Source organism: Amycolatopsis sp. NPDC006125 (genome assembly GCF_040614195.1).
Classification (GTDB): domain Bacteria; phylum Actinomycetota; class Actinomycetes; order Mycobacteriales; family Pseudonocardiaceae; genus Amycolatopsis_E; species Amycolatopsis_E tucumanensis.
This window is the reverse complement of the sequence record NZ_JBEXTZ010000017.1, coordinates 1-55532: the sequence shown is the minus strand read 5'-3', so window position 1 is coordinate 55532 and position 55532 is coordinate 1. Positions and strand designations below refer to the sequence as shown.

Here is a 55532-nt window from a genome sequence, read left to right as displayed (position 1 = left end):
CAGACACAAGGTGCGCGGGGCGCAAATCCGGCGGGGAGTGAAGAACCTTGAGATGGGTCGAGGCTTGGACCGACTCGCGCCAGAAATTCAACGGCGAGCGCGAATAGAATTCCGGCTACTGAGATTCGAACGTGCCATCGTGCGACCATACGAGGATACCGGGGCTTGGACGACTGCGTTCTTCACCAGCTCGTCATTGTTCGTGGGCCTGGTCAGTATGGTGCCCCCCTCCTTGCTCGGCGCCTTTCTCCTGTTCCTGCCCTTCATTCTGATTCCGGTCATCTACAGCATTCGGACACGAGTTTTCCCGCCGGAACAATCGACACCCGACGCCCCGAACCGCTAGCGCGGCACCCACAACGTCACCCGCGTGCCGTGGCCTGGTTTGGAGTCGATTCGGCACCAGCCGCCGGCCTCGGTGAGGCGCGCTTTCATCGACGAGCTCACCCCGAAGCCCGCCGGGCGTGCGTCCTCGTCGTAGCCGACTCCGTGGTCTCGGATCACCACCGCGATTCCGCCCTCGTGCTCGGCGAGGCGCATCACGACCTCCCGGGTGCCCGCGTGCTTCAGCGTGTTCCGCAACGCCTCGCGCGCCGCGTCGCGGACCGCTGCTCGGCGGGCCTCCGTCAGGGTGTCGTCGGCCAGGTCGGACAGCGCCAGCTGCGCCCGCAGCCCCTCCCGCGCCATCTCCGTCGCCAGCCCGGTCAGCTCCCCCGCGAGCCCCTGGCCACCACCGCCCGGCGTGCCCAGCCCCCGCCGCAGCTCGGCCGCCTGCGCCCGCGCCTGCGCACGCACCCGGTCCAGCTCGGCGGCCGGATCCCCGCCCCGGTGCATCGCCATCGCTTCGAGCGCCTGCAGCACCGTGTCGTGCAGCGCCCGCTCCGTGCGTGCCCGCTCCCCGGCGACCCCGAGCCGCATCCCGATCGCCAGCGCCAAGCGCGTCGCCACCCCGAGCAGCACCAGCGTCCCGGCCGCCGTCACCACCGCGACCAGCATCGTCCCGGTCCCGCTGACCAGCGGTGGCACCCACATCGACAGCTGCCCGCCGAGCGCGAGCGACCCCACCTGGAACGGCACCCCGAGCACCACCAGCGCGAGCCCGGCCGGCACGCCCCGGCACATCGTCCACAACCCGACCGTCCCGGTCAGGTTCAGGAACGGCACCCACGCCGCGGCCCAGTACAGCTCCGCCGGGGCCGTCGCGCTGACCGCCACGCCCGCCGCGACCGCGAACACCAGATCGGCCGCCAGCAGCAACCCCGTGGTGCGGCCGCTGCGGTCCGGCACGCGCAGCACCCACACCAGCGCGGTCAGGTTCGCCAGCACACCCACCCAGGCGACCACCGTCGCCGAGAGCACGAAACCGTGCGCGGCCACCAGCCACACCCACGCGATCGGCAGCACCCCGATCCGGTAGACCAGCGGCAGCAGCACCGCGTACCGGGTCGCGCGCACCATCAGCGAGGAGCGCGGCCCGTCGGTGCTGCTCGCCGCGACGGCGCCCATCCGCTTGAGCGCGGACACCGGCTCCGGATCGTCGATCTCCGTCGGCAACTCGCCCGGCGTGGACGCCAGCACCCCCGCCCCCTTGCGCAGCAAGGTGAGCAGGAAGTTGCCAGCCATGCCCGTTCCTTCCTCCCCCGGACCCCAGTCATAGCAAGCCGGGGGAGGCCGGAACAAGGTTCAGCGGAGATCCATGCCGAGGTCGAGCGCGGGCGAGGAGTGGGTCAGCGCGCCGACCGCCAGGTAGTCCACGCCGGTCTCGGCGTAGGCCCGCGCGTTCGCCAGCTTCAGCCCGCCGGAGGCCTCCAGCCGCGTCTTCGGCGACACCTCGTCCTTGCTGCGCACGGCTTCCGCGCACTGCCCTGGCGTGAAGTTGTCCAGCAGGACCTCGTCGGCGCTCGCGGCCAGCGCCTCGTCGAGCTGGTCGAGCGTGTCGACCTCGACCTCGCACGGCAGCGCCGGCGCGTGCTCCCTGGCCGCCGCCAGCGCGGCGGTGACCGAACCGGCGGCCACCACGTGGTTGTCCTTGATCAGCACCGCGTCGCCGAGGCCCATCCGGTGGTTGACGCCGCCGCCGCAGCGCACCGCGTACTTCTCCAGCAGCCGCAGGCCGGGCAGCGTCTTCCGGGAGTCCCGGATCGCGCAGCCGGTGCCGTCCACAGCGGACACCCACGCGGCCGTCGCGGTCGCCACGCCGGAGAGGTGGCACAGCAGGTTCAGCGCCGTCCGCTCCGCGGTGAGCAGCCCGCGCACCGGTCCCCGCACGACGAGCGCGGGCTTGCCCGCCACGAGCCGGGTGCCGTCCTCGGCGCGGTCGAGCACCTCGTACCCGTCGCCGAGCACCGCGTCGAACACCAGCAGCGCCACCGGCACACCGGCGAGCGTCCCGTCCACGCGCGGGGTGATCTCCGCGACCGCGGTCGCCGACTCGGGCACCGTGGCGGCGGTGGTCGCGTCCGGTCCGTACCGCAAGTCCTCCGCCAGCGCGATCTCCACGACGCGGCGGGCGTCCTCCAGGTCCAGGTTCATGCCACTTCCTCCGTGCACACGGGGTCGGCCAGCACCGGCTGCCCCGACGGGTTGAGCCGGATCAGCTGACTGCGCTGCCACGTCACGTCGTCCCGGCCGGGGTGGTCGGCGCGGACGTGGCAGCCGCGCGATTCGGTGCGGCGCGCGGCCGCGGCCAGCAACGCCTGCGCCACCAAGGTGAGCGACGCGTTCTCGACGTCCGCGTGGGTCTGCAGTGGACCGTCCGATGTCGACAGATCGAGGACCGCGCCGGCCACCGCCAGCCCCTCGGCGTCCCGCCCGATGGCCGCGTAACGGCTCATCGCGCGCTGCAGCGCGTCCCGCTCAGCCATCCGCACCCGCCCCCACGCGGGTGCCGACGCCTGCTTCGGGTCGGCCAGCAGGCCGGCGGCGAGGTCGGCGGCCACCGCCTCGGCGGCGGCGCGCCCGGTGACCAGGCCTTCCAGCAGGCTGTTGGACGCCAGCCGGTTCGCGCCGTGCAACCCGGTCCGCGCCACCTCGCCGGCCGCGTAGAGGCCGGCGACACCGGTGCGGCCGTCGGTGCCCGCGACGATCCCGCCGCACGCGAAGTGCGCCGCCGGGGTCACCGGGATCGGATCACGCGCCGGGTCGACGCCGATCGCCCGACAGGCCGCGAAAACCGTCGGGAACCGCTTGGCGAACCCGGGCACGCCGGTCGCGTCGAGGAACACGTGGTCGTCGATCCCGCCGGGTGCCGAGGCGAGCCGCCGCGTGATCGCGCCGGAGACGACGTCGCGCGGCGCCAGGTCACCAAGCGGGTGCACGCCGTGCATGACGGACGCCCCCGCGCCGTCGACGAGCACCGCGCCCTCGCCGCGCACGGCCTCGGTGACCAGCGGGCACCGGCCGCGGGCGCCCGGCGTGTACAGCACGGTCGGGTGGAACTGCACGAATTCCAGGTCCGCGGCCACCGCACCGGCCCGCAACCCGAGCGCGACGCCGTCACCGGTGGCGATCTCCGGGTTCGACGTGGCCTGGTAGAGCTGCCCCATGCCGCCGGTGGCCAGCAGCACCGCGGGCGCGCGCAGCACACCCGGCCGCCCCTCCGGGTCGAGCACCGTCACCCCGGCCACGTCGCCCCGCGGCGTGCGCAGCGCATCGACCGCGATGTGCCGCTCCAGCACGGGCAGCCGACGGCCGGTCGCCTCGGCGACGAGCGTCCGCTCGACCTCGGCCCCGGTCGCGTCACCACCGGCGTGGATCACGCGGAACGCGCTGTGCCCGCCCTCACGGGTGCGGGCGAGCAGCCCGGAGGCGCCCGGGTCGAACCGCGCGCCCACCGACCGCAGCCACGACACGGCACGCGGGCCGTCGGCGAGGATCACCGCGACCGCATCGGCATCGCACAGCCCGGCACCCGCGATCAACGTGTCGTCGACGTGCCGCGTGACGGAGTCGCCCTCGTCGTGCTGGTCCTCCATGACCACGGCGACGCCGCCCTGCGCCCAGCGGGTGTTGCCGTCCTCGACCGCCGCCTTCGTCACGACCAGCACCCGCAGGCCGAGCTCCTGCGCGCGGATCGCCGCGGTCAGCCCGGCGACGCCGGTGCCGAGCACCACCAGATCCGCGCGAGCCTCCCAGCAGGCGGTTTTCGTCTGTTCGTCGATAACCGGGCCGGTCATTCGCCGCCGCCGGGCTGCCCGATCTCGATCATCCGCTGCACCGAGGCGCGGGCCCTGGCAGCGATCTCCGGGTCGACGTGCACCTCGTCGGCGCCCTCGCGCAGCGCGCGCAGCAGGGCGGCCGGGGTGATCATCTTCATGTAGGCGCACGACGCCCGGTCGTTCACCGCGCGGAAGTCGATGCCCGGCGCGGCCTTGCGCAGCTGGTGCAGCATGCCCACCTCGGTGGCCACCAGCACCGACTTCGCCTTCGTCGCGCGGGCCTCGTGCACCATGTCCCCAGTGGACAGGATCTTCACCTTGTCCGCGGGCACCGCGCCCTCGCCGGCCAGGTAGAGCGCCGAGGTGGCGCAACCGCACTCGGGGTGGATGAACAGGTCCGCGTCCGGGTGGTCGGCCGCGCGCTGGGCCAGCTCGGGACCGTTGATCCCGGCGTGCACGTGGCACTCGCCTACCCAGATGTGCATGTTCTCGCGGCCGGTCTTGCGCTTGACGTGCGCGCCGAGGAACTGGTCCGGACCGAACAGGACCTCGCGATCGGCCGGGATCGAGGCCACCACGTCGACCGCGTTGGACGACGTGCAACAGATGTCCGTCTCCGCCTTGACCTCCGCGGTGGTGTTCACATAGGACACCACGACCGCGCCGGGGTGCTGCGCCTTCCACTCGCGCAGCTGGGCGCCGGTGATGGAGTCGGCGAGCGAGCAGCCGGCGCGGGCGTCGGGGATCAGCACCGTCTTGTCCGGGGACAGGATCTTCGCGGTCTCGGCCATGAAGTGCACGCCGCAGAACACGATGGTCGACGCGTCGCTGGCGGCGGCGATCCGCGACAGCGCGAGGGAGTCCCCCGTGTGGTCGGCGATGTCCTGGATCGCCGGAGCCTGGTAGTTGTGCGCCAGCAGCACGGCATCCCGCTCGCGCGCCAGCTTGCGCACCTCTTCCGCCCACGCCTCGTCCGGCTCCACGCCGCCGTACGGGGTCAGGTCCACAGTCGCTGCAGTCATCGGCCCTCCTGGACCAGTCGCTGGTTTTCGCCTTATAATCGAAAACCGTGCGAAGCCATATTAACAGCAGCGCCCCCCTGGCACACGAGGTTTTGGCGGCGGTATTGCAGGTGCGTTGCGCCACACTGCAGGTCCTGCTGTGGCGCCGGGCGCTGGATCCGCACGTCGGGCGGTGGTCGCTGCCCGGCGGGCGGCTGCGGCCGGACGAGGACGTCGAGACCTCGATCCGCCGCCAGCTCGCGGAGAAGGTCGACGTCCGGCAGCTGAGCCACGTCGAGCAGCTGGCGGTGTTCAGCGCGCCGGACCGCGTGCCGGGGCCACGCGTGGTCGCCACGGCGTTCCTCGGGCTGGTCCCCTCGGACGTCGACCCCGAGGTCCCCGAGGACACGCGCTGGCACCCGGTTGACGACCTGCCGCGCACCGCCTTCGACCACCGCGACATCGTGTTACGCGCCCGCGACCGGCTGCGCTCCAAGCTGTCCTACACCAACGTCGGCTTCGCGCTCGCGCCACGCGAGTTCACCATCTCGGCGCTGCGCGAGCTGTACTCGGCCGCGCTGGGTTACAAGGTCGACGCGACGAACCTGCAGCGTGTGCTGGCCCGGCGCGGCCTGCTCTCGCCCACCGGGCACACGGCCGCGCCGGGCCGCAGCGGGGGACGACCGGCCGCGTTGTTCTCCTTCACCGGGAAGGGCATCCAGGTCACCGACCCGTTCGCGGTGTTCCGCCCACCGCCCAAACGACGTTGAGCGAGAACCACCGGATCGACGTACCGTGTAGCCGTGGATGCGGAGCGGCAGGAAAGAACGACAGAGACCATCCCCCTGTTCCCTCTGCAGACCGTCCTGCTGCCCGGCGCGACGCTGCCGCTGCACCTGTTCGAGCCGCGCTACCGGCAGCTCGCGGTCGACCTGCTGACCGGCACGATCCCGGACCGCCGGTTCGGGATCGTCGCGATCCGGAACTCCGCGGTGCGTGAGGTCGAGCACCTCGACCACGTCCACGGCATCGGCTGCACCGCGCTGCTCGGCGAGAGCGAGCGGCTGCCCGACGGCCGGTTCGACATCATCACCCGCGGCGAGCGCCGCTTCCGCGTACTGGACATCGACAACAGCCGGGCGCCCTACCTGGTCGGCACCGTCGAATGGGTCGACGACGCCCCGCTGCCGCCTGCCGCCGGACGGGCGGTCGCCGGGCTGCGCGACGCGGCCCTGTCCGCGCACGCGGCGTACTGCGAGGCCGCCTGGCACCGCGACTCGTGGGCGGCGCCGGAATCGGAGACCGGGCCGGGCGCTCTGTCGTACCTGCTCGCCGCCGACTGCCTGCTGCCGCTGGCCGACCGGCAGCAGCTGCTCGAAGAGACCCAGCCGCTGCGCCGGCTGCGGATGGTCAGCCGGATGCTGCGGCGCGAGGCCGGCTTCCTGTCGAAGCTGCGCGCGGTGCCCGCTCCCCCACCCGAGCTGATCCAGCTCGGCCTGCCCGCCAGCCTGAACTGAGACGCTGGCCACAACGTTTCCGCAGGTGAGCGGGAACAACGATCTTCCTGGTACCGTTGGACCTTCGGCGCTGGCAACAGCCCCTGCCACCAGCCCGCCGGATCAAGGTGATTGATCCGAGCCCGGCGTGGCAACCCAGATACCGCAGCAAGAAAAACCAGATGGGCCCTTACGCGTGCCTGTCACCCTTGCTGGTGCCTGGAGCGCCAGCTGAGAAACGAAACGCATGGAAGGAGGCGGCACGCCATGAGCCGCGACGTGATCGACTGGCGTACTCGTGCCGCCTGCCGGGACGAGGACCCTGAGCTGTTCTTCCCCGTGTCCGAAATGGGCCCGGGCGCCCGGCAGGTCGCACGGGCCAAGGCGGTGTGCGCAAGCTGTCCGGTGCGCGCCGAATGCTTGGCCTACGCACTGGACTCCGGTCTCGACAACGGCATCTTCGGCGGCACCACCGAGCAGGAGCGGCGCAGCCTGATCCGCTCCCGCCGGCGCGCCGAGGCGGCCTGAGACAAGCCGAACGGCCGGGACCCCGAGCACGGGGTTCCGGCCGTTTCGCGTTTCCAGGAAGTGTCCGGTAAGTCATCGGAGCCAGAGGATGGTGGCGGCCAGCCGAGTCGCGGAACTGTTTGAGCCGGTTGAAACAGCGTTCGACCACGTTGCGCCGCTTGCAGGCCTCAGAGTCGAAGGCGGGAGCGGCAGCAGTTGCGGATCGCCACCGGCCTGGCCTCCAGTGAGCAGCACCCGCAGCGGCCGCCCCGTCGACCGCGAGCGCCTCGACGCCGGGCGCGCAGCCCCCTTTTTCCAGGCACCAGCAGCATGCAGGTGCGCCCGTACCACGCCGCCACCGCCGACCCCGACCCGGCACCGGCAGCAACGCCTCGATCCGCGCCCACGCCCGGACCACAGCTAGATCGACTACAGGACAGGACCTAGCCCAGCCTGCGGCCGAGGTCGTCGCGGCCGTTCCAGCCGGCGAGCAGGCCGTAGGCCAGCGCGGTGCCCAGCGGCTGGGCCACCAGGACCCACAACGACTCGATGCGCGGCGCCCGTTCGATCACGTCGCCGACCGCCGGCGTAGTCGTGACCGCGTAGGCGCTGTTGGCGAAGGCCACACCCATCTGGACGCCGAGCCAGGCGGCGAGCAGGCCGCCGAGCACCGCGGCGATCAGCACCACGGGCCCGCGCCGCTCGCGCAGCATCCACACCGCGGCCCCGGTGACGACACCCAGGCCGAGGCCCAGCAACGCGTAGATCGCGAGGTCGTCGAAGCGGTGCCAGCTCTCCAGCTGCAGCGGGATCAGCTGGCCGCCGTCGAACACGCGCACCCGTTCGGGCGGGGCGAGCAGCGACCAGAGCCAGCCGAGCGGGATGCCGAGCACGCCGATCAGCGACAGCAGGCTGACCGCGGGCAGCAGGTCGGCCTTCACGACCACCCGCGGCTGGGGTGGCCGCCGGTGGAACAGCACAGCGGACAGCTCCGGGCCGGGTGCTCCCGGCCTGGCCTGCACCGGCGACGAGTCGGCCACCGCACCTCTTTCCGTTGCCGCTTGATCCGCCGCACCGAGATTAGCCGGTCACCCCACCCGTGTACGCACCGTGTCGGCCGCGTCGCCGATCCAGTCCGCCGGGTTCACCCGGAGAACGCGGGTCAGGACTGGGTGTTCAGGCCTTTTTCGAACCGTTCGGCGTCGAAGTCGCCGCCGAACCACGGCGACAGCCCGGCGCGCGCGGCCTCGAGGAAGGCGTCCCGGTCCAGCCCGCCCGCACCCTCGGCGAGGGCGCCGAGCAGGGGCGATCCGGCGGCCACCGGCAGGTCGGACACGTTGCACAGGGCGGCCAGGTCCGGCTGCCCGGGCCAGGACCCGATGACGACACCGAGCACGTTGAGACCACGCGCGGTCGCGACCTCGGCTGTGAGGGCCGTCGCGTTGAGGGTGCCGAGCCCGGCCTCGGCGACCACCAGCAGCGGCGCGGACAGCGACCACGCGACGTCGGCGAGGGTGCCGCCGTCGGCGTCGAAGCGCACCAGCAGTCCTCCGGCGCCCTCGACCAGCACGAGGTCGTGCGTCTCGGCCAGCTCGCTCGCCGCGCCCGCGGCCTCGGCAGGCCCGACCGGTGCGATGCCGCTGCGTCGCGCCGCGACCTCCGGGGCGAGCGGGTCGGGGTAACGGCGCAGCTCGCGGGCGGTGACCTCCCCGGCCAGGCGGGTCACCTCGTCGATGTCGCCGGGCTCGCCGGGGGCGACCCCGGTCTGCGCGGGTTTCAGCACGGCCACCCGGCGGCCCTCGGCGCGCGCGAGCGCGGCGAGGGCCGCGGTCACCGCGGTCTTGCCGACGCCGGTTCCGGTCCCGGTCACCACCAGCACGCTCACGGGATCCGACATTAATACCGGCGCCGGCCGGCCGGCTTTCCGGTGTGTGGCTACCCGGTGACCATCGGGTTGCTCTCCTCGGTCCCGTTCACGACGCCGTCGACGCTGTCGGCCGAGACGAAGGCGTTCGCCTTCGGGTCGTACAGGTGCACCCGCGCGGCGCCGACCTCGAAGTACATCCCCACCAGGTCGACCTCGCCGCGGGCCTCGGCGGCCGCGACCGTCGGGTACTCCCGCAGCCGGTCCAGCTGCTGCAGGATGTTGTGCAGCGCCAGCTGGTCGGCCTCGGACGCGGGCAGCGAGTCGCCGATCCGGATCGGGGCGTGCGTCTTCGCCCGCTCCACGCTCGGCTCGGCGTGCCGGAGCCAGGACTCCAGCGCGGGCGCGCCCGCCGGCACGCCACCGAGCAGCGCCTTCATCGCGCCGCACGACGAGTGCCCGCACACCACGATCTCGCGCACCTTGAGCACCCCGACCGCGAACTCGACCGCGGCGCCGATGGACGCGTCCGAACCCGCCGCGCACGTCGCGTGGTCGGGCACCAGGTTGCCGATGTTGCGCACGGTGAACAGGTCGCCCGGGCCGCTGCTGGTGATCAGGTTCGGCACGATCCGCGCGTCGCCGCAGGTGATGAACAGCGTCTCCGGGTTCTGCGTGTCGGCCAGCTTGCCCAGGATCGGGCGGACCAGCTCCGAGGTGCGCCGCTCGAACTCGACCATGCCGCGCCGCATCGAACTCTCCCGCGGCTGCCGCTGTTCCGGGACCTCGACCGGCTCCTCCTGCTGGGCCTGCTGCCAGTCGGACCAGGGGGCGAACCAGCGCGGCGCGATCCGCTGGGCCTTGGCCTTGTGCACGGTCGGCTCGCCTGCTTTGCCCCGCTCGAACCAGGGGTGCCCGATCTCGTCCACGATCACCTGGCCGCCGGCCTCCTCGTGGGAGTGCTGCCAGGCCGAGAGCGTGTCGAACGCGGCGTGGTCGAGGTAGTCCACGACGAGTTCGAGGGTCACCGTCGCGCCGCGCGGGATGGTGCCCAGTACCGAGGTCAGGCGCGGGATCGAGAGCGCGGACAACGCCCCCTCGACGACGACGCGCCACTTGTCGCCGTCGCGCTCGGCGTGGATGCCGGACCACAGCAGGCGGCGGAGCATGATCAGCGCGGCCGCGGCGACGCCGATCAGCACACCGGTGAGCAGGTCGATGGCCACGACGCCGAGCAGCGTGATCAGGTAAACCGGCAGGTCACCGTGCCGCAGCACCTGCTTGATGTGGTTGAGGTTGACCAGCTTCGCGCCCACGTGCACCAGCAGGCCGGCGAGCGCGGCCAGCGGGATGTTGCGCAGCAGCCCGGCCAGCACGGCGACGAACAGCAGCACCCAGACGCCGTGCAGCACGGCCGAAACGCGGGTGCGGGCACCGGTCTGCACGTTGGTCGAGCTCCGCACGATCACGCCGGTGACCGGCAGGCCGCCGAGCGCGCCCGAGGTCATGTTGGCCGCGCCCTGGCCGAGCAGCTCGCGGTTGAGGTTCGCGCGCGGGCCGGTGTGCATCTTGTCGACGGCGACCGCGGAGAGCAGGCTCTCGACGCTCGCGACCAGCGCGATGGTGACGACGGCGACGCCGAAGTCGAACCAGCCGGTGTCCGGGAAGTCCGGCGCGAAGCTGATGTCGAGCACGTTCGCCGGGATGTCGACGCGCGGCACCTCCAGGCCGGCGACCAGCGAGAACACGGTGACCGCGACGATCGCGGCGAGCGGACCGGGCACCTTCCGCACCGCGGCGGGGAGCTTGCCCCACACGAGCAGGATGCCGATGGTGATCAGGCCGATCAGGGTGGCGGGCCCGTGCGGGTCGAGGATCTGCGCCGGCAGCTGGAGCAGGTTGTCGATCGGCGAGCTCTGCGCGCTGCCGCCCAGCACGATGTGCAGCTGGGCCAGCACGATCGTGACCCCGATGCCGGCCAGCATGCCGTGCACGATGGCCGGGGACAGGGCCAGCGCGGCGCGAGCGATCCGGCTCAGGCCGAGCAGGATCTGCAGCGCGCCCGCCAGGACGGTGATGGCGCAGGTGGCGGCCCAGCCGAACTCGTTGATGGTCTCCGCCATGATCACCGTCAGGCCCGCGGCGGGGCCGCTGACCTGCAGCGGCGCGCCGCCGAGCGCGCCGGCCACGATGCCGCCGACGATCGCGGCGATCAGCCCGGCGACGATCGGCGCCCCGGAGGCCAGCGCGATGCCCAGCGACAGCGGGATCGCGACGAGGAAGACGACCAGCGAGGCCGGCACGTCGTGGCGGAGGTTGTCCAGCGCGGACCGCCACGAGCGGGGCGGAGCGTGCTCACGCTCCTGAGCAGAGTTGTCAATCATTCACGCCTCCGGTGCGGAAGTGCCCGAACATGGGGATGAACCGAGGAAGACCGGCCCCAGTGACGGCCTGTAGCACCAGAGATACCGAAAAACGCCCGGGATGTCCGGTATGCAAAGAAATTCTCACGTTTTGTTCACAAAGGGTCATGACTGATGAGTAACGGCGTATTGGCGTCAGGCCATCAGTGTGCGTGACACAGGTCACCGAGCAGCTTGATGATCGACACGAAACGTGACTGAGGGTGCACGACGCCGGGCTGAGTGTCCCCGGTCACACTGGATTGGGTGAATTATTCACGGTGGCAGGTATTAGCGCTTCAGACCACCCTCGCGACTGGTCCCCAGCCGCGCTCGACGCCGTGCGCGGCTGGGGACCGGACCAGGGCGCGGCGGACGCGGGATGACCGCGGGTGAGCGCACGGCTCGGTGCGGCACGTCCGGGGTCCCCCGTCCCCGTGAGCCGGCCCCGCCCGGAGAACTGCCGCCGCGAGACCGACCACGGCACCCTCGACGACCGCCTCGGTGGCGCCCCACCCGGTGCGACACATCCCGGGATCCCCGTCCCCGTGAGCCGGCCCCACCCGGAGACTGCCGCCGCGAGACCGACCACCGCACCCTCCAGCGCACCCTCCACCACCGCCTCGGTGGCACCCCACCCCGGCGCGGTACATCCCGGGCCCCGTCCCCGCGAGCCGGCCCCACCCGGAGACTGCCGCCGCGAGACCGACCACCGCACCCTCCAGCGCACCCTCCACCACCGCCTCGGTGGCACCCCACCCCGGCGCGACACATCCCGGGTTCCCCCGTCCGCGAGCCGGCCGTCCCCGCGAGCCGGCCCTAGCCGGAGAACTGCCGCCGCGAGACCTCCGCGTGCGCCATCCGCCGCAGGGCCGCGAACAACGCATCGCCGAGAACAGTGCCGACCACCGCACCCTCGACCACCGCCTCGGTGGCGCCCAGCCGAGCCACCGCCGACACATCCCTCTCGGCGACCGAGGCCGCCGCCTCGGCGTAGCTGTCGAGTTCGTCCAGCACCCACTCGTGCCCGACCTCCCGGAGCGCGCACAGCACACCCACCAGCGACTCGACCACCGGCGATCCGGCGTGCACCTCCCAGCCCCGCCGCCGAGCCACCTCCTCGATGCGGCTCAGCGCCCAGGCGCGGTCGTCGGCCGTCACCTCCGGCTTCGCCACCGGCAGGCCGTGCTGGGCCAGGCCGAGGATGTCGTGCGTCGACGTGGCCGGGTCGTCGATCGCGCTCAGCACCTCGCCGACCGCGGCCACGGACAGTCCGCCGATCTCCAGCAGGGCACGCACCAGCTTCAGCCGCCGCACGTGCGCGGGCCCGTAGCGGGCCTGGTTGGGGCTGGTCAGCTCGCCGGGCGGGAGCAGGCCTTCGCGCTGGTAGTACTTGATCGTCGCGACCGGGACGCCCGACTCCCGGCTCAGCTCCGCCATGCGCATCCGGCGTTCCTCCCTCTGGACACAACCTCATGGGTAGAGTAGCTTCCCATTTCAGATAGTACAGCTATCCGTTCTGGAGGCGATGAGGATGACCACCCTGTCACTGCGCTCGTCCACCACCCGGCGGGCCGTGCTGCACTATGCCGAAATGTGGATCGCCATGGGCCTGGGCATGGCGGTCCTCGGACCGCTCGTCCGGCTGGGTTTCGACGCGGCGGGCTGGTCGGCGGTCCTGGACCGCACCGACTGGCGGGCGATGATCATGGCGACCGAGATGGCCCTGCCGATGGCCGCGTGGATGCGGTTCCGGCGGCACAGCCGGCGCTCGGTGCTCGAGATGACCGTGTGGATGTACGTGCCGTTCGCGGTGCTGCTCGTGCCGTACTGGGCCGGCGTGATCTCCGGCGGCGCGCTGATGGGCATCGGTCACGGCCTGATGGGCGTGGCCATGGCGGTGGTCGTCTACCGGCACCGCCACGACCACCACTGACGCGTCAGCGGACCACCACCGGCAACGTGTTCAAGCCGTGCACGAGCGTGCTCTCCCGCCAGCGGAGCTCGCCCGGGTCGCCGTCGAGCTCGATCACCGGGAAGCGCTCGAGCAGGCGGCCGAGGGCGACCTCCGCTTCGAGCCGGGCGAGCGGCGCCCCGACGCAGTAGTGGATGCCGTGGCCGAAGGCCAGGTGACCACCGGCCGGGCGGGTGACGTCCAGGCGGTCCGGCTCCGGGAACCGCTCGCCGTCGCGGTTGGCGCCCACCAGTGAGACCATCACGAACTCGTTCGCCGGGATCTCCACGTCGCCGATCCGCACCGGTTCCACCGTGAACCGCAGGGTCGCGATGTTGATCGGCCCCTCGAACCGCAGGAACTCCTCGACGGCGCCGGGCAGCAGCGACGGGTCGGCCCGGAGGGCCGCCAGCTGGTCCGGGTGCCGCAGCAACGCCAGCACGCTGTTGCCGATGAGGTTGACCGTCGTCTCGTGCCCGGCGACGAGCAGCAGGAACGCCATCGCCACCAGCTCTTCCGGCGACAGCTGGTCACCCTCGTCCGACACGTGCACCAGGTCGGACAGCAGGTCCTGGGTCGGCGCCGCGCGCTTGGCCGCGACCAGCGCCGTGAGGTAGCCGGCCATCGAGCGGGCCGCGGCGTGGAAGTCGTCCTCGGGCCCGGAGTTGAGCAGCGTGTTCGACCACTCGCGGAAGTCGCCGCGCTCCTCCTCCGGGATGCCGAGCAGCTCGCAGATCACCGTGATCGGCAGCGGGTAGGCGAACGCGTCCAGCAGGTCCACCCGGCCGCGCGCGGCGACGGCGTCCAGCAGCTCGTCGGTGATCTGCTCGATGCGCGGCCGCAGGGCGGCGACGGTGCGCGCGGTGAAGGCCTTGTTGACCAGCTTGCGCAGCCGCGTGTGGTCCGGCGGGTCGCTGTTGAGCATGTGGTGGCGCAGCAGGCTGCCCGACGGGTCGTCGCCGCCCGTCCCCCCGGTCGCCGTCAGGCGCATCTGGAACAGCTCCTGCGCCCGGTCGGCGTCCTTGCTCAGCCGCGGGTCCGCGAGGAGCGCCTTGGCCTCCGCGTACCCCGAGACCAGCCAGACCCGCAACCCGCGGGGCATGATCGCGGGCCGGACCGGGCCCTCCTCGCGCAACGCGCGGTAGAGGGCGTGCGGGTCCTGGATGATGTCGTCGTCGAGCTCGATCGGTTCGTCCACCACGCGCATTTCGTGGTCCTCCCAGTGGCGTTCGTGCTCCGGCAAGTCGTCAACGGGCAGCGGGCGCGATTGGTGCCCGGCTCACCGGGCCGCGAGCGCCTCGGCGACCCGGTCCACCACCCCCTTCCAGTGCTTCCGCTGCGCGGCGCGCTCCTCGGCGTCGGCCAGCCATTCCTGGTGGAAGCGCACGACCGTCCGGTCGCCCGACGGCGAAACCGTCACCTGCACCGTCGAGTCGTGGTCCCAGTCCTTCGGCCGCCAGGTCAGCCGGATGCGGTCCAGCTCGCGGTAACTGCGGACCTCGCCGGTCGTGCCGCCGGCCGTCTCGTAGCGCTCCCCCTTGCCACCGGGGACGACGGCGCCGAGCCAGATCTCGGCGCCGGCCCTGCTGGTCAGGAACTCCCAGACGGCGGCGGCCGGGTACGGCAGCGTCCGGGAGACGCCGACCTGCCAGCCCGCGTCGGCAGTCCGGCCCACTTCCTTGGTCATGGGCTCATGATGGCAGGAGGCACCGACAGTTCCGGCCCGGTCATGGGGCACGATGGGAGATCGTGCGGTATCGCCCCATCACCTTCGAACGCCTCGCCGGGGAACTGGCCGAGCGGGTGCTCGTGCTGGACGCGCCGTGGGTGCGGATCGCCGTGGACGGCCCGCCGGGCACCGCGGCACTCGCCGACGCGCTGGTCGACCCGCTGCGGCTGGGCGGCCGCGCGGTGCAGCGCGTGTCCACTGTGGACTTCCTGCGGCCCGCGTCGCTGCGCTTCGAGTACGGCAGGGAGAACCCGGACTCCCGCTACTGGTCCTGGCTGGACGAAGGCGCGTTGCGCCGCGAGGTGCTGGACCCGTTGGGGCGCAACGGAAGCGGCGAGGTGCTGCCCGCGCTGTGGGACGCGGCTCGCGACCGCGCCACCCGCTCCGCGCGGGTGCCGCTGCCCGCGCCGGGCGTGCTGGTCGTGGACGGTGAGATGTTGCTCGGGCGTGGCCTGCCGTTCGAGCTGACCGTGCACCTGCAGCTGTCCCCGGGAGCGTTGCGGCGCCGCCTGCCCGAAGACGAGCAGTGGGCGCTGCCCGCGTTCGAGCGGTACGAGGAAGAGGTGCGGCCCGCGGAGATCGCCGACGTGGTGGTGCGCGCCGACGACCCGCGGCACCCGGCGGTGCTGGAGCGGGCCGCGTGACGGTCAGGGGGCGACGGCAGGCTCTCCGTTGAGGAACGCGCGCAACCGGGCGCCCAGCAGGTCCCACCGCCACTGCTCGGTCACCCAGTTCCGGCCCGCGACGCCCATCTTGCGGGCGCGCGACGGGTCGTTGAGCAGCGGGGTGAGGGTCTCGACCAGCTGGTGGACGTCGCGGCCGTCGACGACGTGGCCGGTCACCTCGTCGAGGACGGTTTCCGGGGCGCCGCCCGAGTTGCCCGCGACGACCGGCAGGCCCGTCGCCGAGGCCTCCAGGTAGACGATCCCGAGGCCTTCCACGTCCAGTCCCTTGCCGCGGGTGCGGGCGGGCATGGCGAAGACGTCGCCGGCTGCGTAGTGCGCGGGCAGCTCGGGCCACGGCACCGAACCAGTGAACACGACATCGTCGGCGACACCCTGCGCCTCGGCGAGCCGTTCCAGGGACTTCCGGTACGGGCCGCCGCCGACGAGCAGGAGTGCGACGTCCGGTACGCGGCGGCGCAGTTCGGGGAGGGCGTGGATGAGCATGTCCTGGCCCTTGCGCGGCACGAGCCGGGACACGCAGACGACGGTCGGCCGGTCGCCGAGGCCGTGCCGGGCGCGGATCTCGTCGCGGGCGGCGGGGTCCGGTTTGAACACGTCCGGGTCGACGCCCGGCGGCAGCAGCTCCAGCCCGGCGGACGGGCCGAACGCCGACGCGAACCGGCCGCGGGTGTACTTGCTGACGTAGGTGATCACGTCGGTGGTGTCGCCGATGCGGCGCAGCGCCTGGCGGGCCAGCGGCAGCATCGACCAGCCGACCTCGTGCCCGTGCGTGCTCGCGACGACCCAGTCCGCGCCCGCGGCCCGCAGCGGCTGGGCGAGCAGCGCCAGCGGGGCCGCGGCGCCGAACCAGACGGCCTGGCAGTCGTGTGCGCGCAGGATGTCCTTGGCGCGGCGGAGCACGTCCGGGGTGGGCAGCATGAGCGAGGTGGGGTGCCGGACCACCTCGAACGGCGCGGCGGCGTCGAACTCGGGGTGCGAGCCGGAGGGCTTGTCCCAGGACGGTGCGTAGACGACGAGCTGGTCCGGCGGCAGCAGGCGCGCGAAGGAGTTCAGGTAGTTCTGGATCCCCCCGGGCCGCGGCGGGAAGTCGTTGGTCACCAGCAGGGTCCGAAGCACGGGCTGGAGACTACTAGGGAGCGCCGGGACGGTTCCGGGTGCGGCGGCCCGGGAACGAGTCAGGGGCGGCTCCGGTTGTGGCCGGTGCCGCCCCTGTCGTGTTGCCGAACTCAGCTCACCGCGACGCGGCGGGCCGAGACGTAGTTGTTCTGCAGCGGCGAGATCTTGACGACGTCCCCGGTCTCGGGGGCGTGCACCATCTTGCCGTCGCCCAGGTAGATGCCCACGTGGTGGATCGGCGAACCGAAGAACACCAGGTCGCCGGGCTGCAGCTGGGCCCGCGAGACCGCGACACCGGCCGTGGCCTGCTGCTGGCTCGTGCGCGGCAGGGTGATGCCCGCCGCCTTGTAGGCGTACAGCGTCAGACCCGAGCAGTCGAACGAGCTGGGGCCGGTGTCGCCCCAGCCGTACGGGCTGCCGAGCTTGCTCAGCGCGACGTCGATCGCCTCCTGGGCGGCCGCCGTCGGGGCGGGCACGTTCGGCGCGAGGCCGCCCGTGTCCTTCTGCGCGGCCCGCTCGGACGCGGTGAGCCGCTGGCGCACCTGGTCCAGCTGGTCGAGCTGCGCCTGCAGCGCGGCCTGCCGGGCGTGCAGGTCGTTCAGCAGCGTCGCGGCCGCGTCCTTGGCGACCTGCGAGCGCGTCTGGGCGTCGGCTGCCGCGGCCTGGGCGTTGGCAGCCGCCTGGATCGCCGCGTTGTAGTCGGCGAGCGCCTTGTTCTTCTCGTCGGCGAGCACTTCCAGAGCGGAGGAGCGCTCCAGGAAGTCCTGCGCCGAGGTGCCGTTCAGCAAGGCGGACAGCTTGTTGAACTGCACGCCGCCGACGAACGAGGCGTCGGCGAACTGGTCGACCACGCCCTGGTACTGGTTCTTCGCGATGAGCGCCTGCTCACCGGCCGCGTTGGCGGCTGCCAGGTCGGCGTTGGCCCGGTCCAGGTCGGCCTGCTTGGCGTCGAGGTCGGCCTGCGCCTGCATGGCCTCCTCGTTCAGCTGCTCGGCCTGTGCGGCGAGCTGCCGGTACTGCGCCAGGGCGTCCGACGAGGTGGCGGGCTGCTGTGGGGCGGGGAGGGGGACCGCGCCGGCCGGAGCCGTGGGGAAACCACCGACCGCGAGTACCGCGGCGGCGGCGAGGGCTCCTGCGACCACGCGCTTGATGGGTTGCGACTGCACGCCGCGCGTGTCTCCTTTGCACTCATGTCGCCGCCGGCCGTCGCAGGAGGTCGGGGGACCCTCCACACTGCACCGGCGCGGGCGGACACAAGCACCCGAACCGGTCTACGACGGTAACCCGGCATGTCCAGACGCAGGGGGTAGCGCATCTGGGTCCATGCGTGGGTCCGGCACAGCTCCCCGACAAGCTGCTACGGCGACAATCTCGCGTCGCCGCCGCGGGCGCGACGGCTGCCGGGCGCGAGATCTCGGCCAGGTTACGAAACGACCGCCGTCGCGTCCACCAGGCACCAGGTAAAAACTTTGCGTAATCACCTCTCTTCCCGTTCGGACCAGCAGTTCCCCTGTGGGTGTGACCAAGGCAACAGTCGGCAGGATCACGACTACTGACCGTTTGCCGCTCGAAGCGACCGTTTGTCTTCTTCGGCATGTCGGGGCGCGGTGGGTGCCCGGCCGCCGTGGTTCGGGCCATTTCGGGCGCGGAACGGCCGGCCGTCTTGATCGGGGGCATTCGGGTGCGGAGCGGCTGTCTGAACGACGGTGCGCGCAGGATTCGGAGGTTCCCTCGGCGTGTCAGGGGTCGGGGTCGGCCGCCACGGCGGGGATACATGTGCACGCGCAGCAGCCGGCCGCCCGACGGCCCACCAGCCGCCCGCCACCACGGCGCGCACGATCGCCCCTCGAACCACGACCCGGGGCTCCCTCGCCCGTGTCTGGACGGCGGTCGCCACGGTCGGGCTCCATCCACGCGCGCAGCAGCCGCTGGCCACCACGGCGGGCGCAGGATTGCCACTCGAACCACGACGGAGGTTCCCTTGCCGTGCCGGGTCGCTCCCCCATCCACCCCGAGGCGCCCGAGTATGTCCGGCAGCCCCCGAGACCGCTCGCAGCGACCGTTGCGTCAGCCCGCGCGGCGCTCGGGCAGCCGCACATGCGGGCGCCGGCCTCGGGAGATCGTTCGGGGCGGCGGCACCAGGCCCGCGTCGGCGAGCAACTCGACCGCGGCGAGTTCCTCGAAGTCGAGTTCGACGACCGGCGGGGCGTCGACCACGGCGCTCAGCACGCAGTCGCCGCAGGCGCGGCCCCTCAGCGTGCACCGGTTGCACTCGATGATCACGGTGTTGTCGTTCATGGCGTGCCTCCTCGTTGCTACTGGGATGCACGGTACGAGTGACCACCGACAATTTCGGGCTCGCGTATCGAACGAATGGACCAACGGTGTGCGAGAAAACCGCCGACCTGCGGAAACACCGCCGAAAAAAATCTCTAGACCCGTCCCAGCCGCGCCAGCAGCACCGCCGATGCGACCGGGTGCGCCCCCGATCGCCGGACCGAGTCGGCCACTCCGCGGTCGGTCGAGGCCACCACCAGCGGGCGGCCCTGCGGCTCGGCCGCGACCAGCGACCGGATCACGTCGTCCGCGATCACGCCGGGGTCGGAGAACAACACGCGCACCCCGCGGGCGCTCACGGTCGGCACCGACATCACCTCGGCGCCGTCGAACACCACGGTGATCTCCGCGCCCGTCCGCGCCGCCAGCGCGCCGAGCTGCTGCACCAGCCGGTTCCGCTGGTCGGCCAGCGTCAGCTCCGGGTAGCCGGTCTTGGTGACGTTGTAGCCGTCGACGATCAGGTGCACGCTCGGCAACGCGAGCAGCCGGTCCAGCACCGCCGGGTCCCGCACCTGCCGCCCGGCCCCGGTGCCCGATGTAGCACCCAGCACGGTGTCCGCCGGGCGCCGCGCGCTGGTGTCCAGCGCCAGCTCCCGCCGCAACCCCGTGACCGCGCCCTGCAGGGTGTCGACGAGCAGCGACAGGCGCACCTCGTCCGCCTCGCGGGCCTCCTTCGCGGACTGGCGCGCGATCTCCGCGTCCGCCGCCGCCCGCTCGGCCCGCGCCCGTTCGGAAGCCGCGCGCTGGCGCTCACGCTCCAGCTGAGCGGTCACCGCGGCCACCTCCTGCTCCCGCCGCACGTCGGCCTGCGCCAGCAGCTCACGCGCCTCCTCGGCGACGTCCTTGGCCTGCCGCAGCTGCGTGCCCTGCTCCCGGAGCCGGTTGCGCAGCTTCGCCAGCTCCTCCTCGCGCTCCACGCGGGCGCCCTCGATCGCCTCCCGCGCCTCCGCCAGCTCCTCGCGCACGCGCGCGAGCTCCGCCTCCAGCCGCTGGCTGCGCGCCACCGCCGCGTCGCGCTCGGCCCGCAGCGCCGTCTCCGCCGCGTTCTTGACCACCAGCCGCACGCGGGTGGCTGCGCTGGCCTCGCCGAGCAGGACGGCCGCCACCGCGGCGGCCACCGGGTCCGGGTCGTTCGGGTCGAGCGCGTCCGGCCGGTACTCGCGCACCCACTCGAGGACGGCGGTGCGGAACGCGGTCGAATCCTCCAGGGTTGTGAGGAGCGCCGCACCGCCCAGCTTCGCACGCTTGGCCGGGGCGAACTTCGCGACCGGCCGCAGCTGCTGCGGGATGTCGATGCGCGGGATCTTCCCCAGTGCCTCGGCGGCCAGCTCGGCGAGCCGGCCGCGCACCGGCTCCGGCAGATCGCGCCAGTTCACGGACTTGGTGTCCGGCTCCGGGCGCGCGCTCGCCGCGGGCGCCCGGAGACCGGGGTCTTCGGGCTCTTCGGCGTGCACTGAGGGAAACATCCGTTCAGGGTAGTCCGCTTCGGTAACGATCACCGTTCGTGCCGTGATCCGGGATTGTCGGTCCCCCTCCTTATGGTGCCGATCATGCAACTCGCGGACGGCGCGCAACTGACCTTCGACGAACTCGGCACGCCGCTTCGGGACACCACGTTCGTCGTGTTCGACCTGGAGACGACCGGGACCAAGCCGGGCCCGGACGGCATCACCGAGATCGGCGCGGTCAAGGTCCGCGGCGGCGAGGTGCTGGGTGAGTTCGCCACACTCGTCGACCCCGGGATGCCCGTCCCGCCGCAGATCGTGGCGCTGACCGGCATCACCTCGGCGATGCTGCACGACGCGCCGAAGATCGACCGCGTGCTGCCCGCGTTCCTGGAGTTCGCCAGCGGCGCGGTGCTGGTCGCGCACAACGCGCCGTTCGACACGTCGTTCATGCGTGCGGCCTGCCTGCACCACGGCTACCCGTGGCCGAAGCCCGCCGTGGTGTGCACGGTCCGCCTCGCCCGGCGCGTGTTGACGCGGCAGGACAGCCCCAGCTTCCGGCTGTCCGCGCTGGCGGCCCTGTTCGGCTCGCCGGTGACGCCGAACCACCGCGCGCTGGACGACGCCCGCGCCACCGTGCACGTCCTGCACGCGCTGCTGGAGCGGGTCGGCAACGTCGGGGTGCAGTCGCTGGAGGAACTGCTCGACTACCTGCCCGAGGTGACGCCCGCCCAGCGGCGCAAGCGCGGGATGGCGGCCCACCTGCCGGAACGCCCTGGCGTCTACCTGTTCCGCGGGCCGGGCGACGAGGTCCTGTACGTCGGAACGGCGAGCAACCTGCGCCGCCGGGTCCGCCAGTACTTCACCGGTTCGGAGAGCCGCGGCCGGATCCGCGAGATGGTCGCCCTCGCCGAGCGGGTCGACGGCATCGAGTGCAGCCACGCGCTGGAGGCCCAGGTCCGGGAGCTGCGGCTGATCGCCGCGCACCGGCCCTCCTACAACCGGCGCTCCAAGAACCCGCGCAAGTCGTGGTGGATCGTGCTCACCGACGAGGCGTTCCCGCGACTGTCCGTGGTGCGGCTGCCCAAGGACGGCGCGCTCGGCCCGTTCTCCTCGCAGGTCACGGCCAAGATCGCGGCGGACGCCCTGGCCGGCGCCGTCGGCCTGCGCACGTGCACCCAGCGGATCTCCGCGCACTCGCCGTCCGGCCGGCCGTGCGCGCTCGCCGAGCTCGGGCGGTGCGGGGCGCCGTGCGCCGGCAGGCAAAGTGTGGAGGAGTACTCCCCCGGCGTGCACGCGATCGTCGACCTGGTCGCCGGGCGCGGCGCCCGGCCGCTGGAGTCCGCGCGCCGCCAGCTCGACGACCTGGCCGGAGCCGAGCACTTCGAGCAGGCGGCGCGGCGGCGGGACGAGCTCGCCGTGCTGGTGCGCGCCGTGGACCGGGCCCACCGGCTGTCGTCGCTGGCCGCGATCCCGGAGCTGGTCGCGGCGGCCCCGGACGGCAACCGCGGGTGGGAGTTCGCGGTGATCCGGCACGGCAGGCTGGCCTCCGCCGGAGTGGCCCGGCGCGGTGTGCCGCCGATGCCGGTGGTCGAGCAGCTCGTGGCGTCCGCGGAGACGGTCGAGCCCGGCCCGGGGCCCCTGTACGGGGCGCCGCCCGAGGAGACGTCGATCCTGCTGCGCTGGCTCACCCGGCCCGGCGTCCGCCTGGTGCGCACGGCCGTGCCCTGGTCGGAGCCCGCGCACGGCGCCGGTCCGTGGCGCGGCTGGCTGGAGCAGGTCGCCACCGCCGTGTCGCTCGAGCAGGCCGGGTAGGGACGCGGGGAGCTACGATCGCCGCGCTACCCAATTACGCGAGGAGGACGCGAGTGATCACCGCGATCGTGCTGATCCATGCCGTGGCGGACAGCATCCCGGAGACCGCGCAGGCGATCGCCGACATCGACGGCGTGGCGGAGGTGTACTCGTGCGCCGGGGACGTCGACCTGATCGCGATCGTGCGGGTGCACGCCCACGAGGAGCTCGCCGACCTCATCCCGGCCAAGATCGGCAAGGTGCCGGGCGTGATCGACACCGACACGCACATCGCGTTCCGGTCCTACTCCACCGCCGACACCGAGTCCGCGTTCGCGATCGGCGTCGAGGACGCCGACTGAACCAACGAACGAGAAAGGGCCCCCGGATCGCTCCGGGGGCCCTTCTCGTGACCGTGACTTAGTGGTCCGGGGTCTTCCAGCCCGAGGGGACCTCACCCTTCTCGGGCAGCTCGCCGGGGACGTGGCCGTTGCCGTGCCCGTTGCCGCGGGCCCGGTCCAGCGCCGCGGTCTCCTCGACCGGGTCCGGCGCCAGCATCGTGCCCGGCACCGCCCGCCCGGCCGCGCCGAGCTTGTTCATCTTCTTCGGCACCGCCGCGCCCTGGTACTCCAGCGGGATGGCGTGGCCGTGGTCGTCCACACCGCCCAGCGGCTGGTGGATCTCGATGAACTCACCGTGCGGCAGGCGCTTGATGATGCCGGTCTCGATGCCGTGCTCCAGCACCTCCCGGTCGGACCGCTGCAGGCCCAGGCAGATCCGGTAGGTGATGAAGTACGCCAGCGGCGGCAGCACCAGGATGCCGATGCGGCCGGCCCACGTGGTCGCGTTCAGGGAGATGTTGAACTTGTCCGCGATGATGTCGTTGAACCCGGACAGCTCGATCACCATGAAGAACGCCAGCGCCATCATGCCGATCGAGGTGCGGACCGGTGCGTCACGCGGGCGCTGCAGCAGGTTGTGGTGCGCGGTGTCGCCGGACAGCTTCCGTTCGATGAACGGGTAGCCGATCAGCAGCGCGAACAGGATCGGCATCCAGACCGCGCCTGCGAAGAACACCGCCGGGACCGTGTAGTTGCCCAGGTAGAGCTCCCACGCGGGGAAGATCCGCAGCATGCCGTCGGCCCAGGCGAGGTACCAGTCCGGCTGCGAGCCCGCCGACACCTGCCCCGGGTTGTACGGGCCCAGGTTCCAGATCGGGTTGATCTGGAAGATGCCCGCCATGATCGACAGGATGCCGGTGACGATGACGAAGAACGCGCCGGCCTTCGCGGCGAACACCGGCATGATCCGCACGCCGACGACGTTGGTCTCCTTGCGCCGCACGCCAGGGAACTGGGTGTGCTTCTGGTACCAGACCAGCGCCAGGTGCACACCGACCAGCGCGAGCATGATGCCCGGCAGCAGCAGGATGTGCAGCGTGTACATGCGCGGCACGATCTCGTCGCCGGGGAACTCCCCGCCGAACAGCGCCCAGTGCAGCCAGGTGCCCATGATCGGCACCGAGAGCACGATGCCCGACAGGGTGGCGCGGATACCGGTGCCCGACAGCAGGTCGTCCGGCAGCGAGTAGCCGAAGAAGCCCTCGAACATGCCCAGGATCAGCAGCAGCGCGCCGATGACCCAGTTGGCCTCGCGCGGCCTGCGGAACGCTCCGGTGAAGAAGATCCGGAACATGTGCACCATCATCGCCGCGACGAACACCAGCGCGGCCCAGTGGTGCAGCTGGCGGACGAACAGACCGCCGCGAACCTCGAACGAGATCTCCAGGGTCGTCTGGAACGCGCGGGACATCTCGACGCCCTGCAGGTTCTTGAACGGCCCGTTGTAGACGACCTCGGACATCGACGGATCGAAGAACAGGGTCAGGTAGACACCCGTGATGATCACGACGATGAAGCTGTAGAGCGCGATCTCACCGAGCAGGAACGACCAGTGGGTCGGGAAGACCTTGTTCATCTGGTGCCGCAGGCCCTTGGCCAGGCGGTACCGCTGGTCCATGTTGTTCGCGGCCTCGGCGGCGTGCCGCTCCAGCATGCTGGAGCCCCGTGTCGGCGTGGTGAGTGAACTCATGACTTGCGCTCCCAATAGGCGGGGCCGACCGGCTCGATGAAGTCTCCCCGCGCCACGAAGTACCCCTCATCGTTGACCGTGATGGGCAACTGCGCAAGCGCGCGGGTCGCCGGGCCGAAGATGGGCTTGGCGTAGTGCAGGGCGTCGAACTGCGACTGGTGGCACGGGCACAGGATCCGGTTGGTCCGCTGCTCGTACAGCGAAGTCGGGCAGCCGACGTGGCTGCAGATCTTCGTGTAGGCGTAGTAGTCGCCGAAGTTGAAGTCCTCCTGCCCCTCACGCTTGACGACCCGCTGGGCGTCCTCGGGACGCAGGCGGATCAGCATGACCGGGGCGTCCGCGCGCATGAAGACCGCGGCCAGCTTCTCGTGGTCGCCGCGCTCGCTCTCCCGGAACGGGTAGACCGTCTCCATCGCGCCCGCGTCCAGGTCCTCCGGGCGCAGCAGGACGACCTCGCCGGTCTTGCCGGTGTAGCGGCGCAGGTAGACGACCTCGCCCGGGTACTCCGGCTTCCACGGGGTGTGGGCCAGGTTGTCCTTGGACTCGGGGTCCTTCCACGGGTTCTTGATGAACGACGCCACCGGCAGCGCGACCAGGCCGAGGCCCATCACACCGGCGCCGAGGCCCGCGGTGCGCTTGACCAGCGAGCGGCGGCCGATCGTGCTGCGGTTACCGGCGTCGGCAAGCTGCGCCACGATCGTCTTGCGGTCGATCTCGGCCGAGCCCTTGCCGTCGCCGTCGTGGCGCTCCTGCACCGCGAGCTCGTTCGGGATGAACCGCTTCGTGTAGAGCAGCACGCCGATGCCCAGCGCGAGGATCGACAGGCCGAGCGTGAAGCCCAGGACGGGCGTGTAGAGCGCGTACCGCTCGTACTCGCCGGTGTCCGGGGCCTTGTACTCCCACCACTCCGGCCAGCAGATGGTCACCAGGAAGCCGAGACCGGCCAGCGCCGCGATGGTGAACCACAGCGCCACGACCCGCTCCGCGCGCTTCTCCGCGCGGGTGCCCTTGACCGGCCACGGGTCCGGGTAGTCGACCAGCTCGACGCCGTCGAGCTTGGTGCCCAGCTTGACCAGCTGGTCGCGGTCCATCTCGGCCAGTTCGGCCTCGGAAGGCTGGGGAACCCCCGGCTCGCGCCCGGCGCCCGGGTGCTCTTCCATGCTAGTCATGCCCTCGATCCAATCCACAAAGTCACGCCGACGATGGCGCCGATGCCGACGATCCACGCGACGAGCGCCTCCGAGGCCGGCCCAAGACCGCCCAGGCCGTTGCCACCGGGGTTGTTGTTCCCGTCGGACACGGACTTGACGTAGGCGACGATGTCCCGCTTCTCCTCGGGGGTGAGCTGCCGGTCGGAGAACTTCGGCATGTTCTGCGGACCGCTCAGCATCGCCGTGTAGATCTGCTCTTCGCTGGCCGGGCCGAGCTCCGGCGCGAACTTGCCCGCGGACAGGGCGCCGCCCTGGCCGGTGAAGTTGTGGCACGACGCGCAGTTGAGGCGGAACAGCTCGCCACCGCGCGCCGGGTTGTCCCCGCGCAGCGCCTCGCCGGACTCGGCGGGCCGCTCCGGGCCGCCGCCGTTGGCCTGGATGTAGGCGCCGACCGCGTCGATCTCCTCGGGGGTCAGCTTGGCCGGCTTGCGCTCGGCCTGCGCCTCCTGGCGGACCGCGGGCATGCGGCCGGACGAGGTCTGGAAGTACACCGCCGCGTCACCGACGCCGATCAGGCTCGGGCCGCGGTCCTCGACGCCCTGCAGGTTCGCGCCGTGGCAGCTGATGCAGCTGTTGTTGTAGACCTGCTGGCCGAGGCGCAGCTGCGCCGGGTCGTCCTGCGCCTGCGCGGTCTGCGGCTGCGGCACCAGGAGGGCGTAGCCCAGGCCGGCGCCGACCAGCGCCACACCGAGCGCGAGCGCGCCGGCGATGCGGCGGCGCAGCTTGGTGCGGGCGCCGAAGCGGCGCCTGGAGGTGTTCTTGCTGGTGGTCATTCTTCGGCAACCCTTGCTGTCAGTTCAGGCCGGTCCATGGGGTGGCTGGCGCGGTCACGGGATGATGTAGATGACCGCGAACAGGCCGATCCACACGATGTCGACGAAGTGCCAGTAGTAGGACACGACGATCGCCGAGGTCGCCTGCGCGGGGGTGAACTTGCTCAGCTTGGTGCGGATGAGCAAGAAGACGAAGGCGACGAGACCACCGATCACGTGCAGACCGTGGAAACCGGTCGCCAGGAAGAACACCGTGCCGAAGGCACCGGACGGGATGGTCACGCCCTCCTCGACAAGCGTGACGTACTCACCAGCCTGACCGGCGACGAAGATCGCGCCCATGATCAGGGTGATGACGTACCAGCGGCGCAGCCCGTAGACGTCACCGCGCTCGGCGGCGAACACGCCGAGCTGGCAGGTGAACGACGACGCCACCAGGATGATGGTGAAGGGCAGCGCGTACGGGATGTCGAGGTGGATGGGCTCGTCGGTCGCCGGGTTGATCGGCGGCCAGACCCCCGTGTCGTTCTGCGCCTTGACCGTGAAGAACATCGCGAACAGCCCGGCGAAGAACATGAGCTCGCTGGAGAGCCACACGATCGTGCCGACGCTGACCATGTTCGGCCGGTTCAGCGAGTGCACCCGCTGGCTGATGGTGGGAGCTGCCGTTGTCACGGGTCGCATTATGTCTCCCTGCGAAGCGACCTGCTTGGTCGGGTCCGGCACGCCGCGCCGGGGGTGTTGGTCACAGTGACGAACGCGGAGGGTGAGGATCAGGGCGTGGGAATCATCGATCGGGTTCGTGACCTGCTGCGAAAGCGTGGCGGACCGGGCCTCACCGTGGACACCGAGGGTGTCGTGGTCGTGGCCGAGGCCTTCGACGTCGCCGAAGCCGACTCGGCGGTGCTGGGCAGATCACACCGCTGGCGGCCGGACGAACCGGCGATTCTGCGCCACCACCTGGTGCTGCCACCGGATCGGGTCACCGAGGCCGCGTCGGTGCTCGCCCAGGACGGGTGGGAGCTGCGCCCCCGGCCCGGCGGCGAAGGACCCGTCCGGGTGCACGCGCTGCGCGTGCAGAAGCTCGACGCGCTGCACTGCGCACAGGAACGGGCCCGGATGGCCGGGCTGGCGCAGCGGCTGGACGGCGACTGGCTCGGCTGGGACGCGCTACAGCCGATGGGCCTGGGTGGAACCGGCCGGGACGGCTAGCATCGACACGACCAGTACAGCGACGAAGCCGGAGGGTCGACTTGTCCGAACAGTCCACGCGGATCCTGGTGTTCAGCCACCGTCCCGAAGTGCGGGAGTCGATCATCACGGCGGTCGGCCGCAGGCCCGCCACCGACCTGGGCCGGGTCGACTACGTCGAGGCCGCCGGAGTGGCCGACGTGCTGGCCGAGATGGACGAGGGCGCGGTCGATCTGGCGATCCTGGACGGCGAGGCCCAGCCGACCGGCGGCATCGGGCTGTGCAGGCAGTTGAAGAACGAGATCGACGACTGCCCGCCCATCGTGATCGCCGTGCGGCGCAAGGACGACCGCTGGCTGGCGACCTGGTCGCAGGCCGACGCCGTCCTGGTCCATCCGCTCGACCCGCTGACCGCGGCGGAGACGGTCGCGGACGTGCTGCGGGCCCGCCGGGTCCCGGTCGTCCGGGGCTGAGGCGCCGCGACCGAATGAGGCCGGTTCGCCGGCCGTGAAAGGTGACCATGGGCACGCAGACTTGGCCCACGCTGCTCAACCAGCTGATCGCCGGCGCCGACCTGTCCGCCGAGGACACCGCGTGGGCGATGGACCAGGTGATGTCCGGGGAGGCCACGCCGGCCCAGGTCGGCGGTTTCCTGGTCGCGCTGCGCGCCAAGGGCGAGACGCCGGCCGAGATCACCGGCCTCGCGGACGCGATGCTGTCGCACGCGCGCCGGGTGCGGATCGCGCGGGACGCGGTCGACATCGTTGGCACCGGCGGTGACCGGTCCGGGTCGGTGAACATCTCGACGATGGCCTCGCTGGTCACCGCGGCCGCCGGGGTGCCGGTGGTGAAGCACGGCAACCGGGCGGCGTCGTCGAAGGCCGGGACCGCGGACGTGCTGGAGGCCCTCGGGGTGGCGATCGACCTGCCGCCGGAGGGGGTCCAGCGGTGCGTCGACGAGCTGGGCATCGGGTTCTGCTTCGCGCCGGTGTTCCACCCCGGGTTCCGGCACGCGGGCGCGCCGCGCCGCGAGCTGGGCGTGCCGACCGCGTTCAACCTGCTGGGGCCGCTGACCAACCCGGCGCAGCCGACGGCCGGGCTGATCGGGTGCGCGTTCCCGGACAAGACCGAGGTGCTGGCACGGGTGTTCGCCGGCCGCGGCACGTCGACGCTGGTGGTCCGCGGTGACGACGGCCTCGACGAGCTGACCACGACGACGACCAGCTCGGTGTGGGTCGTGTCCGGCGGATCGGTGCGGGCCGAGTCGCTGGATCCGGCCGAACTGGGCATCGCGCGCGCCACGGCGGAGGACCTGCGGGGCGGCGACCCGGCGGCCAACGCCGAGGTGGTGCGTGAGCTGGTGGCGGGCAAGCCGGGGCCGGTGCGGGACGCGGTGCTGCTGAACGCGGCCGGGGCGCTGGCCGCGCACGCCGGGTTCAGCTCGTCGCTGACGGACGATCTCGCCGCGGGGTTGTCGCGGGCCGCGGAGGCCGTGGATTCCGGCGCTGCGGCGGATCTGCTGGCCCGCTGGGCGGCTTTCCGGTGAGCTGAGGGGCTGAAAATCCCGCGCTCTACAACGAAAAGGGCCCGCCCGGTGGAAAACCGGGCGGGCCCTTTTCGCGGATCAGGTCACTCGTGGTTGGGGCCGGTGTGGTACTCGAACACCAGGCCGCCGACCGTGAGCAGGATCAGGATGCCGCCGACGACCAGCATCCAGATGTGGAAGAACGCCAGTCCGAGACCGACGAACGCGGCCGAGGCGGCCAGTCCGATCGGCCAGTAGCTGCCCGGGCTGAAGAAGCCCATCTCGCCCGCGCCGTCGCTGATCTCGGCGTCGTCGCGGTCCTCCGGACGCGGTTCGATCCGGCGGCCGACGAACCGCATGTAACTGCCCGCCAGGAGGGACAGCCCGCCGGTCAGGATCAGGGCGACCAGGCCGACCGGCTCGACGCCGTAGCCACTGGCCAGGCCGGTCCACACGCCGTACACGATCGCGATGAAGAACGCGAAAGCGGTGACCAAGTCGAAAATCCGGGCTTCGACCTTCATGACGCTGTCCTCACTGTGTTCATGCTTCCAACACCCACGGGAACCAACCGGCTCAGCCGGACTGCGTCCGCAGCGTGCGGTCGGTGTTGAACGGCTTCGTCGTGGTCGCCTGCGGCGCGCACAGCTCGCCACAGTTCAGCGCGGCCAGCGCCTCGGCGGTGGTGTTCGGCTGCCCGGTGGCCGGGTTGATCTGGGTGCGCAGCTGGATGTAGCGGTCGAACTGGTCGGCGGGCAGCGCCCGGACCTCGAAGTTCATGCCCGAGTGGTAGGTGCCGCACAGCTCGGCGCAGCGGCCGACGAACGCACCGGTCCGGTCGATCGTGTTCTGGAACGACGGGTCCTGGTTGTTCTTCTCCGGGTCCGGGAACACGTCCCGCTTGAAGTGGAACTCCGGCACCCAGAACGAGTGGATGACGTCGGCCGAGCGCAGGTTGTACTGGATGCGCTTGCCTGCGGGCAGGACCAGGATCGGGATCTCGCTCGAGCTGCCGACGGTCTTGATGACCTGGCCGTTGGCGTCCTTCGGGGCGCTCGGGTAGTCGAACTCCCAGTTCCACTGGAACGCGATCACGTCGACCGTGACGTCCGGGTCCGGCTCCTCGGCGAGCACCTTGCTCTCGGTGGTCGCGGTGAAGAAGAACAGCACGCAGACCATCACGAGCGGCAGCACGACGCAGAACAGCTCGAGCGGCACGTTGTACTGGAACTGTCGCGGCAGGTCGCCGGGGCCGTCGGTCTTCTTCTTCCGGTGGAACGCGACCGACCAGAAGATCAGGCCCCACACGATCACACCGACGACGAGCGCGGCGATGACGGACCAGGTCCAGAGGACGCGCATGTCCTCGGACTCCTTGGTCACGCCGACGGGCCACCCGAACCGCAGCACCTCGTCACCGGAGCACCCGGTCGCCAGGAGCGCGACGAGCCCGGCCAGCGCGGCGACCTTACCCACTTTCGCCGAACGTGATGCCGGAGTGCGCTCATCCCTGCCCACTGCGCAGCGCCCTTTCAACCCAGGCCTCCTTGACGATTTCTGGCTTACCAGCGGGAGCCTAGCCGAGCTACCGCGATCCGCAGCCCAAGGGGTGACCGTTCGTGGCGGGGGCTGCGGGCATACTGGGCGCTCGACATCCGGCCACGACCTCGAGGTGTGAATATCCGTGTGCGGCCTGCTTGGACTGGTGTGTGCCACTGAGAACGACGCGGTCAACGCGCGTGACGCGGTCGGCGAAGCCATGCGCTGCCAGCGTCATCGCGGTCCCGACGAGCGCGACACCTGGACCGACGGCGAGGTCGTCTACGGCTTCAACCGGCTCGCGTTCATCGACGTCGAGCACGCCCACCAGCCGCTGACCTGGGGCCCGCCCGAGTCGCCGAACCGGTACACGCTGAACTTCAACGGCGAGATCTACAACTACCGTGAGCTGCGGGAACAGCTCACGGAGGAGCACGGTGCGAAGTTCGCCACAGAGGGCGACGGCGAGGCGATCGTCGCGGCCTACCACCACTGGGGCCGCGCCGCGGTGTCCAAGCTGCGTGGGATGTTCGCGTTCCTGATCTGGGACGCCGAGGAGAAGGTGATCTTCGGCGCACGTGATCCGTTCGGCATCAAGCCGCTGTTCTACACGCACGGGCCGGGCGGCACGGCGTTCTCCAGCGAGAAGAAGTCGCTGCTGGAGCTCTCCGGCGTGCTGGGGATCACCAAGCAGCTGGACCGGACCGCGCTGCAGCACTACCTGACGCTGCAGTACGTGCCGGAGCCGGAGACGCTGCACACGCGCATCCGCCGCATCGAGTCCGGCACCTCGTTCACCGTCTCCCCCGGCGGCGCGCCGAAGATCGAGCGCTACTTCTTCCCCGAGTTCGCCGCCAAGCCGGTCCGCGGCGAGGCCGAGGCGAAGATCTTGCACGAGCGGATCCGCGACGTGATGCGCGACTCGGTCGGCAAGCACATGATCGCCGACCCGGACATCACCGTCGGCACGTTCCTCTCCGGCGGCATCGACTCGACCGCGATCGCGGCGCTGGCCAAGGAGCACAACCCGAACCTGATCGCGTTCACCACCGGGTTCGAGCGCGAGGGCTACTCCGAGGTCGACGTGGCGGCCGAGTCCGCGGCGGCGATCGGCGTGAAGCACGTCATCCGGACCGTGTCGGCCGACGAGATGATGGAGGCGCTGCCGCTCATCGTCTGGTACCTCGACGACCCGGTGGCCGACCCGGCGCTGGTGCCGCTGTGGTTCATCGCGCGGGAGGCGCGCAAGCACGTCAAGGCGGTGCTGTCCGGCGAGGGCTCGGACGAGCTGTTCGGCGGCTACACGATCTACAACGAGCCGCTGTCGCTGGCGCCGTTCGAGAAGGTGCCGGGCAGCCTGCGCAAGGTCATCGGCAAGGTGTCGGAGCGGATCCCGGAGGGCACGCGCGGCAAGGACCTGCTGCGCCGCGGCGCGCTGCCGCTGGAGGAGCGCTACTACGGCAACGCCCGCATCTTCCGCGACGACCAGCTGCGCGGGGTGCTGAAGACGTTCCAGGAGGGCGTCGGGCACAAGGACGTCACCGCCGAGCACTACCGCACGTCGGCGAACTGGGACCCGGTCGCGCGGATGCAGCACGTGGACCTGTTCACCTGGCTGCGCGGCGACATCCTGGTCAAGGCCGACAAGATGACCATGGCGAACTCGCTGGAGCTGCGGGTGCCGTTCCTGGACGCGGAGGTGTTCAAGGTCGCGGCCGGCATCCCGCTGGACCAGAAGATCACCAAGGAGACGACGAAGTACGCGCTGCGCCGCGCGCTGGAGGGCATCGTCCCCGCGCACGTGCTGAACCGGCGCAAGCTGGGCTTCCCGGTGCCGATCCGGCTGTGGCTGCGGGACGAGATGTACGACTGGGCGCGCGGCATCATCGCCGACTCGCAGACCGGCGAGCTGCTGGACAAGCAGGCCGTGCAGCGCCTGCTGGACGAGCACAAGGCGGGCACGCTGGACCACAGCAGGCGCATCTGGGCGCTGCTGGTGTTCATGATCTGGCACGGCATCTTCATCGAGCACCGGATCAAGCCGGAGATCCCGGAGCCGGTCTACCCCGTGCGCATCTGAGACGAGTGCTGAACGGGCCGCAGCCGCCGGGCTGCGGCCCGTTTTTGTTTGGTGGTCGGGTAAGCAGCACGGGGCTTCGTTGTGCTGCGGCGGCGGCCGGTGACGGGTACGTTGCGCTGGCGGGCAGTGCCGCCGGGCGTGGGGCGCGGCCAGTCAGGTGGGCAGCGCGGGGCCTGATGGTCCCGCACCGCCGACCGCCGGGGGGCGGCGGACAGGTCGTGCTGCGAATGGCCCGCTTGGGGCCGTGAGCAGTCGGGGCGGGGCCAGATCGTCCTGCCTCGCCGGCCGCCGGGTGTCCGCGGTCGGCGGTGGGTGGTCGTTCAGACCCGACCAGTTCCCGCGGCTGCGGTCAGGCGGGCAGCGCGGGGGCGATCTCCGCCGCGGCGTCGGGGCCGAACGCGGCGCCGATGCGGGTCAGTGCGGACTCCCGGTCGAGCGTCCACTCCTGCGTGCCGACGGTCTCCAGCACCAGCACGGCGATCATCGAACCCAGCTGGGCGGACCGCTCCAGGCTCAGGTCCGCGTTCAGGCCGGCCAGGAAACCCGCCCGGAAGCCGTCGCCGACGCCCGTCGGGTCGGCCTTCGCCAGCTCGGGCACCGCGCCGACCTCCAGGGCCAGCCCGTCCTTGCCCACGATCTCCACACCCTTCTCGCCGAGGGTGGTGATGCGGATGCCGACGTGGTCCAGCACGTCGGCCTCGGACCAGGCCGTCTTCTGGAGCAGCAGCTCCCACTCGTAGTCGTTGGTGAACAGGTACTTCGCCCCGTCGACGAAGCGCCGCGCCTGCTCGCCGTTCATGCGGGCCAGCTGCTGCGACGGGTCCACCGCGAAGTCGATCCCGCGCTGGCGGCACTCGTCCGCGTGCCGGAGCATGCCGTCCGGGTCGTCCGGGCCGATCAGCATCAGCCCGATCCCGCCGACGCGGTCCGCGATCGGGCCCAGCTCGATGTTGCGGGCCTCGGCCATCGCGCCGGCGTAGAAGGTGGCGATCTGGTTGAGGTCGTCGTCCGTGGTGCACACGAACCGCGCGGTGTGGGCCAGCTCCGAGATCAGCACGCCGGACGCGTCCACGCCGTGGCGCTCCAGCCAGGACCGGTAGTCGGCGAAGTCCGCGCCCGCCGCGCCGACCAGCACCGGCTTCGCACCGAGCACCCCGAGGCCGAACGCGATGTTGGCGCCGATCCCGCCGCGGCGGACCACCAGGTCGTCGGCCAGGAAGCTCAGCGAGACGCGGTGCAGCTGGTCGGCGACCAGCTGCTCGGCGAACCGGCCGGGGAAGTGCATGAGATGGTCGGTTGCGATGCTGCCGGAAACGGCGATGCGGGCGTTGATGGCCACCGGTGCTCTGCTCCCTCTGGCTGGCTCGAACTGAAGTTACCGACGGGAAATACCCCGTCGGAGCTAAATCTGACCCGCTGACCGACACTACTAGCTGGTAGACCTGTCCGGCGCGCGCCGGTCGCCCTAGCGTCGCCTGCGTGAGCACCGTGACGGAACCGGAGACCATCGCCGAGCTGATCGACGACTGCGCCGACATCCCCGCCGAACTGCGCGCGGCACACGCCTCGGCGCCCCGGCCGCCTGCGCCGCGGGGCTGGGCGGTCGACGACGCCTGCCACGCACAGGTAGTCGGGCTGGAGGACTATTAGTTACGCGGACACGCGAAAAGGGCGCCGGTCGAAGCTCGACCGGCGCCCTTCACGTGTACTGGCTCAGTGGAACGAGTCGCCGCAGGCGCAGGAGCCCGTGGCGTTCGGGTTCTCGATGGTGAAGCCCTGCTTCTCGATCGAGTCGACGAAGTCGATCACCGCACCCTCGACGTACGGCGCGCTCATGCGGTCGACCGCCACGCGCAGGCCGTCGAAGTCGCGGAACAGGTCGCCGTCGAGCGTGCGCTCGTCGAAGAACAGCTGGTAGCGCAGTCCCGCGCAACCACCGGGCTGGACCGCGATGCGCAGGTGCATGTCGTCGCGGCCTTCCTGCTCGAGCAGGGCCTTCGCCTTGCTCGCCGCGGCGTCGCTCAACGTGACGCCGTGGGTGGCCTCGGCCTCGGCCTGCGTGCTGGTCTGCTCAGCGGCAGTCATAGCTCTCCCTCGGGGTCTTGCCGTGCACCGGGTGGGGGGTGCTCCTCCCTACTGGAACACCGGTGCCACCCGATCTGTTCCCGGGCTGGTTCCCGCCTTGGCGCTGATCCCATGGTTACACATCGGCGAGGGGGTTGAACACGCACGCCGCTGTCTGGAATAAGCTGGTTGGGTGAGGTTTCTCCGTCGTAACAGCACGACCACCGCAGACAGCCCCGAGATCGAGGCGGCCGAGGTGGCCGAAAGCGTCGAATCTCACACCCGTGGCTACACCCCGGGCAAGGGCAGGCCGACGCCGAAGCGCAAGGAGGCCGAGGGCAAGCGCCGCGGCCCCGTCGCGCCCCCGCCGAGGACCATGCGGGAGGCGATGAAGCGCAACCGCGAGCTGCGCAAGTCGAACCCGGTGGACAAGGAAGAGCGCCGCAGGCTCGCCAAAGAGCGCCAGGAGCGGATGGCCGCGGGCGACGACCGCTACCTGCTGCCGCGCGACAAGGGCCCGGTCAAGGCGTATGTGCGCGACCTGGTCGACTCGCGCCGCCACTTCCTCGGCGCGTTCATGCCGCTGGCGATCCTCGTGTTCGTCGTGCTGCTGGTGCCGTACCCGGTGATCCAGCAGTACGTGACGCTGCTGTGCATGGCCGCGCTGCTGGTCATGGCCGTCGAGGGTTACTTCAACGGCCGCCGCATCGCGCGGCTGGCCAGGGCGAAGTTCCCGAAGGAGAACATCAGCGGCCGGTCGCTGGGCTGGTACGCGTTCGTCCGGGCGAGCCAGATCCGCAAGCTCCGGATGCCCAAGCCGCGCGTGAAGGTCGGCGACACGGTCTCCTGACCGGCTGGAGCGCACTCCAGGTCGTTAGCAAGGCGAACCATTTCCGGTAGGCTGCCGGACATGGAGTTTCGCCGTCTCGGCCGCAGTGGCCTGTCCGTCAGTGAGATCGCCTACGGGAACTGGCTCACCCACGGTTCCCAGATCGACGAGGACCAGGCCCAGGCCTGCATCAAGGCCGCGCTCGACGCGGGCATCACGACCTTCGACACCGCCGACGTCTACGCCAACACCCTGGCGGAGTCGGTGCTCGGCCGCGGTCTGGCCGGTCAGCGCCGGGAGAGCCTGGAGATCTGCACGAAGGTGTTCTGGCCGACCGGCCCCGGCGGCCCGAACGACCGCGGCCTGGGCCGCAAGCACATCATCGAGTCCTGCCACGCCTCGCTGAAGCGGCTGCAGACCGACCACATCGACCTCTACCAGGCGCACCGGTTCGACCCGACCGTGCCGCTGGAGGAGACCATGTCGGCCTTCGCCGACCTGGTCCGCCAGGGCAAGGTGCTCTACATCGGGGTGTCGGAGTGGAATGCCGAGGAGATTACCCGCGGCGCCGCGCTGGCCCGCGAGCTGCGGATCCCCTTCGTGTCGAACCAGCCGCAGTACAACATGCTCTGGCGCGTCATCGAGGCGCAGGTCGTGCCCGCCAGCGAGCGCGAGGGGCTGAGCCAGATCGTCTGGTCGCCGATCGCGCAGGGGGTGCTGACCGGCAAGTACAAGCCGGGTCAGCCGCCGCCCGCCGGGTCGCGCGCCACGGACGAGCGGGGCTCGCAGTTCGTGCAGCGGTTCCTGCGGGACGAGGTGCTCGAGCGCGTGGCCCGGCTGGAGCCGCTGGCCGCGCAGGCCGGGCTGACGCTGGCGCAGCTGGCGGTGGCGTGGGTGCTGCAGAACCCGAACGTCGCCTCCGCGATCGTCGGCGCGTCGCGGCCGGAGCAGGTGCACGAGAACGTGAAGGCGGCGGGCGTGAAGCTCGACGCCGACCTGCTGACCGAGATCGACTCGGTGCTGCTGGGCGTGGTCGAGGACGATCCGCGTCTGACCGCCCGCGCCGGCTGACGATAGGTTTGGCGCCGTGACTGACGTGTCGTTCGCCGATGTCCCCCAGCCCGACGAAGCCGCCCGCGCCGAGGCGGTGCGGCGGCACGCGGAGCTGCTCAAACCGGTGTCCGCGCTGGGTGAGCTGGAGGCGCTCGGCGCGTGGGTCGCGGCCTGCCAGGGCTCGGCGCCGCCGCGGCGGTTCCAGCGGCCCCGGGTGATCGTGTTCGCCGGGGACCACGGGATCGCCGCGAAGGGCGTCTCCGCCTACCGGCCGGAGGTCACCGGGCAGCTGGTGGACAGCCTGCTCAAGGGCGCCGGGCCGGTCGCGGTCGCCGCCGCGGTGGCCGACGCCGGGCTGCGCGTGGTGGACATCGCGGTGGACGGGGAGACGCCGGTCGCCGAGTACAAGGTCCGGGCGGGCTCCGGGTCGATCGACGTCGAGGACGCCCTCACCGACGACGAGGTGCGGGCCGCCCTGCGGGCCGGCATGGCGATCGCGGACGCCGAGGTGGACGAGGGCGCCGATCTGCTGGTCGCGGGCAGCGTCGGGGTCGGGGCGACCACACCGGCCGCGGTGCTGGTCGCCGCGCTGACCGGCGCCGAGCCGGTGGCCGTGGTCGGCCGTGGTTCGGGCATCGACGACAACGCGTGGATGCGCAAGACCGTCGCGATCCGGGACGCGCTGCGGCGGGCCCGGGCGGTGCTGCCCGACCCGGTCGCGCTGCTGCGGACCGCGGGTGGCGCGGACCTGGCCGCGTTGACCGGGTTCCTGGCGCAGGCCGCGGTCCGCCGCACCCCGGTGCTGCTGGACGGGCTCGCGGTCGGCGCGGCGGCGCTGGTGGCGGAGGAACTGGCGCCCGGCGCGCGCTCCTGGTGGCAGGCCGCGCACCGCGACGCCGAGCCGGCGCACCAGATGGTGCTGGAGCACCTCGACCTCAAGCCGCTCGTCGACCTGGGCATCCGCCTCGGCGACGGCACCGGCGCCGCGACGGCCCTCCCGCTGCTGATCACGGCCGCCCGGCTGCTCACGGACCTGCCGACGCACGCGGAAGCCGGGGTCACGCCGCCGAACGCTTGATCCTGACGCGACGTCAGGTTCTAGCGTCGTCCACACCGGCGCAAAAGCGCTGGTGGAAGTGGGTGAACGGTATGTTCTACAAGGTCGGCGAGCTGGCACGGGCGACCGGTCTGACGGTGCGGACGCTGCACCACTACGACCACGTTGGTCTCGTGCGCCCGTCCGGGCGGACGCACTCCGGGCACCGGCTCTACGACGAGTCCGACGTCCGGCGGTTGTACGAGGTGCTGGCCCTGCGGCAGCTGGGCCTGCCGCTCGAGGACATCGCCGCGGCCCTGGAGGGCACGTCCGACCTGGCCGAACTGCTCGCACGGCACCGGGACCACGTCGACCGGCAGCTGGTGGCGATGCGCACGCTCCGGGCGCACCTCACCACGATGCTGGCGGCCGTCGACGAACCGGCAGGCGTCACCGGCTTCCTGGCTCTGATCCGGGAGGTGACCACCGTGGACGAGACGGTGAAGCAGTACTTCAGCGAAACCCAGCTGGCGGAGCTGGCCGAGCGCCGATCGCGGCTCGGCGAGCAGGAGGACGTCCAGCGGAGGTGGCAGGACCTGATCCCCCGCGTGCAGCGGGCCGTCGAGACCGGGGTCGACCCGGCGTCGGCGGAGGGGCGGGCGCTCGCGGCCGAGTGGATGGGCCTGCTGGAGGCTTTCCACGGTGGCGACACCGGGCTGCGGGACTCGCTCTACCGCATGCAGGCGGACAACAGCGAGCGGATCCAGCGTGAGCACGGCGGGCCGTCGCCGGAGCAGCTGGAGTTCATCCGGCGCGCCAGCGCCTCCTGACGACGAAGGGCCACCCCGCCGGAACGGGGTGGCCCTTCATGTCGAAGTGATCAGGACAGCTTGTGCATCCAGCCGTGCGGGTCGGGGCGCGTGCCCTCCTGGATGCCGGTCAGTTCGGCGCGCAGCTTCATCGTCACCTCGCCGGGCTCGCCGCCCGCGATGGTGAACTCGCCGCCCGCGTGCTTGACCCGGCCGACCGGCGTGATGACCGCCGCGGTGCCGCACGCGAACACCTCGGTCAGCTCACCGGACGCGGCCGCCTTCTCCCACTCGTCGGTGGAGATCCGGCGCTCCTCGATGCCCATGCCGTGGTCCGCGGCCAGCTTGATCAGCGAATCGCGGGTGACGCCGGGCAGCAGCGAACCGGACAGCTCCGGCGTGACGATCCGGGCGTCCGAACCCGAGCCGTACACGAAGAACAGGTTCATGCCGCCCATTTCCTCGACGTAGCGGCGCTCCACCGCGTCGAGCCACACCACCTGGTCGCAGCCCTGCTCCACGGCCTGCGACTGCGCCACGAAGGACGCCGCGTAGTTGCCGGCGAACTTCGCCGCGCCGGTGCCGCCCGGGGCCGCCCGCACGTACTCGGTGGACAGCCACACGCTCACCGGCTTCACGCCGCCGGTGAAGTACGAACCGGCGGGCGAGGCGATCACCAGGTACAGGTACTCGCTGGCCGGCGCGTTCACGCCGAGCCCCACCGAGGTGGAGATCATGAACGGTCGCAGGTACAGCGTGTCGCCCGGGTTGCTGGGCACCCAGCGCTCGTCGGCCGCGATCAGCTCCTGCAGCGAACCCAGGAACAGCTCGTCGGGCAGCTCCGGCATCGCGATGCGGGCCGCCGACCGGCGGAAACGGGCCGCGTTGGCGTCCGGGCGGAAGGCCGCGACCGACCCGTCCGGCTGGCGGTAGGCCTTGAGGCCCTCGAAGATCGCCTGCGCGTAGTGCAGCACGGAGGTGGCGGGGTCGAGCGTGACCGGCTCGTAGGGGCCGACGTTCGCGTCGTACCAGCCGCGGTCCTTGCTGTACTTGATCGTGACCATGTGGTCGGTGAAGAACGTCCCGAAGCCCGGCTTCGCCAGTACCTCGGCTACACGCTCCGCCGAAGCGGGAGACGGGTGCGGGGTACGGGTGAAGGGCAACGTGGTCGTCATTCGACCAGGATAACTGTTAGTTGGACTTCCGAGAATCGCCTACTCCCCTACCATGGCGGGCGTGACCGCCAACGTGCCGCAGCCCGCCACGCCGAACTCCGTCTCCGCCGGACCGGCGTCCGACGTCAAGACCTTCGTGACCGCCATCCTGCTCACCTTCGCGGTGGGCGAGCTGACGCTCCTCGGCTACGCCCTGCTCGGCGTGTTCGGCGGGATCATCGGCCTGGTCGGCGGCATCTTCGGCGTCGTGTGGTGGCGCAGCGTCCACGACAAGCAGGTGTTCCCGCGCGACCTGCCGGTGAAGTCGGTGATCATCCTCGCGGTCGCGACCGCGCTGATCACGCTGCTGGCGTTCCTGCTCGTCGCGTGACGGCGACGCCTGCCGCGACGGCGGCCACCGTCCCCAGTAGATAGACCGGCGGCAGCCAGGCCAGCAGCGTCACGGCCAGTACCGCCGCGATCACCGCGCGCGCGGTGATCCCGGTGATCATCGACAGCACCGCGGTCACCAGCACCTCGGCCAGCGCGGCCGCCGCGGCCAGCAGCAGCGCCTGGTCCGGGTCCAGCAGCACGGCCGCGACCGCGGCGATCAGTCCACAAGCGACGGACGCGCGCGGCCACGCCAGCTCCTCGCGGGCGCCGCCGATCGCGAGCAGCGCGGCGGGCACAGTGGACAGCACGACGACCCCGGCCAGCAACGGGTCCAGCACCTGCCCGTCCAAGGCGGCCAGCGCGTCCCGCACGGGCACCCCGGACAACGCCAGCCGCACCGGGCCGAGCTGGTAGAGCGCGCCCGCGCCGATGGCCAGCACCACCATGACCGAACCCGCGAGCCAGGACGGGTTGTGCCGCGGCAGCAACGGGAACAGCACCGCGCCCGCCGCGAACAGCCCGCCGATCGTGAAGTGCGGCGCGGTCACCGGCTGCGCGGGCTCGATCGCGAAACTCAGCGCCACGAAACCGGCCCCGGCGACCAGCAGGATGCCCAGCAGCCACGCCCGCGCGTACCTCGCCAGCCGCAGCCCGGCCGCGTCGGCGGCGGTGACCACCAGTGCGACGACCGCGGCCGCCAGCGGCTGTCCGGGGAACAGGTAGGCGGCGAACACCGACGCGAACAGCGGCACCAGCGCGAGGCGGGACACCAGGCGCGTGGCGGCCACCAGCCGGGCGGGGTTGGGCTCGAGCGCGGGGGGCTCGGGCACGGAGAACGCCAGCAGCGCCGCGACCACCGCGCCGCCGAGCAGCCACCAGCCGCCCGCCTGCGCGCCGACGGCCAGCGCGATCAGCAGTCCCGCCGCCAGCCGCACGCCCACCACCTGCCTCTCCTGCCGGGCTCCGTCCTCATTAGCATGGCTCACTACCCGGCCGGGTACCCCACCCGGCACGACCGTCGATGGATGCGCGAGGAGCCACAAGTGACCGTGCCGAAGTTTGCCCTGATCGAGAACACCGGCGCCGCGCTCGGCAAGAGCCGGGCCGAGGTCGTCGTGATCGGGACGCTCCAGGGCGACAAGGCCGTGACGCTGGCGCCGGGTGCGGAGGCCGTCGACGAGGCCTTCGACGGCTCGCTGGCCGAGCTGCTGTCCACCGTTGGCGCCTCCGGCAAGGCCGAAGAGGTCGTGAAGCTGCCCACGCTGGGCAAGCTGCCCGCCGCGGTCGTGCTGGCGGTCGGCCTCGGCCGCGCCGACGGGGACGGCACCGTGACCGCCGAGCAGGTGCGCCGCGCCGCGGGCGCCGCCGGGCGCGCGCTGGCCGGGACCGCGCGGGCGGTGTCCACGCTGTCCGCTGTGGACCTGCAGGCCGCGGTGGAGGGCACCGCGCTGGGCGCCTACAAGTTCACCGAGTACAAGTCCGAGGCCGGTGACGCGCCGGTCGCCGCGGTCGACTTCGCCACGCCGGCCGAGGGCACCAAGCGCGCGCACACCGCGACGCTGAAGGCCGCGACCGCGATCGCCGAGGCCGTGATCATCGCCCGCGACCTGATCAACACCCCGCCCAACGACCTGTTCCCGGCCTCCTTCGCCGAGCGCGCCCGCAAGCTCGCCGAAGCCAACGACCTCGACTTCGAGGTGCTCGACGAGAAACAGCTCAAGCGCAAGGGCTTCGGCGGCATCCTCGGCGTCGGCGGCGGCTCGTCCCGCCCGCCGCGGCTGGTGCGCGTGTCGTACAAGGGCCCGAAGGCGGCCAAGAAGGTCGCGCTGGTCGGCAAGGGCATCACGTTCGACTCGGGCGGCATCTCGATCAAGCCCGCCGCGAACATGGACCACATGACCTCGGACATGTCCGGGGCCGCCGCGGTGCTCGCCTCGGTCGTGCTCGCGGCCAAGCTCAAGTACCCGCTCGAGGTCACCGCCAACATCCCGCTCGCGGAGAACCTGCCGTCGGGCACCTCCTACCGGCCGGGTGACGTGCTGAGCATGTACGGCGGCAAGACCGTCGAGGTGCTCAACACCGACGCCGAGGGCCGCCTGGTGCTGGCCGACGCGATCGTGCGCGCCGCCGAGGACGACCCGGACTACCTGATCGAGACCTCGACCCTGACCGGCGCCCAGATGGTGGCGCTGGGCAACCGGACCGCCGGGATCATGGGCTCGGACGAGTTCCGCGACCGGGTGGCGGCGATCGCGCAGGCGACCGGCGAGGGCGGCTGGCCGATGCCGCTGCCCGAGGAGCTGCGCGGCGACCTGGACTCGCGGCTGGCCGACCTGGCGAACGTGACCGGGCACCGCTGGGGCGGGATGCTCGCCGCGGGCATCTTCCTGCGCGAGTTCGTCGCCGAGGGCCTGCCGTGGGCGCACATCGACATCGCGGGCCCGTCGTTCAACACCGGGGCGCCGTGGGGCTACACCGGCAAGGGCGGCACGGGCGTCCCGGTGCGCACCATCGCCGCGGTGCTGGCCGACATCGCCGACCAGGGCTAGCTTCGGTTTCCTGAGCGGCGGAGCCGCTTGCGGTGGGCCGTCAGCCGGCACCGCCGCGGGTTGGAACGGGCGGAGCCGCGCGGAGCGGGTCCGTTGAGGGTGGTGGCGGGCTGGCGGGAGGGGCCGCTACCCGCGCCGCCACCCAGGCCACTACCGCAATGCGCACTAGTCCGGCGTCACGGCGCGGCGGACGGTTTCGCGGAGGACGGCCCGGCGGCGGTCGTGGACGTCGCCGGGCTCCTCGGCCGTCGCGGCGTAGACGTTGCTCACCGGGGACCACGCCATCGACAGGGCGATCACCAGCGCCATGATGTCGAACGGGTCCCCGGGCACCACCTTGCCCGCGGCCTGCGCCTCGGCGATCGCGCGCAGCTTGTGGTCGTCGAGGCGGTCGGCGTCCTCCACGAGGTGGCCGGCGGGCCGACGCTCCAGCCGCGCCCAGGTGGCGAGCCGGATGAGGTCGGGCCGGCGGAGGTACTCGTCGTAGAGCCGCACCGCCCAGTCCGCCAGGTCGCTCGCGTCGACGGGCACGACGTTCACGATCCGTTCCAGTGAGGCGGAGAAGATCGCGTCGAACAGCCCTTCCTTGCTCCCGAAGTAGCCGTAGAGCTGCGCCTTGTTGGTGCGCGCCGCGGCCACGATGCGCTCAACGCGGGCACCGGCGATCCCGTGTTCGGCGAACTCGCGGGTCGCCTCCTCCATGATGCGCTGACGGGTCGCGGCGCCACGGGCGGTGGCGGGCAGATCGGGCATGGCACGGACGACGACGGGATGGCACGCGGTCGCGGGGACGCTACGACGGGCGCCTCTTCAGCGGCGGGAGCTGCGGCCCGACGACCTGGCGGTCCGGGTCGACCACTGCGGCGTCTGCCACTCCGACCTGCACGCGGTGCGAGCGGGCGGCACTCCGCTCGTGCCCGGCCACGAGTTCACCGGCGTGGTCACCGCGACCGGACCCGCGGTGTCCGCCTTCGCCGCCGGGGACGCGGTCGCCGTCGGCAACATCGTGGACTCCTGCGGGACCTGCGCCATGTGCCTCGCTGGGCAGGAGAACTTCTGCCACGACTTCCCCACCCTCACCTACGGCGGCACCGACCGCCACGACGGCTCCACGACGCTGGGCGGCTACTCGCGGGAGCACGTCGTCCGCGACCGGTTCGCCTACCCGCTCCCGGCAGGCATCGACCCCGCGGGCGCCGCACCACTGATGTGCGCCGGGATCACCGTGTGGGAACCGCTGCACAGCCTGGGCGCCGGGCCGGGCACCCGGGTCGCCGTGGCCGGGCTGGGCGGGCTGGGTCACCTCGCGGTCAAGTTCGCGGTGGCGCTCGGCGCCGAGACCACGGTGATCAGCCGGTCGGCGGACAAGGCGGGTGAGGCGCGCCGGCTCGGCGCCGCCGACCTGCTCGACTCGACGGACCCGGCCCGCATGGCGGACGCGCGGGGGCGGTTCGAAATCCTGATCGACACCATCTCCGCGCCCCACGACCTTGGCCCCTACCTGCGACTGCTGGCGCTGGACGGCACGCTCAGCCACCTCGGGCACCTGGGGCCGGTCACGGTGGAGACCCTCGACCTGCTCGTCGGGCGCAAGAAGCTCAGCTCGGCGGGCAGCGGTGGCAGGCCCGCGACCGCCGCCATGCTCGCCTTCTGCGCCGCGCGCGGGATCACCGCCGACGTGGAGGTGCTCCCGTCGGCCGCGGTGAACGACGCGCTCGAGCGCCTGGCGCGGGGCGACGTCCGCTACCGGTTCGTGCTCGATCTGTCCGACCTGGACTGATCCTCAGCCCTGCGCGCGCTTCTGCCGCTCTGTGTATTCGCGCATGCGCTTCGGGTAACCGACTTTCGCGACCTCGTACACCGGGATCGAATGCTTGCGCCCGAACTGCTGCGCGGCGTCCAGGCTGCCGATCCGCCGTCGTGTCCATTCGCCGTCGTGCGCGATCAGGACGACCGTGGTCTCGGTGACCGTCGTCCGCGGCTCGACGAACGCCTCGACGCCCCGCCGCGCGGCCGCCCAGCCCTCCAGATGACGCAGGTCAGCGTCACTGGCACGGCGCAGCGTGCCCGGTTTCCCGGCGCCGCGTCTGCGCTTCAGACCGTCGAACAGACCCACCTCGACCACCTCATCTCCGCCTGCCCTCCCCCGCCATTATCGCGGGGATCAGAAGTGCGCCGATTAACACACCCGGCTACCTCGCAGGGCCGGACTACGTAGTGACAAGATGATGAGGGTTTGGACGTAAAACGAGGAGTAAACGACGTGAGCGACGCTGGCGCCGACCTGGTGATCCTCGGTGGCGGATCCGGCGGCTACGCCGCGGCCTTCCGCGCCGCGGAGCTGGGCCAGTCCGTCATCCTGATCGAGAAGGACAAGCTGGGCGGGACGTGCCTGCATCGCGGCTGCATCCCGACCAAGGCCCTGCTCCACGCGGCCGAAGTCGCCGACACCGCCCGCGAGGGCGAGCAGTTCGGCGTGAAGACCACCCTGGAGGGCGTCGACATCGCCGGCGTCCACAAGTACAAGGACGGCGTCATCAGCCGCCTCTACAAGGGGCTGCAGGGCCTGGCCAAGGCCCACAAGGTGACCGTCGTCGAGGGCACCGGCACGTTCGTCGGCGGCACCACGGTCGAGGTCGACGGCACCCGGTACACGGGCAAGAACCTGGTCCTGGCCACCGGCTCGTACTCGAAGACCCTGCCGGGCCTGGAGCTGGGCGGCCGGATCATCGCCAGCGACGAGGCGCTGACCCTGGACTGGATCCCGGAGAAGGTCGTCGTGCTCGGCGGCGGTGTCATCGGCGTCGAGTTCGCCAGCGTGTGGGCCTCCTTCGGCGTGGACGTGACGATCGTCGAGGCGCTGCCGCGGCTGGTCCCGGCCGAGGACGAGTTCGCCAGCAAGCAGCTCGAGCGCGCCTTCCGCCGTCGCAAGATCAACTTCAAGACCGGCGTGAAGTTCACCGGCGCCAAGCAGGACGAGAACGGCGTGACCGTGTCCCTGGAGTCCGGCGAGACGCTGGAGGCCGACCTGCTGCTGGTCGCCGTCGGCCGCGGCCCCAACACCGCGGGCCACGGCTACGAGGAGGCCGGCGTCAAGATGGAGCGCGGCTTCGTCATCACCGACGAGCGCCTGCGCACCAACCTGCCGAACGTCTACGCCGTCGGCGACATCGTCCCCGGCCTGCAGCTCGCGCACCGCGGCTTCGCCCAGGGCATCTTCGTCGCCGAGGAGATCGCCGGCCTGGAGCCGAAGGCGATCGACGAGGCCGGCATCCCGCGCGTCACCTACAGCCACCCCGAGGTCGCCTCCGTCGGCCTGAGCGAGGCGGCTGCCAAGGAGCGCTACGGCTCGGACGTGCAGACCTTCACGTACGACCTGGCCGGCAACGGCAAGAGCCAGATCCTCAAGACTTCCGGCGCGATCAAGGTGATCAAGGCGCCGGACGGGCCGGTCGTCGGCCTGCACCTGGTCGGGGACCGGGTCGGCGAACTGATCGGCGAAGCCCAGCTGATCTACAACTGGGAGGCCTTCCCGGAGGACGTCGCTCCGCTGATCCACGCCCACCCGACCCAGACCGAGGCCCTCGGCGAAGCACACCTTGCCCTGGCCGGCAAGCCACTGCACGTGCACAGCTGACCGGACCGCAGCCGACAAAGATTCAAGGGAGTCAATTCACGATGGCCTTCTCCGTCACACTGCCGGAGCTCGGGGAGAGCGTTACCGAGGGCACCGTCACCCGCTGGCTCAAGCAGGAGGGTGACACGGTCGCGGTCGACGAGCCGTTGCTGGAGATCTCGACCGACAAGGTCGACACCGAGGTCCCGTCGCCGGTCGCAGGCACGCTGCAGAAGATCGTCGCCCAGGAGGACGAGACCGTCGAGGTCGGCGGCGAGCTCGCCGTGATCGACGACGGTTCCGGCGGCGGTTCCGCCCCCGCTCAGGAGCAGGCGCCCGCGCAGCAGGCCCAGCCCGAGCCGGAGCCCGAGCCCGAGCCCGAGCCGCAGCAGTCCGCGCCGCAGCAGCAGTCGGCCCCGGAGGCCCAGCCCGCGCCGAGCGGGTCCGCTCAGGGCACGCCGGTCACGCTGCCCGAGCTGGGCGAGAGCGTCACCGAGGGCACCGTCACCCGCTGGCTGAAGTCGGTCGGCGACACGGTCGAGGTGGACGAGCCGCTGCTGGAGATCTCCACCGACAAGGTCGACACCGAGGTCCCCTCGCCGATCGCCGGCACCCTGCTGGAGATCAGCGTCGGTGAGGACGAGACCGTCGAGGTCGGCGGCACGCTCGCCATCATCGGCGACGCCAGCGCCGCGCCCGCCCCGCAGCAGGAGCAGCCGAAGGCGCCGGAGCCCAAGCCCGAGCCGAAGCCGGAGCCGAAGCCCGAGCCCACCCCGGCCGCGCAGGCCCCCGCGCCCCAGCAGGCTCCCCAGCAGCCGGCCCCGCAGCAGCCCGCGCCGCAGCAGCCGGCCCCGCAGCCGCAGGCCGCCCCGGCCGCGAGCGACGGCAACGGCAGCGGCCCGTACGTCACCCCGCTGGTGCGCAAGCTCGCCACCGAGCACGGCATCGACCTGGCGTCGGTGACCGGCAGCGGTGTCGGCGGCCGCATCCGCAAGCAGGACGTGCTGGCGGCGGCCGAGGCGAAGCAGAAGCAGAGCGCTCCGGCCGCTCAGGCGCCCGCCGCGCAGGCCCCGGCCGCCGCGCCGAGCGCCCCCGCCGCCAAGGCCCCGGCGGCCCCGTCGCCGGAGCTGGCCGCGCTGCGCGGCACGGTGCAGAAGGCGAGCCGGATCCGCCAGGTCATCGCGCAGCGGACCCGCGAGTCGCTGCAGAACTCGGCGCAGCTGACCCAGGTGTTCGAGGTGGACGTCACCAAGATCGCCCGGCTGCGCCAGCAGGCGAAGGCCGCCTTCCAGGAGCGGGAGGGCGTGAAGCTCACCTTCCTGCCGTTCTTCGCCAAGGCGACGGTCGAGGCGCTCAAGCAGCACCCGAACATCAACGCCTACCTGGACGAGGAGAAGAAGGAGATCACCTACTTCGGCGAGGAGCACCTCGCCGTCGCGGTGGACACCGACCGCGGCCTGCTCTCCCCGGTCATCCACAAGGCGGGCGAGCTGAACCTGGCCGGCCTGGCCAGGGCGATCGCGGACGTCGCGGCCCGCACCCGCGCGAACAAGATCAAGCCGGACGAGCTGTCGGGCGGCACCTTCACGGTGACCAACCTGGGCAGCAACGGCGCCCTGTTCGACACGCCGATCATCAACCAGCCGCAGTCCGGGATCCTGGGCGTCGGCGCGGTGGTGAAGCGGCCGGTCGTGGTCACCGACGCCGACGGTCAGGACACCATCGCCATCCGGTCGATGGCCTACCTGGCCCTGACCTACGACCACCGCCTGATCGACGGCGCGGACGCCGGCCGGTTCCTGACCACGATCAAGAACCGCCTCGAAGAGGGCCACTTCGAGGACGAGCTGGGTCTGTAATCGCTTGACCGGAGACCCCCTCCCCCGGTATTCCGTAATTACGGAAAACTGGAGGAGGGGGTCTTCGTGCTTTCCCGGCGCACTCTGCTCGGCTCCGCGGCGCTCGCCGGCGCGGCGACGCTCGCCGTGCCCGCGACCGCGGTCGCCGACACGTCCACCCCGCAGGGCTGGTTCGACTGGATCGCCCGGCACCGCGACCGGGTCGGCGCGCTGGCCGTGGACGCCGACGGGCGCCGGGTGGCGCACCGGCCGCACGCCCCGCAGGTCCTGGCGTCCACGATCAAGGTCGTGCACCTCGCCGCATACGCCACCGCGGTCGAGCGCGGCCTGGACCCGGACGAGCCGGTGCGGCTCGGCGACTGGGAGGCGTTCTACCCGTTCGGCGGCGACGGCGGCGCGCACCTGGCCGCCCTCCAGGAACTCGGCATCCCGCACACCGACCGGGGCAACGCGCTCGACCCGGACGTGACCGTCCCGCTGGACCGGCTGGCCCGCGCGATGATCGTCTTCAGCGACAACTCCGCCGCCGACTACCTGCGCGACCGCCTCGGCGACCGGGCCCTGACCGCGGCGGCCGCCCGGGGCGGATGGCTCCGGCCGGACCTCCGGTCGTTCTGCGGCGAGGTGCTCCTGCTGCTGTTCCCCGAGTTCCTGCCACGCTCCCCCGCGCTGCGGCCCGGCGCGGGCGACCGGCTGGCGCGCCGGTTCGCCACCGAGCCGGCGTTCCGGGACGAGGTGCTCGCCCGCTTCCAGACCCCGCCGGCTGCCGAGGCCCAGGTGGCCTGGACGCGCGGGCACGGGCGCGGGAGCGCGGCCGGGCTGTTCGCGATGCACCGCGCGCTCGCGGCCGGCCGCTTCGGCGAGACCGTCGTGCGGCGCCACCTGGAGGAGCCCTTCGCCGCGCTCGTCCCGCCCGGCGCCGCCGCGGTCGCGTTCAAGGGCGGCAGCCTGCCGCGCGTGCTGACCACTGGGATGACCGTGCGGTGGCCGGACGGACGGGCCGCGACCCTCGCGCTCCTGCTCGACGACGTGGCCGACGCGGATTTCGCCAACCAGGGGCCGTTCCTGCGCGCCGGGCTAGCCGCACTGTCCACGCGGGAGGGTTTCGACGGGCTCGTGCGCGCGCTGCGCGGCTGACCGTCATGCTGGGCCCGTGAACGACGACGTGCTCAACCGCCTGGCGGACCTGGAACGCCGGGTGGCCGCGCTGGAAAGCGGCGTCAGGGCGGACGGGACGGGGGTGGTCGGTTACCGCGGCCGCACCGAGGAGCCACTCGAACTCGAGTGGGAGATCACCGTCACCCCGGCCCGCGCGCTGGCCCTGGACGACGGTCCCCGCGCGGAAGTGCTGGCGGCGCTGGGCAATCCGGCGCGCCTGGCGATCGTGCGGACGCTGGCCGCACGCGGGCCGCAGCCTGCCGCCGCGCTCCAGGAGGCCGCCGGGCTCGGCTCGACCGGGCAGCTCTACCACCACCTCAAGGCGCTCACCGGAGCCGGGATCGTCGAGCCGGACAAGCGCGGCAGCTACCGGTTGCCCGCCCGCGCCACGATCCCGGTGCTCGTGCTGCTGACCGCGGCCGCCGACGTCGCCGGGCAACTGCGGTGAGGGAACGTGCGCGAAGCGGCGGTGTGAGCAACGATCGGGGTATGCGAGTACTGATCGCCGGATCCAGCGGGCTACTCGGCTCGGCGCTCGTCGCCACGCTGCGCGACTCGGGGCACGACGTGCGACGGCTCGTCCGGCGTCCGGCCAGGGCCGCGGACGAGCACTCGTGGGACCCGCCGGCGGGCCGGATCGACGACCGCGCGTTCGAGGACGTCACGACGGTCGTCAACCTGTGCGGCTCGCCGATGGGGCTGCGGTGGAGCGCGGCCCGCAAGCAGATGATCCGCGACAGCCGGATCGAGCCGACCGAGGTGCTGGCCGAGGCCGTCGCCGAGTACCGGATCCCGGCCCTCGTCAACGCCTCCGGCATCGGCTACTACGGCGACACCGGCGACGCGGTGGTCACCGAGGAGTCGCCGCGGGGCGCGGGTTTCCTGGCCGAGCTGTGCGAGGCGTGGGAGGCGGCGACCGCCCCGGCCGCGGAGGCGGGCTCGCGCGTGGTGAACCTGCGCACCGGTCTGGTGCTGTCCAAGGACGGCCTGCTCGGGCCCCTCAAGCCGCTGTTCTGGCTCGGCCTCGGCGGCAGGCTCGGCGACGGCAGGCAGTACATGCCGTGGATCAGCCTGCGGGACCACGTGTCCGCGATGCGGTTCCTCATCGAGCACGAGACGTTGTCCGGCCCGGTGAACGTGTGCAACCCGGAACCGGCGACCAACGCCGAGTTCACCCGCGCGCTGGGGCACGCGCTGCGGCGGCCTGCCCCGTGGTGGGTACCCGGGTTCGCGTTGCGGACCGCGCTCGGCGAAGTGGCCGACGAGATGGCGCTGATCTCGCAGCGGGCGGTGCCCGCGGTGCTGGAGAAGGCCGGGTTCACGTTCGTGCACACCGACCTCGACGGCGCATTGGCGGTCGCCCTTTGACCAGGTGGCTTCCGCTCGGCGGCGCGTTCTTCGTCCTGTTCCTCGGGCTGGGCGTGGCCGTGGCGCGGCCGCCGTACGCCGTCGACCTGGCCGTGGCGGGACTGGTGCAGGGCTGGTGGCGCGACACGCCGGGCCGGGTGGCGCAGGTGGTCAGCGACGCGTTCGGACCGGTCGTGCCCGCGACCTTCGCGATCGCGCTCGCGATCGGGATCGTCGTGTGCTGGCGGCGCGGCATGCGCTACCAGGCAGGCGTGGCGCTGCGGGTGCTGGCCGTGCTCGCCACCACCCGGCTGGTGAGCGTTGTCTTCAAACCGCTGTTCGTGCGCGACCGGCCGCGCGAGTACCCGGAGTTCAGCTACCCCAGCGGCCACGTGGTGTCGATCTCCAGCACCGGCCTCGCGGCGGCGCTGCTGTGCCTGTGGCTGGCGCCGAGGCTGACGAAGTGGGTCGTGGTGTTCTTCTCGGTCGCGACGGTGCTGTGCGCGGCGAGCCGCGTGGTGCTCGGGGTGCACTGGGTCAGCGACACCGTCGGCGCCGTGCTCGGTGTGCTGGGCGTGGGTTTTCTCACGGGGTGGGCAGTGCGGTTGCTACCGCCACAGCCTGTCCCGTCGGCGCCGCGGTCGGCGTAACCTGCCAGACGTGAGTCCAAAGTCCTGCCGCGCCACCAGCACGCCCGTCACCGTCAAGAACGTCGGCACCATCGACTACCTGCAAGCCTGGGAGCTGCAGCGGGAGCTGGTGAACGCGCGGGCGGACTGCTCGGAGGCCCCGGACACGCTCCTGCTGCTGGAGCACCCGTCGGTCTACACCGCGGGCAAGCGCACCGAGGACGCGGACCGGCCGACCGACGGCACCCCGGTGATCGACGTCGACCGCGGCGGGAAGATCACCTGGCACGGGCCGGGGCAGCTGGTCGGCTACCCGATCGTCAAGCTGGGCGACCCGATCGACGTGGTGCACTACGTGCGGCGCCTGGAGGAGGCGCTGATCCGGGTGTGCGACCAGTTCGGCGTCTACACCGGGCGGGTCGAGGGCCGCAGCGGCGTGTGGGTGCCCGCGGACGAGCGCGGCCCGGAGCGCAAGATCGCGGCGATCGGCATCCGGGTGCAGCGCGGTGTGACGATGCACGGCTTCGAGCTGAACTGCAACGCGGACCTGACGGCGTTCGACAAGATCGTGCCGTGCGGGATCCGGGACGCCGGCGTGACGTCGCTGTCGTTCGAGCTGGAGCGGGACGTCCCGGTCGCCGAGGCGCTCCCCCTGGCCCGCGACGCGGTGCTGGCCGCGCTGGACGGCGAGCTGGCGGTGTCGGACGACCGGTGGCTGCGCCGTGAGGATTCGGCGCCCTCGGCGCCGGGCGTGACGTTCGCCCTCCGGCCCTGAGCCACGCCCAGGACCGGAGGACGCGCGGTCACAGCTGCGGGGCGACCTTCGAGGCGATCAGCTCGAGGTGGTCCAGGTCGGACAGGTCCAGCACCTGCAGGTAGAGGCGGGTGACGCCGGTGGCCTCGCGGTAGCGGCCGATCTTGTCGACCACCTCGTCCACCGTGCCTGCCAGGCCGTTCTGCTTCACCTCGTCGGTCTCGCGGCCGATCGCGGCGGCGCGGCGGGCGAACTCGGCGTCGTCCTTGCCGACGGCCACCACCTGGGCCGCGGAGCGGATGACCGTCTTCGGGTCGCGGCCGATCTCGCGGCACGCGGCGTCCACGCGCTCGAACTGGGCGGCGGCGGTGTCCGCGTCGACGAACGCCGCGTTGAACTCGTCGGCGAAGCGGGCCGCCAGGGCCGGGGTGCGCTTCTTGCCGCCACCGCCGATGATCACCGGCGGGCGCGGCGACTGGGCCGGCTTGGGCAGCGCGGGCGCGTCGGCGAGCTGGTAGTGCTTGCCGTCGAAGGAGAACGTCTCGCCCTCGGGGGTCTCCCACAGGCCGGTGATGATCTCCAGCTGCTCGGCGTAGAGGTCGAAGCGCTCCTTGATCTCCGGCATCGGGATGCCGTAGGCCTGGTGCTCGGCGTCGTACCAGCCGGAGCCGAGGCCGAAGTCCACGCGGCCGCCGGACATCTGGTCGACCTGCGCCACGGAGATCGCCAGCACCGACGGGTGCCGGAACGTCGCGGCGGTGACCAGCGTGCCCAGCCGGATGCGGGAGGTTTCGCGGGCCAGCGCGCCGAGGGTCACCCAGGCGTCGGTCGGGCCGGGCAGCCCGGAGGCGGAGCCCATCTTCAGGAAGTGGTCGGAACGGAAGAAGGCGTCGAAGCCGTTGTCCTCGGTCGCCTTGGCGACGCGCAGGAGATCGTCATAGCTCGCGCCCTGCTGGGGCTCAGTGAAAATCCGAAGGTCCACGAGCCCACCCTATCGATTCAGCTGGTACGCCGAACCCGGTGCAGCAGCTGCACGATCACCGCTTCGATCTGGGCGCCGACCTTCTTCGGGTCCGGTGAGCTCGCGATCTCGGTCGCCGCGCTGTGCAGGGCTCCGAACAGCAGCCGCGCGGTGATCTCGACCGGGACCTCGTCCACCTCGCCCGCCTCGATCAGGTCCTCCAGGCTCGACCGGATCAGCCCGAAGCTCGCCCTGTCCTCGGCCTCCCGCCAGCGCTCCCAGCCCATCACCACCGGAGCCTCGTGGATCGCGATTCGCTGGTAGGCCGGGTCGAGGCAGCTGGAGATGAACTCCCGCAGCCCCGCCAGCGCCCGCTCCCACGGCGCGCCGCTGCCGCCCATGATCTCTTCCAGCCGCCCGAAAACCCGGCTCTCCACCTTCTCGAACGCCGCTTCGAAGAGCGCCTGCTTTCCACTGAAATGGTGATACAGGGCACCTTTCGTGACCCGGGCGCGCTTGGCGACCTCGTCGAGCGAAGTGCTGGCGTAACCCCGTTTGGTGAACAGCTCCACCGCGCTGTTCACCAGGGCCGACCGCGTGGACTCCGAATAGTCGAGACGCCTGGACCGCATTGTCACCACGCTCACAAGCTTACGCCGGTTCCCGTTTCCATACCCGTGGTATGTTCGCAGTGTCGGCACCATACCGACGGTATGCTTCAAACCCAGAGTATGGCCGGGGTCACAACTTGGGGAGGACCCGTGAGCTGGAACGACTTCTACCGACGGCGCGACATCCTGGACGCCGTCCTGACCGCGGCGGCCCGCGACCCGCAGGGCCCGCTGCCCTTCGACGAGATCCCCGGTGCCGAGAAGGCCTTCGGCACCCGTGAAAACCTCATGCTCGCGCTGCACTACCGGTGGACCCAGCTGCTCAGCGGCCACCTGCGCGCCGCGGCCGAGGGCATCGACGAGCACAGCGACCACGTGGACGCCGTCAAGCGCGCCTGGACCGCGGCGGTCCGGCGCAACCGCGCGCTCTACGAGGTCGTCGCCGCCCACCGAGACGAATACCCCGCGCTCAAGGCCGCGCACCGCGCCGAGCAGGCGATGCTCGCCATCGCGGCCGGGCTGGCCGAGCCGGACGAGCCGGTGGACGAGGTGGCCAAGGTCGGCGCCGCGTTCGAGGCCCTGCTGAGCGAAGGCCCCGGCCTGCGTCCGGCGCGCCCGTTCGACCGTCTGCTGCGAATGCTGGCCCCGAGCGCGTGATCTTCCCTAATATCCGGGCATGAAAACCTGGACCGAGGCCGACATCCCCGACCAGACGGGCCGCACGGTGCTCGTCACCGGCGCGAACTCCGGCCTCGGTCTGCAAACCTCCCTCGTGCTGGCCGCCAAGGGCGCGCGCGTGCTGATCGCCTGCCGCAACCCGGAGCGCGGCGAACAGGCGCTGCGCACCGTCTCGGCGGGCGCGGCGGCCGCTCCCGAGCTGATCTCCCTGGACCTCGCCGACCTCGCGTCGGTGCGCGCGGCGGCGGCCCGCGCCGAGGAGCTCACCGGCGGGAAACTCGACGTCCTGATCAACAACGCCGGACTGATGGCCGCTCCGAAGGGCCGCACCAAGGACGGCTTCGAGCTGCAGTTCGGCACCAACCACCTGGGCCACGCCGCGCTGACCTGGCTGCTCATGCCCGCCCTCCGGCGCGGCACGAACGCCCGCGTGGTGACGCTGTCCAGCCTCGCCGCCACCGGCGGCCGCGTCGACTTCGACGACCCCGGCTTCGAGCACCGGCGCTACAACCCGGCCGCGGCGTACAGCCAGTCCAAGATCGCCAACCAGATCTTCGCGCTGGAACTGGACCGCCGCCTGCGTGCCGCCGGTGACGACGTGATCAGCGTGGCCGCCCACCCGGGCTACACGGCCACCAACCTGAACTCGAACATGGCCAACGCGCAGGGCCACCCCATCGTGCGCAAGCTCGTCGGCGGCGTGACCTTCCTGGGCGATCTGCTGGTGGCGCAGGGTGTCCGCACTGGCGCGCTGCCGTCCCTGATCGCGGCCACCGCGCCGGACGTCAACGGCGGCGACTACATCGGCCCGAGCCTGTTCCGCGGCATCCGCGGCAACCCCACCGTGGTGCAGCCGCTGCGGGCCGCGCTGGACCGCGAGAACGGCCGCAAGCTGTGGGACCTGACGGCCAAGCTGACCGGCGTGACCCCCGACCCAGCGTAGGTCATCCGCCCCGTCCGGGGGCGTACGCTGGGGCGCGTGACTGTTGTGCCTGAAGGTCGGAAGCTGCTGCGGCTCGAGGTCCGCAACAGTGAAACCCCGATCGAGAAGAAGCCGTCCTGGATCAAGACCCGCGCGAAGATGGGGCCGGAGTTCACCGAGCTCAAGGGCCTGGTGCGGCGGGAGGGCCTGCA

At 71.9% G+C, this 55532-nt stretch carries 57 protein-coding genes and 1 pseudogene (1 of these 58 running past the window's edge); 30 read left to right on the top strand and 28 right to left on the bottom strand.

Annotated elements, in window-relative coordinates; translation table 11 throughout:
- Positions 1-346, top strand: the 3' portion of a protein-coding gene (locus ABZ193_RS11500) for a hypothetical protein (RefSeq protein ID WP_354709766.1). The gene continues 575 nt to the left of window position 1, outside the view; only the last 346 of its 921 coding nucleotides appear in the window; its start codon lies beyond the left edge, outside the window; the stop codon is at positions 344-346.
- Here ABZ193_RS11500 and ABZ193_RS11495 read toward each other — a convergent pair.
- From ABZ193_RS11495 to nadA, 4 genes are read right to left on the bottom strand one after another with little or no spacing between them, the layout of a single operon-like run.
- The gene (locus ABZ193_RS11495) at positions 343-1623 is read right to left on the bottom strand and encodes an ATP-binding protein (protein WP_354709765.1); all 1281 of its coding nucleotides are present in this window, start codon (positions 1621-1623) and stop codon (positions 343-345) included. The two genes, ABZ193_RS11500 and ABZ193_RS11495, sit on opposite strands and share 4 nt — an antisense overlap.
- A gap of 60 nt (positions 1624-1683) precedes the next feature.
- Positions 1684-2532, bottom strand: a complete 849-nt coding sequence (gene nadC / locus ABZ193_RS11490; RefSeq protein WP_354709764.1) for a carboxylating nicotinate-nucleotide diphosphorylase — start codon at positions 2530-2532, stop codon at positions 1684-1686.
- Positions 2529-4175 carry an L-aspartate oxidase gene (locus tag ABZ193_RS11485; protein WP_354709763.1) on the bottom strand — a complete coding sequence of 549 codons (1647 nt, stop codon included), beginning with the start codon at positions 4173-4175 and terminating at the stop codon, positions 2529-2531. Before ABZ193_RS11485 ends, nadC begins: the two co-directional genes overlap by 4 nt.
- Positions 4172-5179 carry a quinolinate synthase NadA gene (gene nadA / locus ABZ193_RS11480; RefSeq protein ID WP_354709762.1) on the bottom strand — a complete coding sequence of 336 codons (1008 nt, stop codon included), beginning with the start codon at positions 5177-5179 and terminating at the stop codon, positions 4172-4174. The genes ABZ193_RS11485 and nadA overlap by 4 nt, the downstream gene beginning before the upstream one ends.
- A gap of 110 nt (positions 5180-5289) precedes the next feature.
- On the opposite strand from nadA, the gene ABZ193_RS11475 reads away from it, so the two are divergent.
- From ABZ193_RS11475 to ABZ193_RS11465, 3 genes are all read left to right on the top strand, one after another.
- The gene (locus ABZ193_RS11475) at positions 5290-5928 is read left to right on the top strand and encodes an NUDIX domain-containing protein (protein WP_027934805.1); all 639 of its coding nucleotides are present in this window, start codon (positions 5290-5292) and stop codon (positions 5926-5928) included.
- 33 nt (positions 5929-5961) lie between these two features.
- Entirely contained in the window at positions 5962-6675 is a 714-nt protein-coding gene (locus ABZ193_RS11470; protein WP_354709760.1) for an LON peptidase substrate-binding domain-containing protein, read from the top strand.
- Between the two features lie 246 nt (positions 6676-6921).
- A complete protein-coding gene (locus tag ABZ193_RS11465; RefSeq protein WP_017984038.1) occupies positions 6922-7182 on the top strand; it encodes a WhiB family transcriptional regulator in 261 nt (86 codons plus the stop codon).
- A 422-nt stretch (positions 7183-7604) separates the two neighbouring features.
- Here ABZ193_RS11465 and ABZ193_RS11460 read toward each other — a convergent pair whose 3' ends face one another.
- The 4 genes from ABZ193_RS11460 to ABZ193_RS11445 all read right to left on the bottom strand — a co-directional run bounded on the left by ABZ193_RS11460 (position 7605) and on the right by ABZ193_RS11445 (position 12873).
- On the bottom strand, positions 7605-8150 hold the full coding sequence (locus tag ABZ193_RS11460; RefSeq protein WP_235716262.1) for a DUF2567 domain-containing protein: 546 nt from the start codon (positions 8148-8150) through the stop codon (positions 7605-7607).
- Positions 8151-8323: 173 nt separating this feature from the next.
- Positions 8324-9058 (bottom strand): dethiobiotin synthase, encoded by a 735-nt coding sequence (gene bioD / locus ABZ193_RS11455; RefSeq protein ID WP_354709758.1) that lies wholly within the window; start codon positions 9056-9058, stop codon positions 8324-8326.
- A 38-nt stretch (positions 9059-9096) separates the two neighbouring features.
- On the bottom strand, positions 9097-11409 hold the full coding sequence (locus ABZ193_RS11450) for a bifunctional SulP family inorganic anion transporter/carbonic anhydrase (protein ID WP_237338186.1): 2313 nt from the start codon (positions 11407-11409) through the stop codon (positions 9097-9099).
- 837 nt (positions 11410-12246) lie between these two features.
- Entirely contained in the window at positions 12247-12873 is a 627-nt protein-coding gene (locus ABZ193_RS11445; RefSeq protein ID WP_237338187.1) for a MerR family transcriptional regulator, read from the bottom strand.
- Between the two features lie 88 nt (positions 12874-12961).
- Between ABZ193_RS11445 and ABZ193_RS11440 the strand changes: the two genes are divergently transcribed.
- Positions 12962-13363 carry a hypothetical protein gene (locus ABZ193_RS11440; RefSeq protein WP_020421853.1) on the top strand — a complete coding sequence of 134 codons (402 nt, stop codon included), beginning with the start codon at positions 12962-12964 and terminating at the stop codon, positions 13361-13363.
- 4 nt (positions 13364-13367) lie between these two features.
- On the opposite strand, the gene ABZ193_RS11435 is transcribed toward ABZ193_RS11440, so the two are convergent.
- Both ABZ193_RS11435 and ABZ193_RS11430 read right to left on the bottom strand, forming a co-directional pair.
- Positions 13368-14588 (bottom strand): cytochrome P450, encoded by a 1221-nt coding sequence (locus tag ABZ193_RS11435; RefSeq protein WP_354709756.1) that lies wholly within the window; start codon positions 14586-14588, stop codon positions 13368-13370.
- Between the two features lie 72 nt (positions 14589-14660).
- Positions 14661-15068, bottom strand: a complete 408-nt coding sequence (locus ABZ193_RS11430; RefSeq protein WP_354709755.1) for an SRPBCC domain-containing protein — start codon at positions 15066-15068, stop codon at positions 14661-14663.
- 62 nt (positions 15069-15130) lie between these two features.
- On the opposite strand from ABZ193_RS11430, the gene ABZ193_RS11425 reads away from it, so the two are divergent.
- A complete protein-coding gene (locus tag ABZ193_RS11425; RefSeq protein ID WP_354709754.1) occupies positions 15131-15754 on the top strand; it encodes a uridine kinase in 624 nt (207 codons plus the stop codon).
- Positions 15755-15757: 3 nt separating this feature from the next.
- Here ABZ193_RS11425 and ABZ193_RS11420 read toward each other — a convergent pair whose 3' ends face one another.
- The 4 genes from ABZ193_RS11420 to ABZ193_RS11405 all read right to left on the bottom strand — a co-directional run bounded on the left by ABZ193_RS11420 (position 15758) and on the right by ABZ193_RS11405 (position 20715).
- Positions 15758-16912, bottom strand: coding sequence for a glycosyltransferase family 4 protein (locus ABZ193_RS11420; protein ID WP_354709753.1), 1155 nt, complete (start codon positions 16910-16912; stop codon positions 15758-15760).
- A gap of 110 nt (positions 16913-17022) precedes the next feature.
- Positions 17023-18078, bottom strand: a complete 1056-nt coding sequence (locus ABZ193_RS11415; RefSeq protein ID WP_020421858.1) for a C40 family peptidase — start codon at positions 18076-18078, stop codon at positions 17023-17025.
- A gap of 901 nt (positions 18079-18979) precedes the next feature.
- The gene (locus tag ABZ193_RS11410; RefSeq protein WP_020421859.1) at positions 18980-19210 is read right to left on the bottom strand and encodes a hypothetical protein; all 231 of its coding nucleotides are present in this window, start codon (positions 19208-19210) and stop codon (positions 18980-18982) included.
- A 134-nt stretch (positions 19211-19344) separates the two neighbouring features.
- Complete coding sequence (locus tag ABZ193_RS11405; protein WP_354709752.1) at positions 19345-20715, bottom strand: NYN domain-containing protein; 1371 nt, start codon at positions 20713-20715, stop codon at positions 19345-19347.
- Positions 20716-20787: 72 nt separating this feature from the next.
- On the opposite strand from ABZ193_RS11405, the gene ABZ193_RS11400 reads away from it, so the two are divergent.
- Both ABZ193_RS11400 and ABZ193_RS11395 read left to right on the top strand, forming a co-directional pair.
- The gene (locus ABZ193_RS11400) at positions 20788-22509 is read left to right on the top strand and encodes a DEDD exonuclease domain-containing protein (RefSeq protein WP_354709750.1); all 1722 of its coding nucleotides are present in this window, start codon (positions 20788-20790) and stop codon (positions 22507-22509) included.
- A 53-nt stretch (positions 22510-22562) separates the two neighbouring features.
- Positions 22563-22850, top strand: a complete 288-nt coding sequence (locus ABZ193_RS11395) for an Lrp/AsnC ligand binding domain-containing protein (protein WP_020421862.1) — start codon at positions 22563-22565, stop codon at positions 22848-22850.
- 58 nt (positions 22851-22908) lie between these two features.
- Here ABZ193_RS11395 and ABZ193_RS11390 read toward each other — a convergent pair whose 3' ends face one another.
- Genes ABZ193_RS11390 through ABZ193_RS11375 form a run of 4 tightly spaced genes read right to left on the bottom strand, consistent with a single transcriptional unit; the run spans position 22909 to position 27247 of the window.
- Positions 22909-24579 (bottom strand): cytochrome bc complex cytochrome b subunit, encoded by a 1671-nt coding sequence (locus ABZ193_RS11390; RefSeq protein ID WP_027936433.1) that lies wholly within the window; start codon positions 24577-24579, stop codon positions 22909-22911.
- Positions 24576-25739, bottom strand: coding sequence for a ubiquinol-cytochrome c reductase iron-sulfur subunit (locus ABZ193_RS11385; RefSeq protein WP_020421864.1), 1164 nt, complete (start codon positions 25737-25739; stop codon positions 24576-24578). The genes ABZ193_RS11390 and ABZ193_RS11385 overlap by 4 nt, the downstream gene beginning before the upstream one ends.
- A gap of 5 nt (positions 25740-25744) precedes the next feature.
- The gene (locus ABZ193_RS11380; RefSeq protein ID WP_017984055.1) at positions 25745-26563 is read right to left on the bottom strand and encodes a cytochrome c; all 819 of its coding nucleotides are present in this window, start codon (positions 26561-26563) and stop codon (positions 25745-25747) included.
- A 54-nt stretch (positions 26564-26617) separates the two neighbouring features.
- Positions 26618-27247 (bottom strand): heme-copper oxidase subunit III, encoded by a 630-nt coding sequence (locus tag ABZ193_RS11375; RefSeq protein WP_039791891.1) that lies wholly within the window; start codon positions 27245-27247, stop codon positions 26618-26620.
- 96 nt (positions 27248-27343) lie between these two features.
- On the opposite strand from ABZ193_RS11375, the gene ABZ193_RS11370 reads away from it, so the two are divergent.
- The 3 genes from ABZ193_RS11370 to trpD are packed head-to-tail and all read left to right on the top strand — an operon-like array spanning position 27344 to position 29300.
- The gene (locus tag ABZ193_RS11370) at positions 27344-27775 is read left to right on the top strand and encodes a hypothetical protein (RefSeq protein WP_354709746.1); all 432 of its coding nucleotides are present in this window, start codon (positions 27344-27346) and stop codon (positions 27773-27775) included.
- Positions 27776-27816: 41 nt separating this feature from the next.
- A complete protein-coding gene (locus ABZ193_RS11365; RefSeq protein WP_017984058.1) occupies positions 27817-28227 on the top strand; it encodes a hypothetical protein in 411 nt (136 codons plus the stop codon).
- Positions 28228-28274: 47 nt separating this feature from the next.
- On the top strand, positions 28275-29300 hold the full coding sequence (gene trpD / locus ABZ193_RS11360) for an anthranilate phosphoribosyltransferase (protein ID WP_020421867.1): 1026 nt from the start codon (positions 28275-28277) through the stop codon (positions 29298-29300).
- An 83-nt stretch (positions 29301-29383) separates the two neighbouring features.
- Here trpD and ABZ193_RS11355 read toward each other — a convergent pair whose 3' ends face one another.
- Together ABZ193_RS11355 and ABZ193_RS11350 are read right to left on the bottom strand one after the other, a co-directional pair.
- The gene (locus ABZ193_RS11355; RefSeq protein ID WP_017984060.1) at positions 29384-29803 is read right to left on the bottom strand and encodes a cytochrome c oxidase subunit 4; all 420 of its coding nucleotides are present in this window, start codon (positions 29801-29803) and stop codon (positions 29384-29386) included.
- 52 nt (positions 29804-29855) lie between these two features.
- Positions 29856-30797, bottom strand: a complete 942-nt coding sequence (locus ABZ193_RS11350; protein WP_027936435.1) for a cytochrome c oxidase subunit II — start codon at positions 30795-30797, stop codon at positions 29856-29858.
- Positions 30798-30963: 166 nt separating this feature from the next.
- Between ABZ193_RS11350 and asnB the strand changes: the two genes are divergently transcribed.
- Positions 30964-32898, top strand: coding sequence for an asparagine synthase (glutamine-hydrolyzing) (gene asnB, locus ABZ193_RS11345; RefSeq protein WP_027936436.1), 1935 nt, complete (start codon positions 30964-30966; stop codon positions 32896-32898).
- A 349-nt stretch (positions 32899-33247) separates the two neighbouring features.
- Here asnB and ABZ193_RS11340 read toward each other — a convergent pair whose 3' ends face one another.
- Positions 33248-34237, bottom strand: a complete 990-nt coding sequence (locus ABZ193_RS11340; protein ID WP_354709744.1) for a carbohydrate kinase family protein — start codon at positions 34235-34237, stop codon at positions 33248-33250.
- 140 nt (positions 34238-34377) lie between these two features.
- On the opposite strand from ABZ193_RS11340, the gene ABZ193_RS11335 reads away from it, so the two are divergent.
- Entirely contained in the window at positions 34378-34548 is a 171-nt protein-coding gene (locus ABZ193_RS11335) for a hypothetical protein (RefSeq protein WP_017984064.1), read from the top strand.
- A gap of 63 nt (positions 34549-34611) precedes the next feature.
- Here ABZ193_RS11335 and ABZ193_RS11330 read toward each other — a convergent pair whose 3' ends face one another.
- Positions 34612-34983, bottom strand: coding sequence for an iron-sulfur cluster assembly accessory protein (locus tag ABZ193_RS11330; protein WP_017984065.1), 372 nt, complete (start codon positions 34981-34983; stop codon positions 34612-34614).
- A gap of 172 nt (positions 34984-35155) precedes the next feature.
- On the opposite strand from ABZ193_RS11330, the gene ABZ193_RS11325 reads away from it, so the two are divergent.
- From ABZ193_RS11325 to ABZ193_RS11310, 4 genes are all read left to right on the top strand, one after another.
- Entirely contained in the window at positions 35156-35812 is a 657-nt protein-coding gene (locus ABZ193_RS11325; protein WP_026153367.1) for a DUF3043 domain-containing protein, read from the top strand.
- A 60-nt stretch (positions 35813-35872) separates the two neighbouring features.
- The gene (locus ABZ193_RS11320; protein WP_020421871.1) at positions 35873-36862 is read left to right on the top strand and encodes an aldo/keto reductase family protein; all 990 of its coding nucleotides are present in this window, start codon (positions 35873-35875) and stop codon (positions 36860-36862) included.
- A gap of 16 nt (positions 36863-36878) precedes the next feature.
- On the top strand, positions 36879-37922 hold the full coding sequence (cobT, locus tag ABZ193_RS11315) for a nicotinate-nucleotide--dimethylbenzimidazole phosphoribosyltransferase (protein ID WP_354709743.1): 1044 nt from the start codon (positions 36879-36881) through the stop codon (positions 37920-37922).
- Between the two features lie 71 nt (positions 37923-37993).
- Positions 37994-38710: a MerR family transcriptional regulator gene (locus ABZ193_RS11310; protein ID WP_354709742.1), complete on the top strand. Its 717-nt coding sequence runs from the start codon at positions 37994-37996 to the stop codon at positions 38708-38710.
- Positions 38711-38760: 50 nt separating this feature from the next.
- On the opposite strand, the gene ABZ193_RS11305 is transcribed toward ABZ193_RS11310, so the two are convergent.
- Positions 38761-39864, bottom strand: coding sequence for a branched-chain amino acid aminotransferase (locus ABZ193_RS11305; protein WP_020421874.1), 1104 nt, complete (start codon positions 39862-39864; stop codon positions 38761-38763).
- 52 nt (positions 39865-39916) lie between these two features.
- Here ABZ193_RS11305 and ABZ193_RS11300 point away from each other — a divergent pair, with 52 nt between their 5' ends.
- Positions 39917-40234 (top strand): hypothetical protein, encoded by a 318-nt coding sequence (locus ABZ193_RS11300; RefSeq protein ID WP_354709741.1) that lies wholly within the window; start codon positions 39917-39919, stop codon positions 40232-40234.
- Here the strand turns inward: ABZ193_RS11300 and ABZ193_RS11295 are convergent.
- Positions 40203-41180: a hypothetical protein gene (locus tag ABZ193_RS11295; RefSeq protein WP_354709740.1), complete on the bottom strand. Its 978-nt coding sequence runs from the start codon at positions 41178-41180 to the stop codon at positions 40203-40205. The two genes, ABZ193_RS11300 and ABZ193_RS11295, sit on opposite strands and share 32 nt — an antisense overlap.
- A 99-nt stretch (positions 41181-41279) precedes the next feature.
- Between ABZ193_RS11295 and ABZ193_RS11290 the strand changes: the two genes are divergently transcribed.
- Complete coding sequence (locus ABZ193_RS11290) at positions 41280-42785, top strand: leucyl aminopeptidase (protein ID WP_354709739.1); 1506 nt, start codon at positions 41280-41282, stop codon at positions 42783-42785.
- A gap of 165 nt (positions 42786-42950) precedes the next feature.
- Here ABZ193_RS11290 and ABZ193_RS11285 read toward each other — a convergent pair whose 3' ends face one another.
- Positions 42951-43538 (bottom strand): TetR family transcriptional regulator, encoded by a 588-nt coding sequence (locus ABZ193_RS11285; protein ID WP_354709737.1) that lies wholly within the window; start codon positions 43536-43538, stop codon positions 42951-42953.
- Between ABZ193_RS11285 and ABZ193_RS11280 the strand changes: the two genes are divergently transcribed.
- Positions 43537-44565 (top strand): NAD(P)-dependent alcohol dehydrogenase, encoded by a 1029-nt coding sequence (locus ABZ193_RS11280; RefSeq protein WP_354709736.1) that lies wholly within the window; start codon positions 43537-43539, stop codon positions 44563-44565. The two genes, ABZ193_RS11285 and ABZ193_RS11280, sit on opposite strands and share 2 nt — an antisense overlap.
- Before the next feature lie 3 nt (positions 44566-44568).
- Here ABZ193_RS11280 and ABZ193_RS11275 read toward each other — a convergent pair whose 3' ends face one another.
- Entirely contained in the window at positions 44569-44910 is a 342-nt protein-coding gene (locus ABZ193_RS11275) for a hypothetical protein (protein ID WP_020421879.1), read from the bottom strand.
- A gap of 138 nt (positions 44911-45048) precedes the next feature.
- Between ABZ193_RS11275 and lpdA the strand changes: the two genes are divergently transcribed.
- From lpdA to lipB, 7 genes are all read left to right on the top strand, one after another.
- Positions 45049-46422: a dihydrolipoyl dehydrogenase gene (gene lpdA / locus ABZ193_RS11270; RefSeq protein WP_237338200.1), complete on the top strand. Its 1374-nt coding sequence runs from the start codon at positions 45049-45051 to the stop codon at positions 46420-46422.
- Positions 46423-46463: 41 nt separating this feature from the next.
- Entirely contained in the window at positions 46464-48260 is a 1797-nt protein-coding gene (gene sucB / locus ABZ193_RS11265) for a 2-oxoglutarate dehydrogenase, E2 component, dihydrolipoamide succinyltransferase (protein ID WP_354709734.1), read from the top strand.
- A gap of 66 nt (positions 48261-48326) precedes the next feature.
- Complete coding sequence (locus ABZ193_RS11260) at positions 48327-49397, top strand: serine hydrolase (protein WP_354709733.1); 1071 nt, start codon at positions 48327-48329, stop codon at positions 49395-49397.
- 16 nt (positions 49398-49413) lie between these two features.
- Positions 49414-49866 (top strand): helix-turn-helix domain-containing protein, encoded by a 453-nt coding sequence (locus ABZ193_RS11255; RefSeq protein WP_354709731.1) that lies wholly within the window; start codon positions 49414-49416, stop codon positions 49864-49866.
- 41 nt (positions 49867-49907) lie between these two features.
- Entirely contained in the window at positions 49908-50786 is an 879-nt protein-coding gene (locus tag ABZ193_RS11250; protein ID WP_020423084.1) for a TIGR01777 family oxidoreductase, read from the top strand.
- Positions 50783-51415, top strand: a complete 633-nt coding sequence (locus ABZ193_RS11245) for a phosphatase PAP2 family protein (protein WP_354709730.1) — start codon at positions 50783-50785, stop codon at positions 51413-51415. Before ABZ193_RS11250 ends, ABZ193_RS11245 begins: the two co-directional genes overlap by 4 nt.
- Position 51416: 1 nt before the next feature.
- Positions 51417-52169 carry a lipoyl(octanoyl) transferase LipB gene (gene lipB / locus ABZ193_RS11240; protein ID WP_157358847.1) on the top strand — a complete coding sequence of 251 codons (753 nt, stop codon included), beginning with the start codon at positions 51417-51419 and terminating at the stop codon, positions 52167-52169.
- A 28-nt stretch (positions 52170-52197) separates the two neighbouring features.
- On the opposite strand, the gene ABZ193_RS11235 is transcribed toward lipB, so the two are convergent.
- Together ABZ193_RS11235 and ABZ193_RS11230 are read right to left on the bottom strand one after the other, a co-directional pair.
- Positions 52198-53130: an LLM class F420-dependent oxidoreductase gene (locus tag ABZ193_RS11235; RefSeq protein ID WP_354709729.1), complete on the bottom strand. Its 933-nt coding sequence runs from the start codon at positions 53128-53130 to the stop codon at positions 52198-52200.
- 17 nt (positions 53131-53147) lie between these two features.
- The gene (locus ABZ193_RS11230; RefSeq protein WP_020423088.1) at positions 53148-53741 is read right to left on the bottom strand and encodes a TetR/AcrR family transcriptional regulator; all 594 of its coding nucleotides are present in this window, start codon (positions 53739-53741) and stop codon (positions 53148-53150) included.
- 129 nt (positions 53742-53870) lie between these two features.
- On the opposite strand from ABZ193_RS11230, the gene ABZ193_RS11225 reads away from it, so the two are divergent.
- The 3 genes and pseudogenes from ABZ193_RS11225 to ABZ193_RS11215 form a co-directional block, all read left to right on the top strand.
- Positions 53871-54377 (top strand): hypothetical protein, encoded by a 507-nt coding sequence (locus tag ABZ193_RS11225; RefSeq protein WP_237338206.1) that lies wholly within the window; start codon positions 53871-53873, stop codon positions 54375-54377.
- 19 nt (positions 54378-54396) lie between these two features.
- The gene (locus ABZ193_RS11220; RefSeq protein WP_354709728.1) at positions 54397-55341 is read left to right on the top strand and encodes an oxidoreductase; all 945 of its coding nucleotides are present in this window, start codon (positions 54397-54399) and stop codon (positions 55339-55341) included.
- Between the two features lie 36 nt (positions 55342-55377).
- Positions 55378-55532: pseudogene (locus tag ABZ193_RS11215) on the top strand (lipoyl synthase); the annotation flags it as partial.

Excerpts from the sequence above, each read along its gene's own strand:
- ABZ193_RS11495 (WP_354709765.1), bottom strand. The coding sequence starts at position 1,623 with ATGGCTGGCAACTTCCTGCTCACCTTGCTGCGCAAGGGGGCGGGGGTG.
- nadC (WP_354709764.1), bottom strand. The coding sequence starts at position 2,532 with ATGAACCTGGACCTGGAGGACGCCCGCCGCGTCGTGGAGATCGCGCTG.
- ABZ193_RS11485 (WP_354709763.1), bottom strand. The coding sequence starts at position 4,175 with ATGACCGGCCCGGTTATCGACGAACAGACGAAAACCGCCTGCTGGGAG.
- nadA (WP_354709762.1), bottom strand. The coding sequence starts at position 5,179 with ATGACTGCAGCGACTGTGGACCTGACCCCGTACGGCGGCGTGGAGCCG.
- ABZ193_RS11465 (WP_017984038.1), top strand. The coding sequence starts at position 6,922 with ATGAGCCGCGACGTGATCGACTGGCGTACTCGTGCCGCCTGCCGGGAC.
- bioD (WP_354709758.1), bottom strand. The coding sequence starts at position 9,058 with ATGTCGGATCCCGTGAGCGTGCTGGTGGTGACCGGGACCGGAACCGGC.
- ABZ193_RS11450 (WP_237338186.1), bottom strand. The coding sequence starts at position 11,409 with ATGATTGACAACTCTGCTCAGGAGCGTGAGCACGCTCCGCCCCGCTCG.
- ABZ193_RS11445 (WP_237338187.1), bottom strand. The coding sequence starts at position 12,873 with ATGCGCATGGCGGAGCTGAGCCGGGAGTCGGGCGTCCCGGTCGCGACG.
- ABZ193_RS11440 (WP_020421853.1), top strand. The coding sequence starts at position 12,962 with ATGACCACCCTGTCACTGCGCTCGTCCACCACCCGGCGGGCCGTGCTG.
- ABZ193_RS11435 (WP_354709756.1), bottom strand. The coding sequence starts at position 14,588 with ATGCGCGTGGTGGACGAACCGATCGAGCTCGACGACGACATCATCCAG.
- ABZ193_RS11430 (WP_354709755.1), bottom strand. The coding sequence starts at position 15,068 with ATGACCAAGGAAGTGGGCCGGACTGCCGACGCGGGCTGGCAGGTCGGC.
- ABZ193_RS11410 (WP_020421859.1), bottom strand. The coding sequence starts at position 19,210 with ATGAACGACAACACCGTGATCATCGAGTGCAACCGGTGCACGCTGAGG.
- ABZ193_RS11405 (WP_354709752.1), bottom strand. The coding sequence starts at position 20,715 with ATGTTTCCCTCAGTGCACGCCGAAGAGCCCGAAGACCCCGGTCTCCGG.
- ABZ193_RS11400 (WP_354709750.1), top strand. The coding sequence starts at position 20,788 with ATGGTGCCGATCATGCAACTCGCGGACGGCGCGCAACTGACCTTCGAC.
- ABZ193_RS11390 (WP_027936433.1), bottom strand. The coding sequence starts at position 24,579 with ATGAGTTCACTCACCACGCCGACACGGGGCTCCAGCATGCTGGAGCGG.
- ABZ193_RS11385 (WP_020421864.1), bottom strand. The coding sequence starts at position 25,739 with ATGGAAGAGCACCCGGGCGCCGGGCGCGAGCCGGGGGTTCCCCAGCCT.
- ABZ193_RS11380 (WP_017984055.1), bottom strand. The coding sequence starts at position 26,563 with ATGACCACCAGCAAGAACACCTCCAGGCGCCGCTTCGGCGCCCGCACC.
- ABZ193_RS11375 (WP_039791891.1), bottom strand. The coding sequence starts at position 27,247 with ATGCGACCCGTGACAACGGCAGCTCCCACCATCAGCCAGCGGGTGCAC.
- trpD (WP_020421867.1), top strand. The coding sequence starts at position 28,275 with ATGGGCACGCAGACTTGGCCCACGCTGCTCAACCAGCTGATCGCCGGC.
- ABZ193_RS11355 (WP_017984060.1), bottom strand. The coding sequence starts at position 29,803 with ATGAAGGTCGAAGCCCGGATTTTCGACTTGGTCACCGCTTTCGCGTTC.
- ABZ193_RS11330 (WP_017984065.1), bottom strand. The coding sequence starts at position 34,983 with ATGACTGCCGCTGAGCAGACCAGCACGCAGGCCGAGGCCGAGGCCACC.
- ABZ193_RS11320 (WP_020421871.1), top strand. The coding sequence starts at position 35,873 with ATGGAGTTTCGCCGTCTCGGCCGCAGTGGCCTGTCCGTCAGTGAGATC.
- ABZ193_RS11310 (WP_354709742.1), top strand. The coding sequence starts at position 37,994 with ATGTTCTACAAGGTCGGCGAGCTGGCACGGGCGACCGGTCTGACGGTG.
- ABZ193_RS11305 (WP_020421874.1), bottom strand. The coding sequence starts at position 39,864 with ATGACGACCACGTTGCCCTTCACCCGTACCCCGCACCCGTCTCCCGCT.
- ABZ193_RS11300 (WP_354709741.1), top strand. The coding sequence starts at position 39,917 with ATGGCGGGCGTGACCGCCAACGTGCCGCAGCCCGCCACGCCGAACTCC.
- ABZ193_RS11280 (WP_354709736.1), top strand. The coding sequence starts at position 43,537 with ATGGCACGGACGACGACGGGATGGCACGCGGTCGCGGGGACGCTACGA.
- ABZ193_RS11285 (WP_354709737.1), bottom strand. The coding sequence starts at position 43,538 with ATGCCCGATCTGCCCGCCACCGCCCGTGGCGCCGCGACCCGTCAGCGC.
- sucB (WP_354709734.1), top strand. The coding sequence starts at position 46,464 with ATGGCCTTCTCCGTCACACTGCCGGAGCTCGGGGAGAGCGTTACCGAG.
- ABZ193_RS11250 (WP_020423084.1), top strand. The coding sequence starts at position 49,908 with ATGCGAGTACTGATCGCCGGATCCAGCGGGCTACTCGGCTCGGCGCTC.
- ABZ193_RS11230 (WP_020423088.1), bottom strand. The coding sequence starts at position 53,741 with ATGCGGTCCAGGCGTCTCGACTATTCGGAGTCCACGCGGTCGGCCCTG.
- ABZ193_RS11220 (WP_354709728.1), top strand. The coding sequence starts at position 54,397 with ATGAAAACCTGGACCGAGGCCGACATCCCCGACCAGACGGGCCGCACG.